Origin of the sequence: Paenibacillus sp. L3-i20, assembly GCF_022180385.2 — a bacterium.
Taxonomy (GTDB): Bacteria; Bacillota; Bacilli; order Paenibacillales; family Paenibacillaceae; genus Pristimantibacillus.
The window spans coordinates 2,013,104-2,067,500 of record NZ_BQME02000002.1 but is presented as its reverse complement, the minus strand read 5'-3'; the positions used below and the strand labels follow the sequence as shown (position 1 = coordinate 2,067,500).

Sequence of the window (54,397 nt, the reverse complement as noted above, 5' to 3'; positions counted from 1 at the left end):
CAGAGCATGCTAAGGCGCGCGGAAGAACTCTCGTTAAGGAACTCGGCAAAATGACCCCGTAACTTCGGGAGAAGGGGTGCCTCGGTAGGGTTAATAGCCCGAGGGGGCCGCAGTGAATAGGCCCAATCGACTGTTTAGCAAAAACACAGGTCTGTGCGAAGCCGTAAGGCGAAGTATACGGGCTGACGCCTGCCCGGTGCTGGAAGGTTAAGGGGAGCGGTTAGGAGCAATCCGAAGCTGTGAACCGAAGCCCCAGTAAACGGCGGCCGTAACTATAACGGTCCTAAGGTAGCGAAATTCCTTGTCAGGTAAATTCTGACCCGCACGAATGGCGTAACGAATTGGGCGCTGTCTCAACGAGAGATCCGGTGAAATTTTAATACCTGTGAAGATGCAGGTTACCCGCGACAAGACGGAAAGACCCCATGGAGCTTTACTGCAGCTTGATATTGGACTTTGGTACGATCTGTACAGGATAGGTGGGAGCCATTGAAGCATGAGCGCCAGCTTGTGTGGAGGCGACGTTGGGATACCACCCTGATCGTATCGGAGTTCTAACCTACTACCGTGAAACCGGTAGAGGGACCGTGTCAGGCGGGCAGTTTGACTGGGGCGGTCGCCTCCTAAAATGTAACGGAGGCGCCCAAAGGTTCCCTCAGAATGGTTGGAAATCATTCGAAGAGTGCAAAGGCATAAGGGAGCTTGACTGCGAGACCTACAAGTCGAGCAGGGACGAAAGTCGGGCTTAGTGATCCGGTGGTACCGAATGGAAGGGCCATCGCTCAACGGATAAAAGCTACCCTGGGGATAACAGGCTTATCTCCCCCAAGAGTCCACATCGACGGGGAGGTTTGGCACCTCGATGTCGGCTCATCGCATCCTGGGGCTGAAGTAGGTCCCAAGGGTTGGGCTGTTCGCCCATTAAAGCGGTACGCGAGCTGGGTTCAGAACGTCGTGAGACAGTTCGGTCCCTATCTGTCGCGGGCGTAGGAAATTTGAGAGGAGCTGTCCTTAGTACGAGAGGACCGGGATGGACGTACCGCTGGTGTACCAGTTGTTCCGCCAGGAGCATAGCTGGGTAGCCAAGTACGGACGGGATAAACGCTGAAAGCATCTAAGCGTGAAGCCCCCCTCAAGATGAGATTTCCCAGTATGTAAGACCCCTTGAAGACGACGAGGTTGATAGGTTCGGGGTGGAAGTGCAGTAATGTACGGAGCTGACGAATACTAATCGGTCGAGGGCTTATCCTATAACGTTTGTATCGGTGTTTTCTTCCTTGTCGAAGACAATGAGAAAATTACCTGGGTCATACAACCTACAAACAACAGCTAAAGTAACTCAAGCTATTCTTTCGTATCCAGTTTTCAGGGCGCAAGCACTGAATTTTATTCCCTGATAGCTCAGTTGGTAGAGCACTCGACTGTTAATCGAGTTGTCACAGGTTCGAGTCCTGTTCGGGGAGCCAATCATGGAGAGATACCCAAGTGGCTCAAGGGGACCCTCTGCTAAGGGGTTAGACTGCGTAAGTGGTGCGAGGGTTCGAATCCCTCTCTCTCCGTTCTCTTTCTTAGCAAAATAGTATGGCCCGTTGGTCAAGTGGTTAAGACACCTCCCTTTCACGGAGGTAACAGGGGTTCGAGTCCCCTACGGGTCACCAACATTTTTTTAACGACGCGGGGTGGAGCAGCCCGGTAGCTCGTCGGGCTCATAACCCGAAGGCCGCAGGTTCAAATCCTGCCCCCGCAACCAATTACGATTAACTAAATAATCGTTACTAATGTGCCGTTGTAGCTCAACTGGTAGAGCAACTGACTTGTAATCAGTAGGTTGGGGGTTCAAGTCCTCTCGACGGCACCATTTTTTTTGCGGAAGTGGCTCAGCGGTAGAGCATCGCCTTGCCAAGGCGAGGGTCGCGGGTTCGATTCCCGTCTTCCGCTCCATAAAGTATTCGGGACGTAGCTCAGCTTGGTAGAGCACCTGGTTTGGGTCCAGGGGGTCGCATGTTCAAATCGTGTCGTCCCGACCATCTAATTAATATGTGGGAACTTCTTTTAAAAAGAAGTTCCCTTTTTTTTATTCCACGAAAACCTTGTTAAATAAACGAATGATTGTGAATCATCTAGGTAATAGTAAGAGCTACGAGCAACAATAACAGCTTTTGCATTATAATTGACGAGGGGAGTAAGAATTTATTGAGACTGAAAAAATTGCGGATCATTTCATGCTTTCTTATCGCAGCCTATTTTGTTTTATACGGAAGCGGTGTGAGTACGGTATTAGCACAGCCGAACGTATACCATTTTGGCTTCAAAAAAAGCGTGGCGGGAAAGTTACCTTCTATTGATGAGGAAGGTTTTAAACCGATCATTACAAAGCATGGAGCATTGTTTCTTGGTGATACAACTCGTAATGAACTATTTATGACCTTTGATAATGGTTATGAAAATGGTCTTACGCCTAAAATATTGGATGTATTGAATGAAAAAAAAGTACCAGCCACGTTTTTTGTAACAGGTCATTACATTAAGGATCAACCGGATCTGTTAAAGCGAATGGTGGATGAAGGACATATTATAGGCAACCATTCATGGAGTCATCCTGATATGACGCAACTCTCGGAGGAAATGATTCGGAATGAGCTTAAAAAGGTAAAAGAGCAGGTTCAGCTTATGACTGGTCAGCAGGAGATGGAATATTTGAGACCTCCGAGAGGTATATTTAACGAAAAAGTGCTTGCAGAAAGTAAAAACTGGGGTTACACCAGCGTATTCTGGTCCATCGCTTATAAAGACTGGGACGTGAGAGCTCAAAAGGGTGCACAATATGCATTTGAGCAGGTCACCAAACAATTTCATCCTGGTGCAATTTTATTGCTTCATTCTGTGTCCCAAGACAATGCAGATGCCCTTGGCAGCATAATAGATGAAGCAAGAAGGCAAGGTTATGAATTTAAAAGTTTACGCGATCTAAATATGACTCAACAATACGAAATAAAGCTGACCCCTTAAATACTGCGATAAATCTATTCACAAACTGCCTCTTACATGCAACAAGAAGAGGCTTTTTGTGCGTTATTGCGTTCTAAAGATTAATTACTGGAATAAATAAAAAGAAAATTTCAGCTAATGGGGAGCTTTAGCGAAGAAACACGGTATTAAAAGAAATACAGGTTTTATTCAGTTTTACAGATGCTATTGTGCAATTAATTGTAGAATGATATCGTTTAATATGCGTGACAGCTTCATGATCAAGCGTATTGCTATCCGACTACTCTCCTCCTTAAAATCAGCTTGTTCAATTTCACTGCACGATAAGCCATTTAAAAAATAAAATATCGTGCGGCCAGTTTCTTTACTGCATTAATAAGGGAGTGGATTAACGTTCTTAATTGAGAAGGGTGAACTTATTTTATTGTAGGAGGAATAATGATGAATGAGCAATTAGAAGTTATAAATGGAATTGAAATCAGATTTAATAAGGTTATGAAAAATTTTTTGGAGCAAGCAGTGGATGAAAGCATGATAGATATGAGCTTTATAGATCTTGGAATTAACTCTATTGCATTCATCAAGCTAATAGTTGCTCTTGAAGATGAGTTTGAGATTGAGTTTGAAGATATGAGCTTAGGAACTGAAAACTTCTCTACACTCAAGAGTCTAAGAGAATATATCGAAGTAATCATTAAAGAAAGCGCTTAAAACTCATAGTAGTAGTATATTTACTATTTTAATGAGGGAGGTGTTTAATTATGAAGGAAGCAAGACAACGGCCTGCACCTTCTCCTTTTCGAAGGATAATACCGTTTCTTATTCCTTATCGATTCTGGGTTATCGTTAAACTTGTTAGTATAATAGCTATCGCAGCTAATGATACCTTTTTAGTGTATTTGTTAAATATTTTAATCAATTCTTCTCTATCCGGCGATAATGAAAAATTAATTGTTGCAATACAATATATGCTTGTTTACATCGCAGTCGGAATTATAATGAATTTTCTTGAAATATATGCATCTGGTCGTTATAGCGCAGGTGTTGCACGTGATTTGCAAAATAAATTTAGTGCTCATATTGATAAATTGCCGATTTCCTACATGGAAGCAAATCATTCAGGGGACCTCGTTTCCCGAGTAACTAATGGAATTGCAGCGATTGAAAATTTTATTAAAAATGATCTTATGGGAATTGTATTTCAAGTTATTCGATTAAGCGCAAGCATTATCGTTATGTTATTTTTAAATTGGAAACTACTCATTTTTATTTTAATATTTCTGCCTCTTATGCTTATTCTAACGAATTACATTAGCCGTCCATTAAACGACTACTCCTCTAAACTTCAACTCAGCATAGCAAAGTCCAACACCGCTGTCCAAGAGACGATTAACGGCATTCATATGATTAAGACGTACAATCTAGTACAGACATTATTTAATAAATTCAAAGTTATACTTGATCAAATGTTGATAGAATCATTAAAGGTTGAGAAAAGGAAAGCAGCTATCGGCTCTGTAACTGTAGTTGCACAAACCCTTCCTTACTTATTATTTTTCCTACTTGGCGGATACATGGTCATAAAGGGTCAATTTACTACTGGCGGTCTAGTCGCATTTGCCCATTTGCTTACATATCTTGTCCCGGGCATCGCCGTTTTACCTAATTACTTTAGCAGTTACAAAATAACGGCTGGGGTAGCAGAGCATCTTTTCAACATTTTTGATGAAAAAAAGGAACGAACAGACGGTGGACGCCCTCTTATATTGCCTAATTCTCCTGCTTTACAGTTTGAAGGCGTTTCGTTTTCCTACGATGGGAATAAAAAAGCGTTGGATGATATTCATTTTACTTTGCAACAAGGAAGAATAGTTGCATTCGTGGGACCTAGCGGATCAGGGAAAACAACTATTTTTAAACTGATCACTGAATTTTATAATCACGAGAGCGGTTCTATTAAATTGTTTAATGAACCTCTCGCCAAATGGGAAATTTCATATGCACGATCACAAATGGCTTTGGTATCTCAAGAAACCTTCCTATTTACAGGGACTATAGCAGAAAATATAACTTGCGGTAGAAACGAGCTAAGTATGGAAGATGTAGAAAGAGCTGCGAAGATGGCTAATATTCACGATTATATTATGTCTTTACCGGATAAATACAACTCTTTAGTTGGAGAACGAGGGGTTAATCTATCTGGAGGCCAGAAGCAACGAATATCAATAGCTCGTGCAATAATTAAGGATGCCCCAATTCTGCTTTTGGATGAAGCGACTTCAGCGCTAGATACGGAATCAGAAATGTTAGTTCAAGAAGCAATTATGCGTATCATGAAAGACAAAACAGTAATTATTATCGCACATCGTTTGTCTACAATCATTGAAGCGGACGAAGTTATTGTGTTGAACGATGGTCGGATTGTTGAAAGTGGAACACATGCTGAACTGCTCTTTCAAGACGGTGCATACAAGAGATTATACAATAATCAACTTATTCATCAGGGGAAATCCCCTTCGGCGATAGCAGGGGAGGGAGCTTAGATGATGGCGAATAATAATCGTTCCGAAATTTCAAGGCTCGTAAAGTTAATCGCTCCAAGAAAAAAATCTTATTTGTTTGGATTAATCGGCATAAGCTTTATGGATTCGATATTAGCAATTGTGTTCCCTCTCTTGCTGAAGTTTGCACTTGATGCAATAGCTAACAAAAGTATGGATAATTTATTAACAATAACTTTTTGGTTCGCTTTAATTATTACGGGCCTTATGATTTTGACTCCACTATTTCAATATTTGTTCGGCAAGACAGTGAAGTCGATTATGATTGATTTCCGACTGTTCGTGTATCAGCACTTAGAGCGATTGCCTGTTTCTTATTTTGAAAATACCCATAGTGGTGACAGCATCTCTAGAGTAAATAGTGATCTAGGTGGTGTTGAAACGGCTTTAACTGAAAATTTGCGATTAATTTTATCATTAGTTATGACAGGAGTTTATTCAGCAATTGTGATGTTTTATCTAGATTGGCGATTTTCGTTAGCATTAATTGTAATGGGCATATTTTCGATCTACTTGAATGCTAGATTTGCAAAGCCATTACGTGCGATAAGTACTGCCATTCAAGAAAGTACAGCCAAACAGATGGAGCGATTAATGGACTCTATTGCTGGGACTCATGTAAGCCGTATATTCCAAGCTTCAGAAGTGATGATAAATAAGTATAAGGAAACGAATGAATGGTTAGCCAAATTATCCATATCACGATCCAAAAGGAACGCCACATTAAACAGTACAAATTTTTTGTTAATGTGGATCAATAACGGTGGAGTGTTTATTTTTGGTTCGCTAATGATTATCGAAGGTCTTGTTACAGTTGGAACGTTGTTTTCTTTAATTCTTTTGTTAGACCATGTAACGAATGTGTTTCGTCATTTGGGGAGTTTTTGGGCTAATTTGCAATCATCGCTTGCAGGGGCTACCCGAGTATTTGAACTATTGGATACAGACCTTGAGCCGGAAAGGCTTACATCGATAGATGATAACCACGATGACGTTAGAGCAGGTATGATTGATTTTCGTGAAGCGTCGTTTAGTTATGTTGATGGTGAAAGTACATTAAATGGTGTTAGTTTTAATGTGAAAAGAGGAGACCTAGTTGCCCTTGTTGGTCCAAGCGGGGGAGGCAAGAGTACGATCGTAAAGCTTATATTAGGTTTCTATCAACTCCGCGAAGGAGAAATTGCTGTAGATGGCAAACGAATTGATCATTATTCATTAGATGAATTGAGAGATCAAATCGCTTATGTTTCACAAGATGGTTATCTCTTCGAAGGGACGATTGAAGAGAATATAAGATATGGTCAAACAAATGCTACTTTCGAGGAAATTGTAGAGGCTGCTACAGCTGCATATGCGCATGATTTTATTATGGAGCAAGTAGACGGATATAAGACATTAGTTGGAGAACGGGGAGCGAGGTTGTCTGGAGGCCAACGTCAAAGAATAACGATTGCTAGAGCATTGTTAAAGAATGCTCCTATATTGTTGCTTGACGAGGCGACATCTGCACTTGACTCTGAATCCGAACAAGCAGTTCAACAAGGTCTTGAACGGTTAATGATAGGGAAAACGACTATGGCTATTGCTCATCGTCTGTCTACTATCAAACAAGCCGATATGATTTTGGTTATTGATAAAGGCAGTATAGTGGAACAAGGAACGCATGAGGAATTGTTGCAAATAGGCGGTGTTTACAGCCGTCTGCATGTTATGCAAGACAAAAAAAATGAACTGCAACATTTGGCAAATTAGAAAGCGGTTACAATAAATGTGCTGCAAAGTGTTGCTCGACTAACAATAGGTTGGAGGGTTATTATGCTAATCTTAAGTATTCATGGAGGACTGGAATATCCACATGAGGATCTAAAAACGTTTGATTATGGAAGGATTTCTCATGATTCTGCGGCGGTTCTAATAAAAGACGGTATTGTAGTTGCGGCAATTGAAGAAGAAAGACTGAGCAGAATTAAACATACTGGAAAAGCTCCTATTCATGCCATTAATTTCTGTTTACAGTCTTTTGGCGTTAGTTATGCAGATATTGATAAACTTGTGTTGTCCACAAGGGAACAAGAATGTGATCTCCTTATTCGAGATGATTTTTTTTACCGGGAATCTACCTTTAAAAATACAAAAGATTTACTGCTGGATATGATCTATAGATATGACGGGACGATATTTAATCGAGACAATATTGTTTTTGTCGATCATCATATCTGTCATGCTGCAAGTGCACATCATATGTCTGGTTTCGACCGAAGCTTGACTGTCACAATAGATGGTGAATCCAGAGAAGGTTATGCGGGATATGTAATTAGTGCAGAAGGCGGCAATTTCCAAGTGCTTGATCGCATATCCAACGATAATAGTTTGGGAGCTTTCTACATTGCAATAATTCGATTGTTAGGTTATCACCCGCACGATGAATATAAGGTTATGGGACTCGCCCCTTATGGCGATCCTAGCAAATTTAGAAGAATGCTGAAAAAAGCATATACGTTACTGCCAGAAGGAAAATTTAAAATAAATTATGCGTGGTCTACGGCACTTTTTGATTATATGAGTCCTAGAAAAAAAGGAGGGCCAATTACTCAGGAGCATAAGGATCTTGCCGCTGCGCTGCAAGAAGCATTAGAAACTATCGTTATGCACATGCTTACTTATTACCGGGAAGCGACAGGGCATACGAAGTTATGTATGTCAGGTGGTGTGGCGCATAACTGCTCAATGAATGGGAAAATATTGTATTCGGGTCTATTTGATGAAGTATTTGTTCAACCTGCTGCACATGATGCTGGCAACGCTCTGGGCGGGGCTTTATATGTGGCTGAAAAGCTGAATGAGGAAAATGGCAGAGGAAAACTGGATCACCTCTACTGGGGAACGTCTATTGCAGATAACGAAAGTTTAAGTAAGACACTAGAGGTTTGGAAAGGCTTTGTTAGTTTTAAGCAGGCAACTAATATTGCGGAATCTACCGCTTCATTGATTGCAGAAGGTTTGGTCATTGGTTGGGTACAAGGAAGATCGGAATTCGGACCGCGAGCACTGGGCAACCGCAGCATTCTAGCTGATCCAAGACCTGTTGAAAATAAAAGTATCATTAATGAAATGGTGAAGAAGAGAGAAGGCTACCGGCCATTTGCACCATCCATTCTAGAGGAATATGTGGATGAATATTATGATGTACCAAAAACAAAAGCTCCATTATCTTTTATGAATTTTGTTCTAAATGCTAGAGAAGAAAAACGCTCCTTGCTCGGCGCAGTCACCCACATTGATGGAACGGCACGAGTGCAGACTGTGTCGAAGGAGACGAATGACAGCTATTGGTCATTGATTAACGAATTTAGAAAACTGACAGATGTACCTGTTTTGCTGAATACATCTTTTAATAATAATGTAGAACCGATTGTAAACTCTGAAGAAGATGCAATTGTTAGCTTTTTAACAACCAATATACATCATTTAGTAATTGGCGATTATATAGTGGACAAGAAAGCAGTAGATAAAATGGATTATTTGCAGATGGTGCCGAAGAGGCCTTTTAATGCAGAACTAAAAAAGTCTGTAGGATATACAGAAGATGGAGCGAAGCAGACCACTCATGAAATAAGACTTCATTTTGGAAATAAGTACAAAAAGGACATTTCAATGGATGTCTTTCACATTTTAGAACAATCGGATGGGGTAAAAACATTAGGGGAACTGCTGGATCAATTTGGACATTCCAGTACGGAAACAGAAAAAATCATCGATGCCGTTATCGATCTTTGGTCGTTAAGATTAGTTAACTTAAGACCGTTTGAAAAAGTAGCGGTTGGAGCAGCGAAGGAGTGAAGGTGCAACGATAATGAATAAATTAAAATTGTTTACGTTTCCCTTTGCTGGAGGTTCATCGTTGTATTACTACAAATGGAAGAAGCAATTGAGCAGTTGTATTGAATTAAAGACTATCGAACTTGCAGGCAGGGGAAATCGATTAAAAGCGCCTTTTTATGAAACTTTCCACGATGCTGTTGAGGATCTATATGAGTTGATGATTAATGAAGTTCAAGATGATGCTCCTTTTGCTTTTTTTGGTCATAGCATGGGATGCCTGTTAAGTTATGAGTTAGCTCATATGTTGAAAGAACGTAGTAATAAGGAACCGAAAGTTATGTTTATGTCTGGAAGATGGGCACCCCATATTGAACGGGATGGGATGGTTGACTCTTCCTTTCCCGATGTTCAATTAAAAGCAAGACTATTGGAACTTGGAGGTACGACTGCAGAGCTTTTCGAAAATCAACAAATGGTAGAAGCGTTTATCCCAATATTGCGATCAGATTTTCTGCTCATGGAAACCTATACGTATAACGAAAATAGGGAACCACTCACAGCTGCGATTAATGTGGTCACAGGCAACAAAGATTATGACGTCAATCAAAGAGATTTGATTGAATGGCAAACCCATACAACAGGCGAGTTTTCAATACACAAGTTCAAAGGTGGTCATTTCTATATTAATGATAGTTTTGACAGCCTGCTTCAACATATCAATCGCACATTAGAAGGATATATACCAGCCAAGGATATTTCAGAAAAAATATAGCAGCTCGACAAATCATTTTTGATTGGGGTTTTTATCATGCAAAAGCATGGGCATTTGCAAGATATCTTTATCAGAAATAAAGCGATTACGGATTGTGGAATAACGTTTATTAATGGTTCAAACAAAGAAGTTTTTTTATCCTATCAGTCACTTTATGAACGAGCTATGCGCTTGCTCTGTGGATTGAGAGGAAATGGAATGCAGGCAGGGCAGGAATTGTTGTTTCAGATTGCGGACAACCAAACCTTTATAGAATACTTTTGGGCTTGCATTATGGGTCGTATCATTCCGGTGCCAATAACGTTAGGATACAACGATGAAACGAGATTAAAAGTGTTTAAAGTCTGGTCCAAATTAAATAATCCCTATTTATTAAGTGTTGGAAATGAAGTTGTGGAAGGGTTGAACAAATTTATTTTGGATAGTCCCTCGTATAGCGGGCAGTTGGACGAGATGAAGCAAAAAAATATTTATACTTCACAAATAGATATCAAAGAAGGACTATTTGAAATTATTGAGCCTGAACGTGATGATATTGCTTTTATACAGTTTTCTTCTGGCTCTACAGGTGATCCGAAGGGAGTAATTTTAACGCATCATAACTTGATATCGAATGCATATGCCATTGGTGAAAGGTGGGAAATTAAGCCGAAGGAAGCCGCATTAAGTTGGATGCCGCTAACGCATGACATGGGATTGATAGGCATGCATATTACGAATTCATTAGCACAGACCAATCAATATATAATGCCTGCTGATTTGTTTATAAGAAATCCACTGTTATGGATGGAGAAAACGAACGAACATCGAGTTAACTATTTATTTAGTCCAAACTTTGGTTACAATCACTTTTTAACTTTTTTTCATAGTGACCATGATTACAAATGGGATTTGTCTAATGTTCATTATATATGCAACGGAGCGGAGCCTATTTCGACGGTTATTACTGAGAAATTTTTGGACCAGATGGGCCGGTATGGATTGAAAAGTTCAGCTCTGAAGTCCGTATACGGTCTTGCAGAAGGTACTGTAGGGGTAAGTATGACGTATAGAGGCGAAAATTATAAATATGTTTCATTGGATCACAATTCAATACTTGTAGGACAGCCTGTCAATAAAGTGGATCGTCAAGATAATAGCAGTATTCTCTATGCCGATGTCGGATATCCTATCCAAAGTTGTGAGGTCAATATTACGGATAAGCAAGGGCAAGAGCTGGCAGACGAAACACTCGGTTATATCAGGATTCGAGGAGATAGTGTAACAAAAGGATATTATAACGACCCGGAAGCTTCAATTGAAATGATCGATCATAATGGCTGGTTAAATACTGGCGATTTAGGCTTTATGTATGAGGGACGACTCGTAGTTGTAGGGAGAGAAAAGGATGTTTTGTTTGTTAATGGGCAAAATGTTTTTTCGCATGATATTGAGAGAGTCGCCCAAGAAGTTGACGGCATAGAGTTAGGAAAAGTGGCAGCTTGCGGTGTTAGAAAACGATCTAGTAATAGGGATGAAGTACTCCTAGTTTTACAATTCAGGAAAAAGGAATTGAAACCATTTTATAAACTAGCAAAGCAGGTAGCAGATCATATCCATTATCGGTTGGGAATAATGATCGATTACGTATTGCCTGCAAGATCTATTCCAAAGACGACCAGCGGAAAGATACAACGTTATAAATTGGCTGGGCAATTTTTGAATGGTGAATTTGATTCAATTTTAACTGAATTAGAAATGATAAAAGCGGAGGAAATGGCGTTCGTTGCTGAACATACACAATATAAACTAGCTTATATTTGCAGGGATGTGTTGGGTCACAACATAGGTTTACATGAAAACTTTAATGATAGTGGTGGAAGTTCACTTGCACTAACGAAAATTATAGACGAAATGCAAAAACATTTTGGTATTGAAATTGCAATAACAGATTTGTATAAATACCCAACTATCGCAAAACTTACTCAATTTATTGATAGTGGCGAAAGTGTCCTTGTACCTTCCATTCGTATGCCAGGCAATTATTTTGATTCGAATAGCCATTCGGTAGAAACATTCGAAGCAGTACTTGATCAACGAACAACTAATGCAATTCAAAACATGGCTATATCATCTCAAGTGGATGTATGGGATGTTTTAGCATCTATATTTATATACGTGCTGAGAGAAGTTTCAGGAGAACATTTACTAACAGTTCAAATTGGCAAAGGGGAAGAACTATTTGGTTCCATTGATATAGATTTTGATCAATTTGATCATCTGGAGGATCTATTTACAAGTGTAAACTATGCAAAAAAAGATTATAAAAGCACGCAAAACTATGTAACAAAAGATTTTAAAAATAGACATCGGGATCATAACGAGCAAGGATTGATTCCGTATATAACACAATTTCCAACTTACGTTACTAGTCAATTAAAGGAATTATCTGATCTTTTGCTGGAGATCAAGGTTGAGAAAACACAAATCTCCTTTATATGTGACTATAACTTCCATCGATTAAATGAAGGTAAAGTTAAAGAACTATTAACACAATACATAACGCTGGTGACTGATATTTCTAATCAAGTTGACGATGCAGCACTTCCTACTCATTGCGTTTAGAAAGTTGGGGTGAATATGAAATCGAACAAGTTGGATATAAGCAAGCTGCGGCTTAAGAGCCAAGATGAACTTTCTACAGTAGCAATTAAAGAAGTGACAAATCAAGATATGGCCATTGTTGGTATTCATACAAACTTCCCAATGGCAACGGATACGGATGAATTTTGGGAAAATATTATAAATGGGATAAGTTGCGTTACAACGTTTCCCGAAAAGAGAAGTAAGGATGCAGAGTGCTTTGTACAGTTTTCCAATAAGTATGATCAATCCATTCCATATGCCAAGGGGGCTTTTTTAGAAAGCATAGATGAATTTGACCATTCTTTTTTTAATATACCTCCCAAAGAAGCACTCTTGATGAACCCGCGCCAACGCTTGTTTTTGGAAGCTGCATGGAGTGTTATTGAAGATTGTGGATACAGCCCTGAGCAGATTTCTGGAAGCCATACAGGTGTGTACGTTGGTCATATCGGTGATGTGGAAGGTTATCTGTATCGTGAAATGATACAAGAGATTGATCCATCATTATTGCCAGCTTCTATGCCAGGTAATTTATCTTCTATCATTGCTAGTAGAATATCGTATTTACTTAACCTCAAGGGACCAAGTATGACGGTGGATACGGCATGTTCCTCTTCCTTAGTAGCAGTTGATTTGGCTTGTCAGGCACTCCGAAGAGGGGAGTGCGAGATGGCTATTGTTGGAGCTGTTCGGGTTAATTTAATTCCGCATGATAGAGAGTTTCTAAAGCTTGGGATCGAGTCATCGGATGATGAGACACGAGCATTTGATGGACAGGCAGATGGCTCTGGCATGGGAGAAGGCGTAGCTGCCATAATGCTGAAACCATTGAATAAGGCGAAACGAGATAAAGACCATATCTATTGTGTCATTAAAGGCAGTGCTACCAATCAAGATGGAGCTTCAATGGGAATAACAGCACCTAACCCTTCAGCGCAAACAGATGTGTTAATGAAAGCTTGGAAAAATGCAGGCATTGATCCTTCAACTCTCTCTTATATTGAAACACATGGTACTGGCACGAAGTTAGGCGATCCTATTGAAATCGAAGGAATCGTAAATGCCTTCAAAAATTTCACAGACAAACAGCAGTTTTGCGCAATTGGTTCTGTCAAAACGAATATCGGGCATCTATATGACTGTGCAGGATTGGCTGGAATAATTAAAGGAGCATTAGCGCTAAAAAACAAGGTTATTCCGCCTAACCTTCATTTTAATATTCCCAATAACCGAATTCCGTTTATAGACTCTCCGGTATATGTGAACACGGCAGCGAAGCAATGGGATAATGAACAATCACCACGGCGCTGCGCAGTGAGCTCCTTTGGATTATCAGGCACGAATTGTCATGTCGTTTTGGAAGAGTATGACGAACTAACGGAAAACGTGGATCTGAATCTAAATACTACGGTACAACCTGCTTTGTTTATTTTATCAGCAAAAAGCGAAAAGTCATTGATTCAACTCATTAGTCGATTCAGTGAACATTTCGCCAAAAATAAACAACGTTCATTTTCTGATATTTGCTACACGTTAGCTACAGGGCGTGATCATCATCCAGTTAGGCTTGTTATTATGGCCAATGATCTAGAAGATGCAATAATTAAAATCCAGCTGCTAGTTGGCAAACCGATTAATAGTCAGGCTTACCCATGGCTTGTATACAGTGAAAATGAAGAAGAAGCAGCGGACAAAAATAGTTTGACAGAGCAGGCAAATAAACTGCTTGTACAGTACCAGTCTGGAATGGAGAAAAGTCGTTTTGAATTGCTCATGCAACTTGCCGCATTGTATACGGCAGGTGCAACCATTGCGTGGAATCGATTGTTTCACGGCAGTAATGCGAAGCGGGTTAGCCTTCCTAGTTATGCATTTGAACGGAAGCGTTGTTGGATCACTATTCCAGATAAAATAAATAAGGAAAACGCAGCATTGTTTTATAAGATGGAATGGTCTCCAGAGATTGCTGAAGAGACGGTGTTATCATTCCAAGGTGAAACGATACTCATCATGGGTAATTGGGTACAGTTAGTGAAACGGCTTACTGAGGCGGGCGCTCGATGCATTGAAGTAAAACAAGCTAAAACATATGAGATGCTAAGTCCTATGTCTTATACCGTAGGGGAATCGGAAGAAGATTACATAAAACTGATTGAAGAAGTTAAACATCTAGAAATTACTAGAGTGCTTCATATGTTCGCACTGAATCAGTCTTCGGCAATAACAACGGTGGGAGAGTTGGAATACAATCAAAACTTCGGTGTGTATAGTTTGTTCAATCTGACAAAAGCGATAATAAAAAGTCGGATTGGTCACAAAGTCGATATGCTGATTGTGGCTGATTGTGTGAACCAGGTATCTGGTACAGAAAGGTGTATAAAGCCAGAAAACGCAACAATCTTTGGAGTTGGCAAAGTCATTGGCATCGAGTATCCCAATCTCCTATGCAGGGCGATTGATCTTGATGAGTTTGCAACTGAAAATGATGTAATCGCAGAAATGAAGAAGAAAAAAGATACGTATCAAATCGCTTTTAGAAATGGCATACGATATGTAGAGCATATGAAGGAAGCATTTATAAAGCCTGAGGCAAACAGCCAATTAGTTGTAAAAGATAAAGGAGTTTATATCATTACTGGCGGAGCAGGAAACTTGGGGCTCCTCATGGCGAAACATCTTGCTTCGAAAGGGAACGTCAATCTTGCGTTAATCAATCGTACACCTGTACCTGAACAGAGCGAATGGGCAGATGTTTTGTCCAACAATGACGGATCTGCACTGTATACGAAGATTAAGGCGTTGCAGGACATCATTCAAATGGGTGCCCATGTCGAGTGCATCACCATCGATGTAACTTCATTAGATTCTATGAGCGATATTACGGATAAATTGCGACAGAAATTCGGGAAAATTAACGGTGTTATTCATGCGGCGGGTGTTGCTGGCAAAGGGTTTCTCGTCAGAAAAGAAACCAATCAGTTCCACAATGTATTATCGCCTAAAGTAATGGGAACTTGGATATTAGATCAAGTTACAAAAGAGGATCATCTTGATTTTTTTGTTCTATTCTCATCTGGTGTAGCGCTTAGCGGTGAAATGGGACAAGGGGACTACACAGCCGCAAACTGTTATTTAGATAGTTTTGCCAGCTATAGAAGGATGATGGGGAAACATGCGTTGTCTATCAATTGGGTCGTATGGGAAGGCGCTAGAATGGCAGAGGGGAAAAGCTCTGCGATCGACGGGGTATTTAAAGTATTGCCGCATTCGCAGGCTTTACATGCTTTCGATAGGGTAATCGCAAATGACGATTCACGTATTTTAATAGGCGAGCTTAATACGGAAAGTCATGACAGTTTGGAATTGTTTAGCAAGGATGCTGCCTTCCGTCTGCCAGAAAAAATGGCTTATATTATAAAGAACAATCTGATGCAGCGTGAAAGAAACAGTTACAGTCAGAATGCTGCTAGAAACGATACGGAAGTGAAATTGGTAGGAAGCAACAAGGGCAGTTATTCCGAAATTGAAAAGAAGCTGGCTCATTTATACCGAGAAGTTTTAGGATATGAAGAACTTAGCATTCACGATAGCTTTTTTGAATTAGGCGGGGACTCGGTCCAACTTCATCGCTTGCATAAATTGGTAGACACCCAGTTTCCTAAAAAGTCTTCTATAGCTGATTTATTCGCATATTCATCGATTTCTAAGCTGGCAGGTTTTTTGAATCGACAAGATGAGGGTGGAGCAAGCAAGAAGAAAGAAGTAGGGCAAAGGCATTTAAAGGAGAATTGGGATGATGATATTGCCATAATCGGCATGTCTGCTCAATTTCCTGGTGCATCTTCAATCGAAGAATATTGGATCAATGTCCAAAATGCAGTGGATTGTATGCAGCCGATTCCCTCAGAAAGACGGGCATTTATGGATGAGCATTTGGCCTATACAGGGCAAGCAGCTACCTCAGAAACGAAGTATATGGAAATAGGATATTTGGAAAACATTGATCATTTTGATTATCGGTTTTTCAAAATATCGCCAAAGGAAGCGAATTTAACGGACCCATGTCAAAGATTGTTTATGCAATCTGCATGGAATGCGATAGAGGATGCAGGGTACGGAGGAGATAAGCTTCGCGGCAGCCGCACTGGCATTTATGTCGGATTCGCCAATGTTATACGTGATTCTTATCAGAAGTTATTGACGGATATTGATCCTGTTCTTATGTCAGAGTCGATAGTTGGCAACGTGTCAGCTATGATGCCTAGCCGAATATCGCATTTACTTGATTTAAAAGGACCAACAATGGTTGTGGACACAGCCTGTTCGTCATCTCTTATTGCCGTTCATACGGCAAGTAATGCGATCAGGAATGGCGATTGTGATGCAGCAATAGTAGGGGGAATGAAGCTGTTTCTCATTCCTGTCGACCATGAGCACAATAAAATTGGAATTGAGTCAAAGGATGGAAAAACGAGAGCATTTGATGCCTATTCCGATGGTTCAGGCGTAGGTGAAGGATCAGGCGTTATTTTCATAAAATCACTGCGCAAGGCAAAGGCGGATCAAGATCGTATTTACGCAGTCATTAAGGGAAGCGCTATAAATCATGACGGTACGTCAATAGGGATTACGGCGCCAAACCCGCAAGCGCAAACAGATGTTATTTTACACGCATGGGAAAAGGCTGGTATACATCCTGAGTCCATTGCTTTCATTGAAACGCATGGCACAGGAACCGAGCTTGGCGATCCAATCGAAATTAGTGGTTTAACACATGCGATGGAAGCATACACAGACAAAAAACAGTTCTGTGCTATAGGATCGGTCAAGTCGAATATCGGGCATCTAAATGAGGCAGCAGGAATGGCTTCTATTATTAAGACTGTGTTGTCGGTAAAAAATAGAGTCATACCGCCCACGATGTATTTCCAAACGCCGAATCCAAAAATTGATTTTTACGATTCTCCTCTGTTTATCAATACACATTTGAAAAAGTGGGAGGTCGCAGATCAGCCAATGAGGGGAGCAATTAGCTCTTTTGGCTTGAGTGGAACGAACTGTCATATGATCATTGAAGAATACAACGAATTCGAAGCGGAGTCGGTGGCATATTCGGACGATTCGCAAGTACATATTTTCACACTTTCCGCTATTAGTATGGCTTCTCTTCAGAGATTGCTGCATCGTTATGCTGAACTTCTGACTTCGGACTACGCAGAGAAGTTAGCTGACATTTGTTATACAGCCAACACTGGTAGAGGTCATTATAATTGCCGTATCGCATTTATAGTTAAAGACATTTCAGAGCTAAAAGGAAAAATCAGCTTAGTGCTGGAGTCCAGCAACTACAAAGAGCTATCATCTGATGGCATTTATTATAGCTATCATAGAGCTGTTAGTGATCAACGTTTGGTTAAAAATGAAGGCGACTTAACTGAAAGCGAGAAAAATAGTCTCAATGAAGCCGCTCATGCTGCTGTACGATCCTGTTCAAATTCAAAAATACCTGATTTTTACATGGAAAAAATTATAAACTTATATATCGACGGGGCTGACATCGATTGGGAGCTGTTGTACGAAGCTAATCATTATATGAAAGTACATCTTCCTGTATATCCGTTCGAGCCTACTAAATGTTGGGTTGATATACCGAAAAGGGCAGTTGAACTAAGCTCAACAACCCGACCTGCAACCTTCACGATGAGTTGGAAAAGACAAGATCGATTGGAACAGAATTTTAATAGCAATCAGCATGGTATTACTGTTGTTCTTCTGGAGAAACACAGCTGGTCGGGGCAACTGGTAGAGATACTTAAACAATCTGGAAAGCAAGTTTTGGAGATTGTTATTCCGGAACTAGCAGTTAAAGAAGATGCAGCTGTAGAAGAAAGGCGAGTACTTCATTATTTTTCGGAATGTTTATGCTCGATTAGAGAAAAGCGGGTTGCGCAAATTATTCATTGTGGGACTTTAAAGCAATCGGATGTAACGGCCATTGAACATTTGGAAGCAAGTCAAAGTAGGGGCGTCATTAGTTTGTTTCTATTTATGAAGGCCTATATGGAATGTGGGTTTGAAGGTGGAACAGAAGTAATCCTCCTATCGGAAAATGTTAATCGAGTGACCGGAGATGAACAAGTCTTAAGGCCGGAACATGCTACCTTATTTGGTTTAGGCAAAATATTGCCTAAGGAATACGCTAATGTAAGATGCCGCATTATTGATATGGACGAAGGAATGAAGCTGGATGAATTAGTAAAGGAACTGCATGTTAACGACTATACTCAAGCAGTGGCTTATCGAAATGGTCAGCGATTTGTGGAAATTTTTGATGAATATTCGGAATTGTATCAGGCGGATGCTGCCACTAGTGGAGATGCTTTTTCCGTAACGAATGATGGTGTCTATATTATAACTGGCGGAACTGGCGGCATTGGGCTAGAAATGGCAAAGCTGCTAGCGTCGAAGGGGAAAATCAAACTTGTATTAGTTAATCGTTCAGCTATGGCAGATCGGATCAGTTGGGATACAATATTGGATCAAGCTTCTGATCGTCAGCTATGCGAGAAAATTATTGATATTAAGCAGATGGAAGAAAAGGGCTGTAGCGTAATCTGTTATCAGGCCGATGTATCGAAAGCTGACCAAACGGCAGCTATGCTTGAGGAGATTCGATCTCGATATGGGGCGATAAAAGGAATTGTCCATGGCGCGGGCATTGCCACTACTGAATCGATTGCCGAGAAGAGTTTGAACACATTTATAGAAGGTTTTCGTGCCAAAGTATATGGAACATGGCTGTTGAATGAACTGACAGCAGAAGATAATCTTGAATTTTTCCTTATGTTTTCTTCTGTGGCTACAATGTTTGGGACGGCATTTCAGAGCGATTATGTAGCTGCAAACTGTTACCTGGATGCATATTCTGATTTGAGGTCTAAGGATGGGCGCAAACAACTTACGATCAATTGGACCACTTGGAGGGACAAAGGAATGGCTTCCAATCATAACTTCCAAGTAGATACTATTTTCAAAAGCATTGCCCCATCCTATGCGATGGAGGTTTTGGAACAATCATGGGGCACATCGTTGACGCGTGTCCTAATCGGAGAATTAAATCTCGAAAGCAAAATGGTGCATTGGCTGAACAACTACGGCATTCAGTTGTCGGACAAAGTAAAGGCAAGACTAGAAAGCGTTCAAAAACCTTTGAAATATATGAAGCAGGCAAAACCTTCTTTCGATGTAGACAGCGAGGTTAAGTTAATTGGAAGTGAATTTAGCGATTATAGAGAAACAGAGCAGGAGATTGCACAAGTTTGTAGAGAGGTATTAGGTTTTGATGAAATAGACATTCATGAAAACTTTTTTGAAATGGGTGCAGATTCACTCATTATTAAACAAATTGACCAGCAACTAAAAAAACGTCATCGCTGGGAAGTGACGGTCACGGACTTGTTCGAATATCCAACAGTATATAAATTATCACGATTTATTCAACAAAAACGTGACGGAAATCAAGGTGTCGTGAAGGTGGGAGCGGCGCAGTTAACCAATCAAGAGATTAGTTTGGATGAGAAGCTGAACCGTATTTTTAATGAGCTGGACGAAGGAACTTTGAGTATCGATCAGGTGCTTCAGAATCTAGGTAACTCAAAAGAGGGATGAGAATGGAGAAAGCTTACAAATATCTCGTAGAAGGCGTTCAACAGAAAAAAATCGACAGGCAGGTAGCTATCGATTTGATCAAGCTGCTTGAACATGAGGATCAACGAGACGATGGGGATATTGCGATTATTGGAATGGCTGCAAAACTTCCTTCTGTAGATGACTTACAGGAATATTGGGAGATCATCGAAAGCGGAGTGGATTGCATCACAGATTTCCCCCCTTCTAGAAGTTATGATATATCCCGCTATCTTGCGTTTAAAGGGTTGCCTGAAGAAGAAATTCGATATAACAAAAGTGCATATCTTTATGAAATTGATAAATTTGATTATAAATTTTTTAAGTTGTCACCAAAGGAAGCTAGTCTCATGGATCCTTGCCAAAGAATTTTCCTTGAAACGAGTTGGCAGGCAATTGAAGATGCCGGCTACGGCGGAAACAAATTGCAAGGGACAAATACAGGTGTATATGTGGGTTATGCCAGCAATTTGAGAGATATGTATGCCAAACTCATCGAAGATACGGATGCCAGCGCTTTATCTATTGGACTTGTTGGCAATTTGACGGCTGTTATTCCTAGTAGAATCTCCTATTTACTAGATTTGAAAGGTGCAAGCATGGTCGTTGATACCGCATGTTCATCGTCACTTGTTGCCATTGACTTAGCCTGTCAAGCTATTCGCAATAAAGGATGTGAGCTTGCAATCGCGGGAGGTATTAATATTAATACCGTCCCGCTGAATAAGGCTTATATGCAAACCGGAATTGAGTCGTCCGATGGCATCTCTCGGACATTCGATGAACATGCCGAAGGGTCGGGTGTAGGAGAGGGTGTTGGAGCTCTCGTATTAAAGCCGCTAAGTAAAGCATTAAAGGATAAAGACCACGTGTATGCTGTCATTAAAGGCAGTGCAACCAACCAGGATGGCAAAGCTGCAGGTATTACAGCACCTAATCCACAGGCGCAAAGAGATGTCATCTTGAAGGCTTGGGAAAACGCTGGAATCGATCCGGAATCCATAGCTTATATTGAAACACATGGTACAGGCACGAGTTTGGGAGATCCGATTGAAATTCAAGGCATTCAGTCTGCATTTCGAAAGCATACAACAAAAAATCAGTTTTGTGCTGTAAGCTCAGTCAAAACAAATATTGGCCACTCAAGCGAAGCGGCGGGCATCGTAAGTGTATTCAAAGCAATAATGGCGCTTAGAACAAAGCAGCTTCCCCCATCGATTCACTTCAATGTGCCGAATAGATCCATTGCGTTTGAGGAATCGCCAGTGTATGTCAATACGAAACTACGGCCTTGGCCTGCTGGAGATCAGCCTCGACGATGCGGTGTCAGTGCTTTTGGAATTAGCGGGACGAACTGTCATCTCATTTTGGAGGAAGCACCTGATTTAGATGACGTGAGAGCTGAGGGGAAATGCCCAGGATTGTTTGCGATATCAGCGAAATCTCAAGAAGCGCTGCACATCTTAGTACATGAGTATGCAGCATACCTTGCTTCTAACAAATTGTGCAGTTTAGACGAGCTTTGTTATACAGCTAACACGGGAAGAGGACATTATTCCCATCGTTTGGCGATCCTTGCAGAAAGTGCAGAAGATTTGGCCAGCAAGTTGGCTACTGTCAGCTTTGATGAAAACGGACCATATTATTACGGCTATCATCGGGTTGTTGATTCCAAGAAGGAAAGATTGGGTCTCGGTGACCTGCCTTTAAGGGAACAAGAACTGTTAAGTGCAGAAGTAGCGACTTATATGATCAACTATCGAAGCGATCTGTCGAGGGAACATTTGGCGCACATTTGCGAGCTGTATATAAAAGGGGCCGAAATAGATTGGGAGTTTTTGTATGGAGCTGAAAAACCGAAGAAATTGCCGTTGCCCGTTTACCCGTTTGAACGCAGCAAATGTTGGGTAGATGTTCCGGAAAAAGGTTATGTAGGGGAACAAGAAACAAAAAGCGATCTCTTCTACGCCATTAATTGGATTTCAGAGCCTATGAAGGAAAACACCAGATTGGTACGTGTAGATGAAGTACTTGTTATTAAAGAGGGAAATAGTCCTGTTTATGTAGATGAATTAATAGCGAAACTTCAAGCACAAGGCAAAAGAGTCATAGAAGTTACAATAGGATCTGCTTATGTACGAATGAAAAACGACAGTTACACGATTTCTTTGACAGAAGCAGATTACAATCAATTATTTGCGGAGATGAGCAAACGAAATATTACGCATATTGTTCATATTTGCGGGTTGTCAAATCGCAGCGGCATCAGTTCCTTAACTGAACTAGAGTCGAGTCAATCAACAGGGGTATTTAGTTTATTTCATTTAACTAGAGCCATCTTAAAAAATGAGATAAACACGAAGATGCATCTTCTTCTGCTTGTATCCAATCTTAATGCGGTTACAGGCGAAGAGGAGTGGATTCGCCCAGAATATGCACCGCTTGTAGGACTTGGAAAAGTAGTTTCTCAGGAATATACTCATCTAGTTTGCAAAGCGATCGATGTAGATGACCACGTATCCGTTGATAACATTGTAGTGGAAATGGAACGTTTTACAGACCAGTACCAAGTATCCTATCGCAATGGACTTCGATATGTTGAAGAGTTTGGGCCCATTAATCCGGATCAATATACGCCAATGGATATTACTATTAAAGATACTGGCGTGTACATCATTACTGGAGGTACAGGCGGGATAGGGCTCGAAACGGCCAAATACGTAGCTTCAAAAAATAATGCAACTATTTTGTTGATTAGTCGGCGTTTCCCAATGCGGAGCGAGTGGGAGTCCATTTTAAAAAGCGGAACTGAGCAAGAATGGATAGTGAAAATACAGACTATTCAACAAATCGAATCTATGGGTTCAACAATCATCGTTGCCAATGCAGATGTTTCTGACATGAAAACGATGGAATCAATACTGAATGGGATACGGGGACAGTTCGGACGGATTAATGGTGTGTTCCATGGAGCGGGCATAGCAGGAGCTGGATATTTATTCAATAAAGATATTGGCGTATTCGAAAGTGTTATCCATGCTAAAGTGACCGGAACTTGGATAATCGACAAGCTTACCCAAATAGATAAACTTGATTTCTTCGTCATGCATTCTTCAGGTGTTGCATTAGTTGGGGAGGCGGGGCAAGGAGATTATGTCGCGGGCAACGCTTATATGGATGCTTTTGCCGCTTACCGAAGAAAAAACAATCATCATGCGCTGGCAGTAAATTGGGTTTCATGGAAAGAAGCTGGCATGTCTGTAAAGTTTGGAATCAATGTAGATTCTTTTTATAAAGCGATTGCTACAGATTATGCGATTCAAGGTTTGGATACCGTATTAAACCGGAATATATCGAATGTTTTGATCGGAGAAATAAACGAGAGTCCAGACTATTTATCTCTGTTCCACGCACTGCCATTTAACTTAACCGCAGAGTTATGGGAACATATTAACCGGTTGATGAACGGAAAAGTAAATAACATTGAAAACGCAGTTGTATCTAATGGCAATTTTGATTCTGCAATGATTAATAAAGGGAAGCTGATCGTCCTTCCAAAAGGGAAACATGCTACGGGAGTGGTCAAGCCAGCTCATGTGACATTAAAAGGGAAAGGAGAAGAGGATTACAACAAAACAGAACATGATATCGCCAAAATATTTTCAGAAATACTCGGTTATCCAGAGATTGATATCCACGATAGTTTGTTTGAACTAGGCGGCGACTCGTTGCTGTTAATGAGAATTCACAAATTGGTTGATGAAAAATATGCTGACGTCGTAAGTGTTACGGACATGTTCGAATATCCTTCAGTTCATAAACTTGCATCTTTTATAAATAATCGGGACGAGCCTATCGAAGAAATGTTGCCTGTCAAAGATATCCGTCAAGAAGCTAGAGATATATTTGAGAAACTGGCAACTGGTTCATTAAGTCTGGAAGACGCTTTAAGCGATATCGAAGGTTTATAGAAGAACGAAAGGAAGCAGTAAAACTGAGAGGGAGTGATGATATGCGGGATGGATACTATTTATCAACCTATATTAACATTGATGAGTATTGTCATGTATTTGATATTCAAGATAGACATGATTTTAATATATCCCTTTATTTGAAAGAAAAAGATCAAGTGACGCTGGTGCACTTTTGGGAATTAGAACGGATTACCGGATTTAAACAACATCATTTTTCCTTCCTGAATACAGAACATGCTATTGAATTTATTAATGGGCTGTTAGCTACTTATCAGTTAACTATCGATGATATGGTTGAAGTTTGGGGAACTCCAAAAATATCGACGGTAGACGACTACCATCCTGTGCCTGAACAACCGGAGTATGCGTATCACGGAATGTGGCATCTGTTTTCTGGAATAATGCTGCATACGGACATTTTTCAAAATGAACAAATATTAGCTCTTGCCGTAGACGGCGGCCCTGAGTTCAATGTGGCTCCATCTTCAGCAGAACATACGAAATACTTTTACCCGGGCTGTTATGTGAATAAAGGTGAAATTACTTACTTCCCTGCACATTCACCAGGGCAACTGTGGACATATGCTTCTATGAGGTATGTCATGCGTGAAGGGTCATTGATGGCTCTCGGAAGCGCAATTGAATTTCAAAATGTTAAAAGCTACGTCCGCGATTCTTTGTTCTTATTCAAAAAAGGGTCGGATTATGAAATTTGTTCGCAACTAAATCTATTTTTTAACGAGGTAGAAGAAGATTTTTATAACTTGCATCCATCAGCTTTAAATAGCCAATTTACTTATGAGGAAAACAAAATAGCTTATGTCATGAATGTTATTCAAGAAATATCCAAGGTAATTATGGAAAAAAACGTAGAAAGAGCGATTGCTCAATTTGGAATAAATCCTGAACATATGCACCTCTCCTTAACTGGCGGGTTTGCACTAAACTGCCCAACGAACTCGTATTTAATGAACAAATTTAAGTTTAAAAGTTTCATTGCCCCTCCTTGCGTAAACGATTGCGGCATGTCGCTTGGCATTGCATTGTATGCTTTCTATAAAAAAGCAGGCAAATTCCATTTTAACTTTGAGAATGCCTATTATGGGGACAACGATGATTCACTATCTGAACTACTACAAGCATATGAACCATTTGTAAAAAAGGAAAGCAGGTTTGATGCTGGACAATTTCTAGTTGATATTCAAAATGGGCCTATCTGCTGGTTCAACAATCGTTCGGAGGTTGGTCCACGTGCTTTGGGGAACAGAAGTTTGATTGCTGACCCGAGAAACTCGGAAGCAAAAGACAAATTAAATGTCATTAAAGAACGTGAATGGTGGCGTCCGGTCGCACCATTAATTATGGAGGAATATCAGAATGAATGGTTTATAGAAGATTTACCTTCGCCGTACATGCTTCAGACTTCGACGATTAAAAAAGAGCAAGCAGCAAAAGTACCAGCCATCTTGCATTTGGATCGATCATCTAGAATTCAAACGGTCAATGGCAGAGACAACAGCGACTTATATGAACTACTGAGCATATTTAATAAGGAAACGGGAGTGCCGATCCTTTGCAATACTTCATTGAATGACAGGGGTGAGCCTATTATTAATAAGCTTGAGGAAGCGTTCAACTTTGCTCTAAGAAAAAAAATAGAAGTGGTTTATTTTAATAAAACAAGAATTGAGTTCCATCAATTTGACGAGTACAAGGTGCAGGAGTCAGAGCCAAGAATGAGGGGTACATTTATATTCAAAAACCGTTATACAGATTTAATTTATCGTAGATTCAACCCATTTAAGCTAGATAAAAAATATTTTGGGTTTGCGATATTTTTTCCTGAGATTACGGAGATGTTGAAAGCAGGGCAAGAAGACGAAGTGGACAAATTCCTATTTGAGAGATCGAAAGACATGGGTCTGAAATATGAGACGCTTAAGAAAAACATCATGATTAGTTCACAGCCCTAAACTAATACTATTTAAGGAGTGTTCGTATGCGGGATGGATATTATTTATCCGTTTATATTACCATCGATGAATATAGACATATATTTAATATAAAGAATAGACATGACTATAATATTTCCCTTTATTTAAAGGAAAATGACGATGTAACATTGGTACATTTCTGGGAGCTTGAACGTATTACAGGATTTAAACAACATGACTCCGCTTTTTTGAACACGGAACATGCTGTGGAGTTTATTAATCAATTGCTGGCTGTATACCAGTTAACAGTCGATGATATGGTGGAAATATGGGGTTCTCCTAGAATTTCAACTGTTGATGACTATCATCCCGTTCCTGAACAACCAGATTATGCTTATCACGGAATATGGCATCTTTTCTCAGGAATTATGTTGCATTCGAATACGTTTAAACATGAGCAGATACTGGCATTTGCCGTCGATGGCGGTCCTGAATTCAACACGGACCCAGATTCTGAAGAGTACGCTAAATATTATTATCCAGGTTGTTATGTAGATAAAGGGAAAATCACTTATTTACCAGCTTATTCACCTGGCCCATTATGGGGATATGCCTCCAAAAAGTATGACATGCGTGAAGGATCTTTAATGGCACTAGGTAGTGCAATTGATATTAAACATGAAAAAAATTATATGAATGACTCCTTATTTCTCCTAAAGACAGACACACGCTCATATCAAACGTATATCCAGCTAAGTTCATTGTTTAACGAAATAGAAGCAGACTTTGACAAGCAACCTCCCTCAGCTATTCATCCTGATTTCACCTATGAAGAAAATAAAATAGCTTTTGTCATGCATGCCATTCAACATATTTCTAAAGCTATTATGGAGAAAAATGTAGAAAATGCAATTCGTGAGCTAGGAATAGATACCGAAAAAACACATCTGTCTTTAACAGGTGGCTTCGCCCTTAATTGCCCAACCAATTCGCATTTGATGAATAAATACAAATTTAAAAGTTTTATCGCGCCCCCATGCGTCAATGACTCGGGTATGTCATTAGGTATTGCTCTGTATGCTTTTTATAAAAAGGTTGGACAATTCAATTTCAACTTTGAAAATGCGTATTACGGTGACAATGATCATACTCTTCATGAGCTTATGTCGGACTATCAATCGTTTGTTAAGAGGGAAGACAGTTTTCATCCGGAGCAATTTCTCATCGATATTCAGCAAGGGCCCATCTGCTGGTTCAATAATCGTTCAGAAGTTGGTCCTCGTGCACTAGGGAACAGAAGTTTGCTCGCAGATCCTAGAAATCCGGAAGCCAAACATAAGTTAAACATTATAAAGGAACGGGAATGGTGGCGTCCTGTTGCGCCGCTGGTTATGGAAGAACATCAGAAAGAATGGTTTGTTGAAGATTTGCCTTCACCTTACATGCTCCAGACATCTACGATTAAAGAGGATCAAGCAGCAAAAGTACCAGCCATTCTACACTTGGATCGTTCTTCAAGAATTCAGACTGTAAATGAAAGAGACAATAAAGATTTGTATGAGCTGCTTCATATTTTCAATAACGAAACGGGAGTTCCTATTCTTTGCAATACATCACTTAATGATAAAGGAGAGCCTATTATTAACAAACTTGAAGAGGCGATTAACTTTGCATTAAGAAAAAAAATTTCAGTGGTTTATTTTAATAAAAAAAGAATCGAATTGCATCATTTTGAAGAGTATCACAAACAGTCGCCAGAGCCGCGTTTACGGGATCAATTTATGAGGGAAAACAGGTACACAAAACTGTTGCATAATCGGTTTAATCCACACAACCTAAACAAAATATATTTTGGCTTCGCTTATTATTATCCTGAAATTGTGCCGTTGCTGGAGCAGGGGTTAACAAGTGAAGTGAAAAGTCTACTTCAAAAAAAGTTTTCTGAAATGGATTTGAATTATGAAGTAATGTTACCTAATTGTGAGGGTCTTTAACTTTTCATGATGAGTATAGCAACCTAAATTATAGTAGAAAGTGGGGGAGATGCTTGCAAACCAACATCTATAATTATATCGTCAACAACACATCCAGCGGGAAAATTGATATGGAAACAGCTGTAGAAATGATTGCAATGCTTAAGCAAAGCGATACAAAAGTGCGAGACGATATTGCAATTATCGGTATGTCCGCATTACTGCCTGGTGCCCAGAATATAGATGAATATTGGAGCAACATACAGAATGGATTAGACAGTGTAGCAAACATTCCTCCTAATCGTAGTGTAGACAATGATAACTATGTCAAATTTATGGGGATCGATAAAGAAACAGTCAGATATCCCGAGTACGGATATTTGGATCATATTGATAAGTTTGATTACGATTTTTTCCGTGTGCCTCCTAAAGAAGCTAGCTTAACTGACCCACACCAAAGAATATTTCTAGAGCAAGCTTGGAAAACGATAGAAGATGCGGGTTATGGAGGAGGGAAGCTGGCTGGGAGCAAAACAGGCGTATATCTTGGATACACCCAAAGTCCAAAAGATTTATATGCAAAAATGGTTTATGATATCGACCCAACGTTGTTGTCCATCTCTACTGTAGGAAATATGCAAGCAATGACTGCTAGCAGAATTTCGTATTTTTTGAATTTGAAAGGACCTGCGCTTGTCGTTGATACTGCTTGTTCATCCGCATTAATTGCAATTGGGCTTGCCTGTCAAGCTATTAAACAAGGGCAATGCGATATGGCTCTAGCTGGCGGTGTTAAGTTGAATATTATTCCAATTGATGATGTAAATATTCGTATTGGAATTGAATCGAGCGACTGGAGAACAAGAACTTTTGATGATGCGGCTGATGGTTCAGGTGTTGGCGAAGGTGCGGGAGCCGTTCTTCTCAAACCTTTGAAGAAAGCGATAAAGGACGGAGATCACATCTATGCTGTCATTAAGGGTGATGCTGCCAATCATGATGGCACAACAGCAGGCATTACAGTTCCAAATCCAACATCGCAGTCGTCAGTCCTTCAGAAGGCTTGGGAAGAAGCGGGAATTGATCCGCAGACACTGGATTACATTGAAACACATGGTACGGGGACAAAACTTGGCGATCCGATAGAAATTAAGGGTATAGAGGGCGCGTTTCGTAAATTTACCGATAAAAAACAGTTTTGTGCCGTCGGTTCAGTTAAAACGAATATTGGTCATCTAAGTGAAGCTGCTGGTATTGCCAGTTTGATCAAAATGGCGCTTTCTATCAAAAACAAAAAAATTCCGCCATCTATCTATTTTCAAAAACCGAATAAAGCAATCGGCTTCAGTAATTCACCCCTATATGTTAATACAAAGTTAAGAGACTGGACAACATCGGGTCATCTGCGCAGAGGCGGGGTTAGTGGTTTTGGGATGAGCGGCACGAATTGTCATCTTGTATTGGAGGAGGCCCCTGTTTATTCAGCAGCTGATGTACTTCCAGACAGTCCTGAAATATTTACGATATCTGCTAAGAGCATGCCGGTACTAAGAGATCTCTTGAAGCAATATATCAACTATATGAAAGAAACGGATCGTATTCCGCCGTTGTCCCACATATGCTTTACTGCGAATACAGGCAGAGGCTCCTATTCCCATCGGCTTGCCTTTATCGCAACACATGTGGAGGACTTCATACAAAAACTACAGTATTGCTATGATCAAGAGCTGGAAACGCTCGACGAGTCATGGGCATGTTATGGCTATCACAAAATGGCACGTGCAAATAGTGAACCAAGCAACAATGAACTAAGCGAACAGCAAAAAAAAGAGCTTAGTTCGCTTGCTGAGGAGATAACGACGGGCTGGAATCAATCAGAACGGGATGATGCAGAATTGCTTGGAAAGCTCTGCTCTATTTATGTTAATGGGGCTGAAGTAAACTGGGACGAGCTTTATGAGGGGGAGAAAAGAAGGCGTGTCAGTTTGCCTACCTATCCTTTTCAGTCTAACCGATGTTGGATAGATTTCCCGGAAAGGGAAACAGGGATTGATGAATCGGCTAATACGCTTTATTACGAACCGATATGGACTGCCGTTGAAGGTACAAGTGCTGTCGACACATCAGAAGGAGCTGTACTCATCTATAGCGATAACAGATATGCACAGGACATTAACGCAGCAATTGTACAAGAGTGCAATAAAAATGATCGAAAAGTGATCATCGTAACGTTGGGCGATCAATTTGAGAAGCATAGCGATTTTTCTTATACGATCAGCAACAAACAAAGCGATTATGAGTCTCTGCTGAACGAAATCGGCGATTGGTCGTTATCTAAATTTATTCATCTGATGTCGGCAGCGGGAGGGAGTCCAATTGAGAGCATAGAGCAATTGGAAGCCAGTCAACATCATAGTCTCATTAGTTTCTTTTACTTTTATCAGGCTTGGAACAAAACTAGACCAAATGAGAAACTGGATATCGTTTTAGTAACGGAATACGCTCATGAGGTAGACGGTACGGAGAAGCAGATTAAGCCGGAAAATGCTACACTGTACGGCCTTGGGAAAGTTATGGCTAAAGAACATCCGGCATTTTCTGTACGAAGTATTGATAGGGATGCAGAAACAGAATTGGAGCTACTGACAGTTGAAATAATGTCCAGCTCTGGAGCATACGGCGTAGCTTATCGTAAAGGTGTTCGATACATTGAGCAATTTACTGCGATAGATATAAATAATGTTCCCGAGGATAAGGTAACGATTAAGGACGATGGCGTTTATGTCATTACCGGTGGAGCTGGAGGAATTGGACTTGAAGTTGCCAAATCATTGTCAAAGAGCGGTAACAATATCGTTCTTGCTCTAGTCAATCGTTCAGAATTACCGGAAAGAGAAACTTGGGACAACATTATCGCTGATGGAAAGAATCTGGGGGCTATCAATAAGATTATTGCTATACGCGAAATTGAACAATTAGGAGCCAAAGTTCATTATTATCAGGCTAATGCATCGAATGAGAAAGAGCTTAGTGCCGTACTTGATCATTTGCGCAGTGAGTATAAGGCCATTAATGGCGTCATTCACGCAGCTGGAATAGCTATCGATCAATTCCTTGCTGAGAAGCAGGAATATGTTATGCGAGAAGTGCTTTTGCCAAAGGTGAATGGAACTTGGCTGCTAAATAAATTGACGGAGCAGGATAATCTTGATTTCTTTGTAATGTTCTCATCCGTTGCTACTATTTTTAGTGGTGTGACTCAAGGAGATTACGTTGCAGCAAATGCATATATGGATGCCTTCACGCATTATCGTAACAGACTAGGAAAGAAAACGCTGACGATCAATTGGACGACTTGGAAAGAAACGGGCATGGCAGCAGCAACAGGTGCAGCTGTACAGACGATTTTCAAAACAATGCCGACAGCAAGAGGCATTGAAGGATTCACAACACTATTAAATAAAAAAACGAGCAGAGCACTGATAGGGGAGTTTAATTTCGACAGGCTCGGTATAGCTTTGATAGAAAAGTCTACTGTTAAGCTGTCGAAATCGTTGGAGCAACAACTAGAGCATAACAAGAAACAGATCAAAGACACTGGCAGCGCCTCCAAACGAGGTGCGAAGAGCAGTAATGGCGATGTGCGCCTTATTGGAAGAGATGGGGACACGTTCAGTGAAGCAGAGAAAAGGATTGCGAGTGTATGCAAGGAAGTGTTGGGGTACGACGAAATCGATATTTACGACAACTTTTTTGAATTAGGGGCGGATTCCATCCTGCTCATGCGTATTCACTCTGAATTAGATAAGAGTTATCCGAATCAATTAACGGTAGCTGACATGTTTGAACATTCAACAATTTCCAAGTTGGCCAATTATATAATTAGCAAAAGTTCAGCAGCACCGACAAAAGAAGGCAGACCACAGCGTGAAAAAAATACAGATGAAGAAATTGCGATTATCGGAATGTCCTTCCGATTGCCGATGGCAGAAAGCAGCGAGCAGTTTTGGGAAGCTATTCAATCAGGGCTGGATTTGGGCGGCGGTGTTCCTGATAGTAGGAAAAAGGATATCGAAAAGTTTATTAAGTTTAAAGGATATCCGCCTAATGCGATAGAGTTTGAGCGCGGCACCTATTTGGAAGATATCGATAAGTTTGATTATCGCTTCTTTCGATTGCCACCCAAAGAAGCAAGCACAACAGACCCCCATCATCGATTGTTCCTCCAGTCAGCATGGCATGCTATCGAAGATGCAGGATATGGTGGTAACAAAATAAATGGTACGAATACAGGTGTGTATTTGGGCTTCGCCTCTGCAATGGTTTATTACCATCGCATCATCAGTGAAATCGAGCCTGAGTCGGAAGCTTCGTCATTAATCGGTAATACGGCTTCAATCGCTACCGGTCGGGTCTCCTATTTATTTGATTTAAAAGGACCTAGCGTAGTTGTTGATACAGCCTGCTCTTCCTCCCTTACTGCTGTACATCTGGCGTGCAAATCCATTCGTATGGGAGATTGCGATATGGCTATCGCTGGTGGTGTTAAGTTGAATTTATTACCTATTTATCGCAGAGGACAGTCTAGGGGCATTGGCATGGAATCGGTAGATGGGAAAACCCGTACATTTGACCACTATGCGGATGGGACGGGATCGGGTGAAGGTGTAGCCGCAATCGTCCTCAAGCCGCTTAAACAAGCCATTAAAGACAGGGATCAAATCTATGCAGTGATTAAGGGGAGTGCTTCTAACCAAGATGGCAGTTCTGTAGGTTTAACTGCGCCAAATCCTGCTGCACAGGAAGCTGTAATGGTGAAAGCGTGGGAAGATGCAGCTGTTGATCCTGAAACGATATCGTATTTGGAGACGCATGGGACGGCCACCGTATTAGGAGATCCAATCGAAATACAAGGCATTCAAAATGCGTTTAAACAATTTACAAATAAAAAGCAATTTTGTGCGGTTGGGTCTTCTAAATCGAATATTACGCATTTAGGAGAAGCTGCCGGAATTGCAGGTGTGATAAAGGCAGTATTAGCGCTCAAAAATAAAGAAATTCCGCCAAATATTTATTTCAACAGACCTAACCGGAAAATTGACTTCAACAACTCCCCGATCTATGTAAATACAACTAGAAGAAAGTGGGAAACAGATGGATTTCCTAGAAGATGCGGAGTAAGTGGATTTGGAATGAGCGGAACGAACTGTCATGTCGTATTGGAGGAATATGCAGAGCAAACAAATCATGCAACAGCGATAGTTAAGAAAAAACCTAATCTATTAACGTTATCTGCTCATAATTTTGCTGCATTGCAGATATTGGTTAAACAGTATAAAGAACGAACGTTTATTGATGAAGGCCGAACCAACATTCACAACATTTGTTATACGGCGAATACGGGTCGGGGTCAATATGCGTATCGATTAGCTCTCATTGTTGAAAGTATGGAAGATTTAAATGAAAAACTGAGTGTGATTGAAACGAGTGATCTTGAACAATTGAATTTGCAGCATGTTTACTACGGTTACCATAAAGTCGTATCAGAGTCCAAATCAAACCGAGCAGTTGGTGAGATTGTTGAAAAGCAGCGCATTCAAATGAATAAGGAAGCCGAGGCATTCATTGCTGAATACGTGGACGGGGATCGAATTAACAGTAAGCACTTGGAGCGTCTTTCTGAATTATTTATAAGTGGAGCTGAAGTAAATTGGGAGGAGCTATATGTTGGAGAAGAGTTATTCAGGATCAGCCTTCCAACTTATCCCTATGAAAAAGAAAGATGTTGGATTGAAACACCGGAGTATGAGGAAATCGCAAATGAAGTTTCATCAGGCGGTTTATATTATGCGGGTGAATGGATTAGGCAAGATCTGCCAGCGGTAGAAAAAGCCCCTCAAGATGGTCCTATTCTTATTTTCTTGGATGAAAAAGGCCTAGGTGAACAACTAACGAAACGTTGGATGGATGAAGGAAAAGAAGTTGTAAAAGTTTATCTGAGAGATCAGTTTAAGAGAGTGGCGGAGTCTCATTACCATGTTAGCGGCACAGTAGATGATTATGTTAAATTGCTGAAAGAAAATAAACATCGAAAGTGGAGCAAGATCATACATCTTTTCAGTGTTGTGCCGGAAGATATAGCAAATACTTGGGATGGATTTCAGGAAACCCAACTTCGCGGACTTTACAGTTTGTTTTACTTCACCAAAGCGGTAGCGACGGTTGGATTGAGTGCAGTAGCTGATATGGTGATCATATCCGACAATGTGGATGCCGTGACAAATAAGGAAACTATTATAAATCCTTGGAATGCTTCCTTATTTGCACTTGGGAAGTCAGTGAGATTGGAATTGCCGAATCTCCTTTGCCGCTGTATTGATATCGACGATCAGACGGCAATGGAAACAGTAATTCAGGAAATGAATATGCCTTCGGGAATCTATCAAGTGGCTTACCGTGAAAACGAAAGATATGTGGAGAAATTTAAGGAATACGCTATGGAAACAGCACCAGAACAACCGGTTGAGATCAAACAAGAAGGTGTCTACCTTATAACAGGCGGAACCGGCGGCATGGGAGTAGAAGTTGCCAAGTATTTAGCAGCCAAAAAGAATGTCAATATTGCTTTGCTGAATCGTACCCCAATGCCAGATAAACATTTGTGGGATGGAATTGTAAGTCAGAACAGCCGGACGGATTACAAAATCATTGAACGGATTAAGTCAGTGCGAGAAATTGAAGCGATCGGCGCTACTGTTACTTGTTTTGGTGTTGATATAGCCGATCGCACAAAAATGGAAGATACAGTAAATGAGTTAAGAGAAAAATATGGACGAATTAATGGTGTTGTGCATGGAGCAGGGGTTGGGGGCGAAGGATTCCTTTATATTAAGGATGAACTAGTATTCAATGCAGTTGTCCATCCGAAAATAACAGGAACCTGGATTCTCGACAAATTAACCGAGCAAGATCAACCGGATTTTTTCGTTATGTTCTCATCGATGAGTTCTCGATTTGCAGTTCCAGGGCAAGGCGATTATGCAGCTGCCAACGCATTTCTTGATGCTTATTCAAAGTTCAGAAGTATTAGAAATAAAAAGACTTTATCGATTAACTGGGTAGTATGGAAAGAAACAGGGATGGGAGTCGAGTTCGGCGTTAACGCCGATGGAGCCTTTAAAGCGCTCACTACTGCGAGAGCGATGAAAGCTTTCGACGAAGCCTTAAATAAGCGTGTGCAAAATGTACTAGTTGGAGAAATCAACTTTGGTTCGGATATATTGTGGGAGCTTGATTTAGTACCGCAATACATGGATACCCATATTGAAGCTGCATTGAAGCAGTCGTGGAGAAAGCTTGAAGCGAGACAACAGGCTTCTCAGAAGATGATTGAAGGTGACATCAAGCTAACGGGAAAAGACGGAGATGACTATGATGACACGGAAGCTAAACTTGCCGAAATCTATTGCCAAGTGCTAGGTTTCAATGAAATTGATATTTATGATAATTTCTTCGAGCTTGGCGGAGATTCTATTCTACTTAGCAGAGTCCATGTTTCATTAGAGAAACTATATCCCGGTAGAGTGCGATTGCTAGATTTGTTTGAATACACGTCAATCTATAAGCTATATCATTTCCTTAAATCCGAAATGGTAACTGAAGAAGACGATGATCTTCAGAATGCAGCGTTTAGAGCGGATGATGGGGAACAATTATTCGAACAAGTCAGTGCAGGTCTGGACACATTGGAAGACACCAAAAAATTATTTGATGATATTTATGATGGAAGTCTCTCAATCGAACAAGCCATCGATCGTCTGACTAAACCAAACACATGAAGTTGAATACTATTGTTGCCGAGAGGATAAATGGATATGGATCATCTTTACAACTATATACTGAGGAAAGCAACCGAAGGAAAAATAGCTAAAGAGGACGCCATTCAGTTGGTCGCCATGGTTCGGGATGGGCAGCAAAATAGTAAGGATGACATTGCAATTATCGGGATGTCGTCCCGTATTGCTGGAACGGAATCCGCTGAGGAATTTTGGAACAACATCGAATTAGGGATGGAATTGATGGGTTCATTCCCAGTCAAAAGAAGTGAACAAATCGATAGCTATTTATTAAGCAAGCTGGATAACTTGGACTGGGAACTAAAATATTTGCCAGGTGCGTATTTGAATAAGATTGACTCCTTTGATTATAGCTTCTTCCGAATCACTCCCAAAGAAGCAGCTCTCATGGACCCGGCCCAGAGGCTGTTCTTGCAAACGGCATGGGAAGCCATTGAAGATGCAGGGTATGGAGGCAAGAAGCTGGTGGGCAGCAACACTGGTGTATATACAGGATATTCTAGCAGTTCAAGTTATCACACGATGATTTTGGATACAGACCCGGCATCTGCTTCCACAGCTTTAACAGGTAATATTGCTGCGATGTTGCCGGCTAGAATTGCTTATCTACTAGATTTAAAAGGCCCTACTCTCATTTTGGATACCGCCTGTTCATCCTCTTCAGTTGCTATTCATTTAGCCTGTACAGCCATTCGGAATGGCGACTGTGAAATGGCGCTGGCAGGCGGAATTCGAATAAACCTTCTGCCGCTGGACAATGCAGGTTTGCAGCTTGGTGTTGAGGCAGCGGACGGAAGGACTCGAACATTTGATTCATTTGCTGAAGGTGCAGGTTGGGGAGAAGGTTCCGCTGCTATTCTTTTGAAGCCGCTAAGCAAGGCGAAAAAAGATGGCGATCATATTTATGCTGTGATCAAGGGTAGTGCTGTTAATCAAGACGGGGCATCGATTGGCATTACTGCTCCAAATTCAGCCGCGCAGGCAGAAGTGCTACTAAAGGCTTGGAAAGATGCTGGTATTGAACCGGATACGCTATCTTACATTGAAGCACATGGCACAGCAACACGACTAGGAGATCCACTCGAAATTGAAGGTTTGCAAAAAGCCTTTCAAAAACATACAAAAAAGAAACAGTTTTGTGCGATTAGTACGGTGAAAACCAATGTAGGTCACTTGTACGAATGCGCTGGAATTGCTGGTGTAATCAAAGCGGCTTTATCGTTAAAGCATAAAAAAATACCAGCGTCTGTTCACTTTAATGTACCAAACAAAACGATTGATTTTAGCCAATCACCCGTATATGTAAATCGTGCAACAAAAGACTGGGAGCAAGCTCATCATCCTCGCAGATGCGGAGTAAGCGCATTTGGGTTAAGCGGAACAAACTGCCATATCGTATTGGAAGAATACGTTCCCGAAACAATTATGAATGATCCGTATTGTAGCCATCCTAACGTGCTTTTGTTGTCAGCAAAAAGCAACGAGTCTTTAAGCGGTATTATCGAAAGCTACATACCGTTTCTAAATAAAGAGCAGCCCCTTTTAATGAGAGATTTATGTTACACGGCAAATACGGGCAGAGGTCACTATTCACAGCGTATTGCTATTATTTTTGAGAACAAGGCAGATTTGCAAAATAAGATAGGCCGGCTAGCAGGCAGCAGATTAGGCGAACAAAATTATGACTATATGTGGTACGGTTCGCATAAAGTTGTGTCCAGCAACAAAAAAGAACTAATGGCCAACGAAATAAAAGAAGCAAAAAGAATGGAACTTTCTCGTACAGCAGCACAGCAACTAACGGCGTTTATTCAAAGCGGAAAAACGGATATATCCGTTCTTCAACAACTTTGCGAATTATATGTTAATGGTGCTGACATTAATTGCGAAGATTTGTATAGAGGTGAAGGCAGAAACAAAATAGCTGCACCATTATATGTTTTTGAACAAAATAGCTGTTGGCTGGATATGCCATCGGCAGTAGCCAATAAGAGCAATGAAGATGGTTTGTTCTATGGAATGGAGTGGAGGAAAAGCAACGAAACTTTCTCCCTATCAAATCGAAATAATAAAGAAGGCACAGCCGTCATTTTCAAAGATCGATCTGAAACGGGGAGTATGGTCATTAATTCGCTCCGTATGCATCATGAGCACGTAATTGAAGTCGATTTAGTAAATGAAATGATATACAACAAGCTTTCCAGCTACAGTTACCAGATTGATGGTTCCAAGGATAGTTATATGAGATTAATGGGTGATCTTAAAGAGATCGTCATCAGCCAAATCGTTCATTTATTTACACGGATTTCAACATCCAATGAAGACACAGTGCAAAGCCTAAGGGAACGGCAAAAGGTTGGTGCATATAGTCTTTTCTATTTAGCTAAATCAATTGCTAACGCAGGTATTCACAATGAAATCGATTTCCTTATTCTGTCCCAGTATGCCAAAGAGGTTAGTGGAGATGAACCACGGATTATCCCAGACAATGCCTCTGTCTACGGAATGGGAAAAGTGATCATGAAAGAACAGCCCTATTTAAAATGCAGATTTATCGATTGTGATGAAGTTACCCCATTCACTACGCTTATTAATGAGCTGCACTCAACTAGTAACGACTATGCTACAGCGTATAGGAATAATGAAAGATTTACGGAAATGTTTACTGAAATTTCAATTGAAAAAACAAAGACCGACCATCTGCCTTTAAAAGAACAGGGTGTTTATATCATTACTGGCGGGCTTGGAGGTATTGGCTTGGAGATTGCTAATTATTTTGCCTCAAGGCAGAATGTAAAATTGGCTCTCGTAAACCGAAGCACAGTGCCTGCTCGCACACAATGGGATACAGTGCTGGAGGGCAATGATTCAGAGAAACTTAAGAAAAAAATTCGTGCAATAAAAAATATCGAAGCTTTAGGTGCTACTGTTGAATTAATCGGTGCAGATGTTAGTGACTTTTCCGAAATGGAAAAAGTGATAGCCGATTTGAAGCGGAAGTACGGTGTCATTAACGGCATTATTCATGGTGCTGGATTATCTAATGATGGGCCGCTTGCTGACAGAAGCGACAGTATGTTTGAAGCGATTTATTCGCCTAAGGTTTACGGAACTTGGATTCTAGATAAGTTGACTTCTGGTCAGCCTTTGGATTTCTTTATTATGTTTTCCTCAGTTGCAACGATGTTCAGTGCTTTCGGACAAGGGGAATATGCAGCTGCTAATGCCTATATGGATTCATACGCTGCATCTCGGCATAAAGCAGGGAAACGCTTCCTCTCAATAAACTGGACAACATGGAAAGAAACAGGAATGGCATTTAATAGCGGTCATGTTATGGATACAATCTTCAAAACGTTGCCAACTGCCAAAGGAATTGAAGGATTTGCTTCTTTGCTGAGCAGCGATGTGAAGCAAGCCCTAATTGGACAAATCAATTACGAGGGTGCAGGTTCTCTGCTGCTTGAACGTACAGGTGTGGTCTGTTCAGATGACATAATGTTTGCGCTAGCACAAAAAAAATCGAAAAAACGTGCACCAACATCGGTTAAAAATGCAGTGAAAGAACGAAGTACAGGCGGGGGTATTGTAACTGGACGAGAGAATGGCATTTATTCAGAGTTGGAAATGAAGATTGCTACATGTTGCCAAACGGTATTCGGTTTCGATGAAATCGATATTTACGATAATTTTTTTGAAATGGGAGCAGATTCTTTAGTTTTAATGAAGCTTCAAGGTGAATTGGAGTCACAGATATTTGAAACGGTTTCCATTAGTCAGTTATTTGAGTATACAACCATTATCCAACTGTCGGAACATTTGGAGAGCAAAATGGCTAATAAGCCTTCAGCATCCAGTTCAATTAAATATCCAGTATTGCAGAACGTGCAAGCTAATGACATTTACCCGGTTTCTTATGCACAGAAACGAATGTTTTTGGCTTACAAAAGGGAGCCTGCTTCGGTAAGCAATAATCAATACAGAGTCTCTATCCTCGAATATCGGGTAGAACCAGAGCGAATGGAGCTTGCGATTCGTCGAATGATTGAAAGACATGAAATTTTGCGGACTGCAGTAATGATCAAAGGTGAGGAGATTGTTCAACAAATTAGAGAAGATGTTGATTTTGAACTTGCTTATTGGGAAGCAAATGAAAAATCAGCACAGCATATTATGGATAACTTCAAACAACCGTTTGATTTAAATGCGCCACCACTGTTTAGAATGGGCTTGATTAAAGTTAAGGAAGATAAATTTTTCCTATTGTATGACGCTCACCATATTATTACCGATGGCGTATCGATGGATATTTTCATGAAGGAACTTGTTCAATTATATAGAGGAGAATCTCTTCCTAAACCTATTTATCACTATAAAGATTATGTAGATTGGCAACAGCAATGTATGCAATCAGACTTTATGAGAGCGCAGAAACGATATTGGGAAACCGTATTTGAAGATGGAATTCCAGTCCTTCAAGTACCTACCGTCTACCCTCGATCTGAATATTTTACATTTGAAGGTAGCGTCGCGACCCATTTTGTAGATCAGGCGTTAACCGATAAGTTGAAAAAGCAAGTGCTTGCTAGTGGTTCAACACTGTATATTTTGTTATTGGCAGTCTATTCGATTCTTTTATCTAAATATAGTGCTCAAGAAGATATTGTCATTGGTTCTCCTGTAGAAGGGCGTCCAAAACGTGAGCTGGATAGAATGCTGGGGATGTTCATTAATATGATCGCAATGCGTGTTAAACCAGCCAAGAAAATGACATTTAGGGAATACCTCGCTGAAGTTAAAAAGATTGCATTACTAGCTTTCGATCATCAGGATTATCCACTTGATGAGTTGATTAATTCATTAAACGTAAAAAGAAGTTCGAATCGTCACCCGCTATTCGATACTGTATTTGTTTTTCAGAACAATCCCGTAACAGACTCATCCAATAACTTACATGGCCAATCTTATGGAGAGGTCTACAATTTAACAGACTATGATTTAACATTTGAGGCTTTGGAGCGGGATGGAGGGCTCCAATTCAGACTGGAATACTCCAAAAAACTGTTTGATCATGAAACCATTCAGCGAATGCTCCTCGATTATGTAAGTATAGTGGAACATATTTCTGAGCAGATGGATATGCAAATTCAAGACATTACATTATCTGACCAACTCTCGTGGCGTTCACAACAAAATGAACATGAAACCATTAATTTCTACTTCTAATTCTATGTTAAATCAATGAAACATTTAGAGGAGGGAGGGAAGCAGGATGAAGGACGCATTTATAGAAAATATCCTTTTATCCAGTGGCAGGTGGGACGAAGAGCGAGAATACTGGTTGAATAAACTAGGTTCTTCTATTGAAATGAGCTATTTTCCTAGTGATATGCGAGATGTAGGGGGAAATCTAGAGTTAATCGAAGATGTGTATCAACGTTCTTTTCCAGCAAAGTTGGTTGAGCAAATGGAAAGGCTGTGTCGACAGTCTGAACAAGGTCTTTATTCATTGCTTTTGTCGGGTGTTACTTATTTGCTTCATCGGTATGCAGGCGATAGATCAATTATGCTTGGTAAGCCAGCAGACTTGAAAGCAGAAGGAAATGGTATCGCTGCCGACTTGAACTTAACGGCTATCAAAGTAGAAGTCGATGAAAATACAACCTTCAAAAATTATCTTATGCTCGTAGCACGTACTTTTCAGGAGGCTCAAAGAAACAGCAGCATTCCGTTTCGCAAAATAGTAAGTTTGCTGAAGGATGAAGCTGATTCTGCAGTACCCCATTTCAAAACAATTGTTTTAATGAATACGCTGCATGTGCCAGTTCGCTTGCAGGAAGTCGAAGGGACAATCATTTTTCGATTGTTAAAAACGGAGGAGAGCCTTCAACTAAGAATCGAATATGATCGTTCAATGTATTCAAGTGATTTTATTGCAGGCATTTACCATCATCTTGTTGCTTTCTTTGAAGAAGTATTGGAAGAGACAAGTATACCTCTAAGACAAATTCAGATGTTAACTTCTATGGAAATCCATCAGATCGAATCACAATTCAATAATACAAAGATTCCTTATCAATGCGATAAAACGATACATGAGCTTTTTGAGAATCAAGCAATGTTGAGTGGTGATCTAGTAGCTATTTGGTTCCGAAAAAGCGGACTTACATATGCTGAGCTAATCATTCGGGTTAATCATCTTGCTTACCAGCTCAGAGAAAAAGGTGTGCAGCGCAACAGCGTTGTAGCCGTGATGATGAACCGGTCGCCCAATATGCTTACAGCGCTGCTTGCCGTACTGAAATCTGGCGGTGCCTATCTCCCCATTGATCCAAGTTACCCTATCGAAAGAATCAAACATATGTTGGATGATAGCGAGACGAACCATCTACTAACAGATACCAGCTTAGTTGGCAAAGTAGCATTTAGTGGAGAAACGATAGACGTCAACAATTACTTATGTTCAGTCGATTCAACGCTTTCCTTAACGAACATAAACAGTTCAGATGATACGGCTTATATGATCTATACCTCTGGTTCAACAGGCAAACCAAAAGGAGTATCGGTATCTCATCGTTCAGTCATAAACTTCTTTAAAGGAATGACGGACAGGCTTCCCTTCAAGCAAGGGAAAATAATTGCGGCTTTAACAACGATATCTTTTGATATTTTTGTACTGGAAACATTATTGCCGCTTACTCAAGGGTTGAAAGTTGCATTAGCAAGTGAAGATGAGCAGCAGAATTCTGCACAATTGAAACAATGGTTGTTTGATAATCAAGTAGAGATGTTGCAAGCAACGCCATCCCGTATGCAACTTTTTGTTAATGAAAAGGATGGCGAAAGTAATTTAAGTTGTATAACTGAAATTATGGTTGGTGGAGAAGCTTTCCCGGAGGAACTGTTAAAAAAAATACAACGAAAATTTAACCAAGCAAAAATCTTTAATATGTATGGCCCAACGGAGACAACGATTTGGTCGTCGATCAAAGATGTAACGCATGCAGCAGTTGTAAATTTAGGCAGACCTATTTCCAACACAAAAATGTATATTGTGGACAAATCGTTAAGGACAGTTCCAATAGGTGTCGCGGGAGAATTATGTATTGCTGGGGATGGAGTTGCAAAAGGATACTGGCAACGAGATGAACTGAATGCCGATAGGTTTCTAGATTGTCCGTTTGCGGGCGGTGGAAAAATGTATCGGACAGGTGATTTAGCCAGACGACTTTCAAGCGGAGAAATTGAATATTTAGGTCGGCTTGACCAACAGGTGAAGATCAGAGGGTATCGGATCGAACTTGGTGAGGTGGAAAATGTGCTTACATCCTTTGATTCAATTGCTGCTGCTGCATGTGTGGCAAAGAAGGATAAGCAAGGGAACAACATCATTTGCGCTTATTATGTTTCATCGTATTCTCCTCCAGTAGAGACATTAAGAGCGTTTATGTCTTCTCAGTTGCCCGAATACATGCTTCCATCTTTTTATATCACAATGGAAAAACTGCCTTATACGCCGAATGGGAAAGTTGATCGGAACGCATTGCCGGATCCATATGCAATAGGCCGTAATGGCGTTCTAGTGGAACCCCCTGCTAATAAATTGGAAGAAACGTTGCTTGAAATTTGGAGAAATGTATTGGATGTCAAACATCTCGGTGTAAATGATGACTTTTTTAATGTTGGAGGGCACTCCTTAAAGGCAGTGAAATTGGAGTGGGAGCTGGAAGTAGCGGGGATTGTTTTTGAGAGTGAGGACATTTATCGATTCCCTACCGTAAGGAAGTTTGCTAATCGGTTAATGGGGAATACAGGAATTACAGGAAGTACAGTTCCTGCTTCGCCAGTCTCAGTGAACATTGCCAGTGCTGCAACGATAAGAGAAGCTGAAGTCGTCATGATTGCTAATGAGCATTTAGTTGAACCTTTTAACGATTTATTTTACAAAGAGTGTTTTTACAATTCATTGTTCCCTGTCGTTCATTATTATCAACAAAACATTCTTCCTATCTTAATTCAAGATGTCATATTGTATGAGTTTGATAGGGACACTAAGACGTTTAAGGTGGACTACAATACGGCTGCGCCTGTTGAACAAGTATTGGATGAGATGAATATTAAGGTTGATTCAAAAATAGTGAGCCATTCAGTAGTAGAAGACCTGAAAGCTTCAATCTCATCCAATAAGCCGGTAATTATACGACTCGATAGTTATTATGCTTCCAACCGCAAGGATACGTATTTAAAAAAACATTGGCCTCACTCATGGCTTGTCATTGGCTTCAACGATGAGGCAGAAATGTTCTGTGTCATCGAACATGACGATATAGAAAATTTAACTTATGAAAAGTGTTGGGTCAGCTACAAAGATATAGTAGAAGGATACAACGGATATTTTAAATTTAATACAGGCAAACATACTTATTACGAGTTTACTGAAAAAAATGAGAGCGGAGTAGTGTCACTATCGTTTACTGGGAACGAAGTACAGCATTTTGCATCCATTATGGAACAGAAAAAGGAATTTGTTTATAGCGCATTGGAACAGCTGAGTCTTTTTGCAAATGTTATAAAAGATGCATTGTCCGGGAAGCTGATCATTGAACAATACGCTGATAGTTTGATTGACGCGCTTAACCAAATCATAAATGCAAAACTTGTAGAAAAGTACCGTTATGAACAATTATCTCGCGATATGGCTGAGCTTAAAGGAATTGTCGATGAAAGTTTAGATGTATGGGTTTTGATCAGAAAAGGAGTAGCAAAATCGATTTTTGCAGCTAAACTTACGCCCAAAGCAGTAGCTTTCCTTACTGAACAGCTAGATCTAGTTTATACACTAGAGCGTCAATATGTAGATAAAACGTATCGGCTTTTGGGTCAAGTCATTGAACAGTCAATAGAAACTATCGCGGATAGAGAGGGGATAAAGAAGTGATGAAAATTGGAGTAATCGGCGCGGGTGTTATGGGCTGTGGTGTTGCTCAAAGTTTGGCTCAATCGGGCCTACAGGTCGTGTTAATTGACATTACGGAAGTGAGATTGGATCAAGCCAAAGCAGTTATAAAAAACAACCTTCGTTTCCGCACTTTTTTTGGGTCAAGTTCCGGAAGCTCGGAAGACTCGGAAGTGATTATGGATAGAATTCGCTTTAGTACAACGTATCATTCCTTGCATGATGTCAGTTTTGTTATTGAAAATGCGACGGAGAGTTGGGAGGTGAAAGAAAGCATCTATAAAGAAATTGATCCTATTTGTAATGATGCTTGTATATTCATGGTCAACACCTCTTGCATATCCATTACTAAGATAGGAGCATTAACGAATCGTGCTGATAAAGTAATTGGAACCCACTTCATGAATCCGGTACCAGCCAAAAAAACGGTTGAAGTAATACGCGGCTATCATACTTCAAATGAATGCATTGCTTCCGTCGAAGACCTAATGGGCCAAATGGGTAAAGATATTATTTTGGTTAATGACTACCCTGGTTTTGTGTCGAATCGAATATCTCATCTGTTTATGAATGAGGCTGCATTTGTTGTGCAAGATCAAGTTGCGAGCCCGCAAGAGGTGGACGATATATTCAAAAAGTGCTATGGACACACAATGGGACCGCTTGAGACAGCAGACCTCATTGGTCTTGATACAGTTGTCCATTCATTAAATGTGTTATATGAAAGCTATCAGGACTCCAAATTCCGTTGCTGTCCTTTACTAAAGAAGATGGTAGAGGCGGGATTGCACGGCAGAAAAAGCGGCCAAGGGTTTTACAGCTATTAATATGAGCAAAGATGTGACCAACTAATTGATAGGAGTGTGTAATGATATGGAAGAGATTAAAGTGAAAATCAGGGCGTTTCTATTCCGATTTTTTCGCAAACGTGCATTGGAAGATCATGAAGATATTTTCGAATTAGGGTTCGTTAATTCTTTGTTTGCGATGCAATTGGTGATGTTTTTAGAAAAAGAGTTTGGCATCGTTATTGAGAGCAAAGATATGGATCAGGACAATTTCAGATCCATTAATCGAATGGTTAGTCTAATTCAAGAAAAGACGACTGTAGATCAAAGTTCATAATATAGTTTCAGGGGTGAATGCGTTGAAAATAGAATTGACAACCGAACAACTGAAATGGCAACAGGAATTTATACAATTTACAAATGAAGAAATTATTCCATATGCTGCTCAGAACGACCGAGAAGAACGAATTGATCCCCAACTAATAAAGAAAATGATTGAAAAAGGTTATTTAGGATCTATGTTGCCTAAGAAGTATGGCGGAATGGAGTTAGACAACATTACGTTGGGTATTTTGAACGAAGAGATTGGACGCGGCTGTTCATCCGTAAGAAGTTTGCTTACTGTCCATGGGATGGCTGGATTAGCCATTTTGCGATGGGGGACGGAGAGTCAAAAGGATTATTGGCTGCCGAAATTAGCTGCCGGTGAAGTGATAGGAGCATTTGGATTAACAGAGCCGGAAGTTGGAAGCGATGCTAAAAGTATGGAGACGACAGCCCTGCTCCAAGATGAACATTACATTGTAAATGGCAAAAAAAAGTGGATCACAATGGGGCAAATTGCCGATATTTTTCTCTTATTTGCTAAGTGTGATGGGAAACCGACAGCGTTTATAGTGGAGAGGAATCGTGAAGGATTTCGTGCGAATTCGATGTTTGGACTGCTGGGTGCTAAGGCATCGATGATTGCTGAATTAACGATGGACAACTGTATCATTCCAATTGAGCATAGGCTCGGTCAAGTAGGAACTGGTCTATCGCATGTTGCATTGTCCTGCTTGGACTATGGCAGATTTACAATTGCATGCGGCTGTGTAGGACTTGCCCAGGCATGCTTAGATGCTTCATTGCAATATGCCAGCAATAGAGTTCAGTTTGGAAGGCCAATCGGAGACAATCAACTCATTCAAAAAATGATTACGGAAATGGTAGTAAATGTGAAAGCGGCAAGGTTGTTATGTTATAAATCAGCTTATTTAAAAGATATCAGCGATCCTGACAGCATTATGGAAACGTGGGCAGCTAAATATTTTGCTTCCGTAATGTCAATAAAGGTAGCAAACGATGCAGTCCAAATCCATGGAGCTAATGGTTGTCACAATAGTTATCCTGTTGAAAGATATTATCGCGATGCAAAGATTAACGAAATCATTGAAGGTACAACACAAATGCACGAGATGCTAATTGCTGCCCAGGAGCTGAGATCAGTTCAATAATTTCGAAGGGAATGATCGTGATGAACACTCAAGTTGAAGATATAGAAAAAAATAAGGTACTGCGCAGGGCTAAATGTGTGGTTTGGGATTTAGATCATACGATTTGGAATGGGATTTTATTAGAAGACACTACTGTCGAGCTCCATGCTCATATTTTGAACGTAATAAAAACATTGGATGAACGAGGCATTCTTCAATCTATCGCGAGTAGAAATGAATATGAAGTTGCCATGGGAAAATTAAAGGAGTTTGGAATTGACGAATACTTTATTTACCCGCAAATCAATTGGAACAATAAATCTACTTCTATCAAAACAATTGCAGAGTCGATTAATATTGGAATAGACACAATTGCTTTTATTGATGACCAGCCATTTGAGCTGGAAGAAGTGAAGTATTATCATCCCGATGTGTTCTGTATCGATGCAGCGCAGACAATATCGCTGTTGGATTTTCCAGAAATGAATCCGACGTTTATTACCGATGACTCCAAAAATCGCCGTCAATTATATAGAAATGATATTGTAAGAAATCAGATAGAAAGCGACTATGAAGGGTCGCAAGAAGAATTTCTATCCATGCTTGGCATGGTATTTACAATATCTCCGGTTGAAGGGGATGATCTAAAGCGAGCTGAGGAATTAACAGTACGGACTCATCAATTAAACGCAACAGGCTACACGTACTCTTATGAAGAATTAGATCAATTCCGTCATTCGCCGAATCATAAGCTGCTCATCTCCGGATTGGAAGATAAATACGGAACCTACGGAAAAATTGGCTTAACGTTATTAGAATGCAAGGAAGGTGTATGGGTTTTGAAGCTGTTGCTTATGTCCTGCCGTGTCATCTCTAGAGGAGTGGGGGGCGTAACCTTAAATTATATTGCCAAGTTGGCTCACGATTCAGGAAACGTTTTGCGGGCAGAGTTTGTACCTACAGATCGGAATCGAATGATGCTGCTCACTTATAAATTTGCTGGTTTTAATGAAGTAGGTCAAAGGGATGGGGTAATTATACTCGAACATGATTTCTCTCGCATTCAGAGTGTACCTTCATACATTACGTTGAACAGTACTGTGCAGCAATAGTTTGCCATTCGAAACATACATAAATAGGGAGGAATTAGTAATGGAAAAGATCGCATTTTTATTTCCGGGCCAAGGTTCACATTATGTGGGGATGACTAAGGGCCTGTATGACCAATATCCAATCGTCAAACAAACGTTCGAGGAAGCAAACGATGTATTAGGATACAATCTTACATCACTTTGCTTTGATGGTTCACTTGCGGAGTTGAGCAAGTCAAAAAATGCCCATCCAGCCATATTAGCTTCCAGTGTTGCGAGCTTTCGCGCTTATATGCAGGAGTTTGGAATTGTACCCCAGTTTCTTGCGGGGCATAGTTTAGGGGAATATTCTGCTTTTACTTGTGCTGGAGCGATACGATACGATGATGCAATAAAACTTACTCATTATAGAGGTAAGCTCACAGATGAGTACGCTGACAATGGTATAGGCGCTATGACCATTATAGACGGTGTCGAAAGAAGCGTAGTAGAGGCTGATTGTAAGAAGATGGTGACTGAAGGGAAACAGGTATCCATATCTTGTTATAATACGGGCAATCAAACGGCGATTTCAGGCGATAATGATTCAGTTATGGAGCTCGAAGGACTATTGCTGGAGCATGGAGGACAAGTAACCCCATTACTTGCAAGTGCGCCTTTTCATAGTCCATTAATGCAGAAGTTGGCAGAGGAGCTGTCAGAGAAACTCAATAGTATCCAATATGGCTTTTTTAAATATCCCGTCATTACAAATATTAATGCACAACCAACAGCCCATCCCGAAAAAATATCCAACAATTTATTTCTCCACCTTACGAAACCTGTTCAATGGGAAAAAACGATGCACTATATGAAGAAAAAAGGAGTAACACTTGCGGTAGAGATGGGTGCCAAAAATGTGCTGACTAATATGGTCAAAGCAAATGTAGATGGAATTGAAGCTCTTTGTTACGGTTCCAAGGAAGATCGGAAAAAGGTAGAGCAGATATTGTCCCAATACCCGGGGTTGAAAAAGCATATTCCAACGATTATAACGAGATGCCTTGCAGTTGCTGTTGCCACACCTAATCAGAACTGGGATAACGAAGAATATCAAAGCAAAGTTGTTAAATCGTATAGAAGAATTCAAGAAATCCAAGATTTAATCGAAGAAATGGGAGAGAAGCCAACGCTTGCTCAAATGAGAGAATCTCTTGATTTGTTAAAAATCATATTAGAGACTAAAAAAGTTTCCGCAAATGAACAAGCACTATGGTTTCAACAAATTATTGATGAGACTGGGATGTATTACGAGCTAAAAGAATATCTTCCGCCTGCAACTGTAGCTGAACTAATATCCTAGTGACATTACAGAAAACAAAGAGGGTGAAATGTTATGGACGTTGTATTTGGTAACCCCTTGTTCAATTATATTGCTTGCAGAAAAATGCAAGAGCTCAATTATCTCCATTCAAAGGGCATCCTGTTGGAATACTTTTTCTTTAACGCTTTAGAGGATTCGAAACATGTATATAACGAAATGGTATTGCAAAAAAAGGAAAGATGGCAGTTTGAATCGCGTGTCGGATATAGTTGGTCGTTTGTAGGAATCAATGAAATAGTCATTCCATTTGAAGATTTTGCGAATGTAAAAGAAACGCTTATAGCACTTGTTCAAAAGGGTCAATCTGTTTTTATATGGATAGACAACGGCTCGGTGACACACTCAAATGATTATGATCCTGCACTCAGTCATTCTTTATTAGTTACTGGATATGTTGCAGATAAGGATGAGTTTATACTGGAGGATATCCCAAGTTACACGAATCTCCACTATGAATATAGTACGCTAAAAAAAGGATGCAACGCTTCAGATATCAAATATCTTTCCTATTTAAGCACGGAACATTATCAAGTTTCTGACCATAAGTTAGACGTTTTCAAAGAAAAGTTTCTAACGGTCATTAAAGATTACACCGATGATTTTGCTTTTTATGACAAATTAATTGTTCACCTCGAAGAAGTTGGCTCCGATTATCAAACACACATGGATGTACTACATCATTTGGACGATTCAATAGCCATTATCGCAGGATCGCGCTTATTGTTTCTCAAATATTTAAAAAGGTTCAATTTATCAAACGATGCAATCGCATTATGTTCAGAGATTCTGAAAATATTTGAATTTATAAAAGTTTCTCTTTCTAGATTTATGATTAATGGAAAACTTAATCGTGAGACCAACTACAAAAGAATTTATAAAGTTAAAAACTTAGAGTTGGAGATGTACTCCTTATTAAAAAATTCGTTTTCAAAAGTAAATCATCTTGTGCATGGAAATAAAAAAAGAAGCAAAACAGTATTCCCGCCGAATGAAGTTTATATGAAGGCAGCTACAGATACAAGTATAACGGTTGCGTGGAACCAACCAGAAGAAGATACGTGGATCAATTCATATGTGCTATTTAAAAATGGAGATTGGTTCGCAGACGTAGAAAAAAATCAATTGATTGTTCCAAATTTAGTTTCTGAAACAACGTATGAATTTTCGGTAAAATCAAAAAGTATATTTGGTGATTTCAGTGAATCAAGCTCTTCCGTATTGCTGTCAACAACCGAAGCTATTAAAAGCGGGGATTTAGCGAAAAACAGAGCGGTTTATTCATCTTCTGAAGAAAATCAATTATTTAGTAAAGAAAATATCGTTGATGGAAATACTGATACAAGATGGAGCAGTGATCCCGCAGAAGAAACAAGCTGGATATATGTTGATCTTGGCAGTTTGACAGCTTTCACTTCAATAAAACTAACTTGGGAAGATGCTTACGCCAAGAAATATGTCATTCTTATTTCAGAAGATGCTTCAGATTGGACGGAAGTTGCCGTTCAACATATTGGTCAAGGTGGAGAAGAAACGATTAAGAATTTGGATTGCACTGCTCGTTACATTAAAGTATTAGCTTTAACAAAAGCAACGATATACGGATATTCGCTATGGAATCTTTCTGTCTATTGTGAGTAGTTTTAATAAAAGAAGAACCCACTTTACATGAAGGTGGGTTCTCTTTTTATTAGCTAGATTATGCCTCGTTCAAGGATAACTTCCATTTCACGCGAGTTATAATAGCTTGAATATTGTTAAAGTTCTCAAATAATAGTTCATCGTCTTCATAAATGAAATTAGTATGTTCTTCTTATTTAACGATAATAGCGACAACTTTTAAAGAGTCTAGCCCATAATTAATGAGATCTTCTTTCATAGAGTAACTACAGTGTGTGTCTCGACCGATAATTATATTTATAAATCGGATGATAATTTCATCGATTGTAAGGGAAATGTCGTACATTTAGCGAGTACCCCCGCTTTCATTCAAATCAGTATATAATGATCGCCTAAACTCATTAGGCGTGCAAAAATAATATTTTCTAAAAATAGTAGTGAACTGTGAATTCGTTATATATCCGACTAAAATCGCAATTTCTTTGATGCTGAGCTGTGTGTTCTTAAGCAATTCAGCAGCCGTTCTCATACGTGTGGCTTGCAAATGTTTCATTGGTGAAATTTTGAAAATACTAGAATAGGTATTGCTTAAATAAACGGGATTGTAATGAATAAGATCAGCAAGGTGCTGTAAAGTAATAGGAATGGCGTAATTTAGACAAATATAACGGTGGACGATTATTAATCGTTTATCAATTTTTCCAGCCAATCGCTTAACCTGATCCACAGAATGTATCGATTCAGATTCATTATCGATTAATTTCTGGCATATTGTCTCAATCTCTTCCTGCACCTGTGAAAGCGAATGTTCGTGAAATTCCAATACGGAATGAAACAAGTCTACCAGAGTGGGGACAGCTTCTCGCGATAATTGGGAAACATGTAGTAGATTGTAATCATGAAAACTGTTGAATATGACGCCATTTACTTTTACACTGTGCAATCCTTCATTAATAATTTCAAATGTTTGTCCAATCATGATATCTTGATCAGAAGTATCAATCAAGTGATTATTCCATTTAATACGAAGAGGCCGGGTTGTCTCGAAAATAACAAATTGTTTGGGAGTATAACGAATTTCTGATTTACTTCCTGGCAATATCAGCTCACTAAAGAAAGATGTAATGGATGTGATTGTGAACAGATCCTTTAGCTCCTTTCCAAATGAAATAATCTCAAAACTATAGCTGTATTATACACAATATATTTCGCAAAGTTTGTCATTATATGTTCAAGAAAGATAATTGATTTTAAAAATTACGTCGATCTGTCATTCTTGCGGAAAAAAGGTTTTTTTATAGTAATCATCGACGTATCTTTCGGTGAAAATGCCAAAAAAACTTCTGCCTGTCAGACTAACTGCAAGGCAGAAGTTGATGTTAGTTAAACTGTACGTTTTGTAAAAAAAGTAGTTAATGCCTTATAAACTTCGGATTTTTCTTTAATGATGGAATACATGAATTTTCGATCCGTAATATTTTTATAAGCTGAAAATAATGTACTGCTTCTGTTGTATTGGTTTACTTCACCATAGCCAAATATATTGCTGCGCTCCATTAATTGTCCGATCAACTTGACACATCTTTCATTGTCTGAGGTCAAGTTGTCTCCGTCAGAGAAATGGAAAGGATATATATTCCATCCCGTATCAGAATAACGATTGTCGATAATTTCAAGCGCCTTCTGATAAGCAGATGAACATATTGTGCCTCCACTTTCCCCGCGCGTAAAAAATTCTTCTTCGGTAACTTCTTTGGCTTCTGTATGATGGGCTATAAATACGAGATCAACATGCTCATATTTACTGCGAAGAAATCTAGTCATCCAAAAGAAAAAGCTGCGAGCACAATATTTTTCGAATGAACCCATACTTCCAGATGTATCCATCATCGCTAATATAACCGCATTGGATTGCGGCTTAATAATTTCTTCCCATGTTTTATAACGGAGATCATCCGGACTAATGCCATGTATACCGGGTTGACCGGATGTAGCATTGCGGCGAATATTTTCGATAATGGTTCTTTTTTTATCGATGTTGGACATAATGCCTTTTTTACGAATATCGTTAAAACGAAATTCTTTCGTTTCCAATTGATCTTTATCTTTATGCTCTAGGAAAGGAAGCTCCAATTCTTCAAATAACATTGTTTCCAGCTCGGCTAAAGTAACTTCAGCCTCCATGACATCTTCGCCAGGCTGATCACCAGCACCCTCTCCTTTGCCGCCTTTTTTTGCTGAGGGATCAACACCGAGCACATCACCTACTTGACTGTCGCCGTCACCTTGCCCAACATGCTTGTTTTTATTGTAATTGTATACAAAACGAAATTCATCTAGGCTCCGAATCGGTACTTTAATGATTTGTTTGCCGTCAGACATCACGATACTTTCTTCTGAGACAAGATCGGGCAAGTTTTGTTTTATCGCTTCCCGCACTTTTTGCTGGTGACGGGCTTGATCTTGATAGCCTTTACGATGCAGCGACCAATCTTCGCGTGAAACAATGAACATGTCTTTGTCCGATTTACTCATTTCGGAACACCACCTTGCTTAACGTTATTGTTATTCAATATATTCAATTGAAGGAATGTTATGTGAACAAAATTAGTCTAATTCTATTAAACTAGCATTATGGTAGCTAATTAGCACGTGCAATCATCCCTTGGTCTGGCGACTGAATGTGAGCAGTGTTAGAATGATAGTTGAGATCTGCAGTGTTACGATGCTGTAAGAGAGGAAGTGCAAGAATGAAGCTTTTTCATACGGCTGATTGGCATTTAGGCAAAATTGTACAAGGTGTTTATATGACAGAAGATCAGCGTTATGTGCTCGAGCAATTTATGGCCGCTGTTGAAGCGGAGAGACCTGATGCTGTTATAATATCTGGTGATTTATATGATCGAGCTGTTCCTC

The 54,397-nt window shown here is 40.0% G+C and carries 23 protein-coding genes, 7 tRNA genes and 1 rRNA gene (2 of these 31 cut by a window edge); 29 read left to right on the top strand and 2 right to left on the bottom strand.

All coding sequences use genetic code 11. From position 1 onward, the window contains the following. From MFF31_RS23335 to MFF31_RS23200, 28 genes are all read left to right on the top strand, one after another. Positions 1-1,251, top strand: a 23S ribosomal RNA gene (locus MFF31_RS23335); it begins 1,680 nt to the left of the window's first position. 139 nt (positions 1,252-1,390) lie between these two features. Beyond that, positions 1,391-1,466, top strand: a tRNA-Asn gene (locus tag MFF31_RS23330). 5 nt (positions 1,467-1,471) lie between these two features. Next, positions 1,472-1,559, top strand: a tRNA-Ser gene (locus MFF31_RS23325). A gap of 24 nt (positions 1,560-1,583) precedes the next feature. After that, a tRNA-Glu gene (locus tag MFF31_RS23320) sits at positions 1,584-1,658 on the top strand. Between the two features lie 15 nt (positions 1,659-1,673). Then, positions 1,674-1,750, top strand: a tRNA-Met gene (locus MFF31_RS23315). Between the two features lie 32 nt (positions 1,751-1,782). Beyond that, positions 1,783-1,858 (top strand) — tRNA-Thr (locus MFF31_RS23310). An 8-nt stretch (positions 1,859-1,866) separates the two neighbouring features. After that, positions 1,867-1,941 (top strand) — tRNA-Gly (locus MFF31_RS23305). A gap of 9 nt (positions 1,942-1,950) precedes the next feature. After that, a tRNA-Pro gene (locus tag MFF31_RS23300) sits at positions 1,951-2,027 on the top strand. Between the two features lie 172 nt (positions 2,028-2,199). Further along, entirely contained in the window at positions 2,200-3,009 is an 810-nt protein-coding gene (pdaA, locus tag MFF31_RS23295; protein ID WP_375541371.1) for a delta-lactam-biosynthetic de-N-acetylase, read from the top strand. Between the two features lie 417 nt (positions 3,010-3,426). Next, a complete protein-coding gene (locus MFF31_RS23290) occupies positions 3,427-3,699 on the top strand; it encodes a phosphopantetheine-binding protein (RefSeq protein ID WP_248565558.1) in 273 nt (90 codons plus the stop codon). A gap of 50 nt (positions 3,700-3,749) precedes the next feature. After that, complete coding sequence (locus tag MFF31_RS23285; RefSeq protein WP_238191460.1) at positions 3,750-5,531, top strand: ABC transporter ATP-binding protein; 1,782 nt, start codon at positions 3,750-3,752, stop codon at positions 5,529-5,531. Continuing rightward, positions 5,532-7,301, top strand: a complete 1,770-nt coding sequence (locus tag MFF31_RS23280; protein WP_238191458.1) for an ABC transporter ATP-binding protein — start codon at positions 5,532-5,534, stop codon at positions 7,299-7,301. A 63-nt stretch (positions 7,302-7,364) separates the two neighbouring features. Continuing rightward, the gene (locus MFF31_RS23275; protein ID WP_238191456.1) at positions 7,365-9,389 is read left to right on the top strand and encodes a carbamoyltransferase family protein; all 2,025 of its coding nucleotides are present in this window, start codon (positions 7,365-7,367) and stop codon (positions 9,387-9,389) included. A gap of 13 nt (positions 9,390-9,402) precedes the next feature. Then, entirely contained in the window at positions 9,403-10,143 is a 741-nt protein-coding gene (locus tag MFF31_RS23270; protein ID WP_238191455.1) for a thioesterase II family protein, read from the top strand. 36 nt (positions 10,144-10,179) lie between these two features. After that, entirely contained in the window at positions 10,180-12,747 is a 2,568-nt protein-coding gene (locus MFF31_RS23265) for a non-ribosomal peptide synthetase (protein WP_238191454.1), read from the top strand. A 15-nt stretch (positions 12,748-12,762) separates the two neighbouring features. After that, positions 12,763-20,436 (top strand): SDR family NAD(P)-dependent oxidoreductase, encoded by a 7,674-nt coding sequence (locus MFF31_RS23260; RefSeq protein ID WP_238191453.1) that lies wholly within the window; start codon positions 12,763-12,765, stop codon positions 20,434-20,436. Between the two features lie 2 nt (positions 20,437-20,438). Next, positions 20,439-24,425: a type I polyketide synthase gene (locus MFF31_RS23255; RefSeq protein ID WP_238191452.1), complete on the top strand. Its 3,987-nt coding sequence runs from the start codon at positions 20,439-20,441 to the stop codon at positions 24,423-24,425. 41 nt (positions 24,426-24,466) lie between these two features. After that, a complete protein-coding gene (locus MFF31_RS23250; RefSeq protein ID WP_238191451.1) occupies positions 24,467-26,401 on the top strand; it encodes a carbamoyltransferase C-terminal domain-containing protein in 1,935 nt (644 codons plus the stop codon). 26 nt (positions 26,402-26,427) lie between these two features. Further along, complete coding sequence (locus MFF31_RS23245) at positions 26,428-28,356, top strand: carbamoyltransferase C-terminal domain-containing protein (protein ID WP_238191450.1); 1,929 nt, start codon at positions 26,428-26,430, stop codon at positions 28,354-28,356. A 53-nt stretch (positions 28,357-28,409) separates the two neighbouring features. Then, entirely contained in the window at positions 28,410-36,173 is a 7,764-nt protein-coding gene (locus MFF31_RS23240; protein ID WP_238191449.1) for an SDR family NAD(P)-dependent oxidoreductase, read from the top strand. A gap of 36 nt (positions 36,174-36,209) precedes the next feature. After that, the gene (locus tag MFF31_RS23235) at positions 36,210-41,417 is read left to right on the top strand and encodes an SDR family NAD(P)-dependent oxidoreductase (protein ID WP_248565557.1); all 5,208 of its coding nucleotides are present in this window, start codon (positions 36,210-36,212) and stop codon (positions 41,415-41,417) included. A 46-nt stretch (positions 41,418-41,463) separates the two neighbouring features. Continuing rightward, positions 41,464-45,129 carry a non-ribosomal peptide synthetase gene (locus MFF31_RS23230; RefSeq protein WP_238191447.1) on the top strand — a complete coding sequence of 1,222 codons (3,666 nt, stop codon included), beginning with the start codon at positions 41,464-41,466 and terminating at the stop codon, positions 45,127-45,129. Then, complete coding sequence (locus MFF31_RS23225; RefSeq protein ID WP_238192226.1) at positions 45,129-45,974, top strand: 3-hydroxyacyl-CoA dehydrogenase family protein; 846 nt, start codon at positions 45,129-45,131, stop codon at positions 45,972-45,974. Before MFF31_RS23230 ends, MFF31_RS23225 begins: the two co-directional genes overlap by 1 nt. A gap of 46 nt (positions 45,975-46,020) precedes the next feature. Beyond that, positions 46,021-46,272, top strand: coding sequence for an acyl carrier protein (locus MFF31_RS23220; RefSeq protein ID WP_238191446.1), 252 nt, complete (start codon positions 46,021-46,023; stop codon positions 46,270-46,272). A 22-nt stretch (positions 46,273-46,294) separates the two neighbouring features. After that, positions 46,295-47,431: an acyl-CoA dehydrogenase family protein gene (locus tag MFF31_RS23215; protein ID WP_238191445.1), complete on the top strand. Its 1,137-nt coding sequence runs from the start codon at positions 46,295-46,297 to the stop codon at positions 47,429-47,431. Between the two features lie 20 nt (positions 47,432-47,451). Further along, entirely contained in the window at positions 47,452-48,522 is a 1,071-nt protein-coding gene (locus MFF31_RS23210) for an HAD-IIIC family phosphatase (protein WP_238192224.1), read from the top strand. A 40-nt stretch (positions 48,523-48,562) separates the two neighbouring features. Continuing rightward, on the top strand, positions 48,563-49,843 hold the full coding sequence (gene fabD / locus MFF31_RS23205) for an ACP S-malonyltransferase (RefSeq protein WP_238191444.1): 1,281 nt from the start codon (positions 48,563-48,565) through the stop codon (positions 49,841-49,843). Positions 49,844-50,020: 177 nt separating this feature from the next. After that, positions 50,021-51,502 carry a discoidin domain-containing protein gene (locus MFF31_RS23200; protein ID WP_248565556.1) on the top strand — a complete coding sequence of 494 codons (1,482 nt, stop codon included), beginning with the start codon at positions 50,021-50,023 and terminating at the stop codon, positions 51,500-51,502. A 325-nt stretch (positions 51,503-51,827) separates the two neighbouring features. On the opposite strand, the gene MFF31_RS23195 is transcribed toward MFF31_RS23200, so the two are convergent. Then, a complete protein-coding gene (locus tag MFF31_RS23195) occupies positions 51,828-52,580 on the bottom strand; it encodes a helix-turn-helix transcriptional regulator (protein WP_238191442.1) in 753 nt (250 codons plus the stop codon). Positions 52,581-52,864: 284 nt separating this feature from the next. Continuing rightward, positions 52,865-54,016 carry a sporulation protein YhbH gene (gene yhbH / locus MFF31_RS23190; protein WP_238191441.1) on the bottom strand — a complete coding sequence of 384 codons (1,152 nt, stop codon included), beginning with the start codon at positions 54,014-54,016 and terminating at the stop codon, positions 52,865-52,867. Positions 54,017-54,231: 215 nt separating this feature from the next. Between yhbH and MFF31_RS23185 the strand changes: the two genes are divergently transcribed. Then, positions 54,232-54,397, top strand: partial view of an exonuclease SbcCD subunit D gene (locus MFF31_RS23185; protein WP_238191440.1) — the 5' end (the start) only. The gene runs 1,010 nt beyond the window's last position; only the first 166 of its 1,176 coding nucleotides appear in the window; its start codon is at positions 54,232-54,234; its stop codon lies beyond the right edge, outside the window.

Coding starts and splice junctions, on each gene's coding strand:
- MFF31_RS23290 (WP_248565558.1), top strand. CDS start 3,427: ATGATGAATGAGCAATTAGAAGTTATAAATGGAATTGAAATCAGATTT.
- MFF31_RS23285 (WP_238191460.1), top strand. CDS start 3,750: ATGAAGGAAGCAAGACAACGGCCTGCACCTTCTCCTTTTCGAAGGATA.
- MFF31_RS23280 (WP_238191458.1), top strand. CDS start 5,532: ATGATGGCGAATAATAATCGTTCCGAAATTTCAAGGCTCGTAAAGTTA.
- MFF31_RS23275 (WP_238191456.1), top strand. CDS start 7,365: ATGCTAATCTTAAGTATTCATGGAGGACTGGAATATCCACATGAGGAT.
- MFF31_RS23270 (WP_238191455.1), top strand. CDS start 9,403: ATGAATAAATTAAAATTGTTTACGTTTCCCTTTGCTGGAGGTTCATCG.
- MFF31_RS23265 (WP_238191454.1), top strand. CDS start 10,180: ATGCAAAAGCATGGGCATTTGCAAGATATCTTTATCAGAAATAAAGCG.
- MFF31_RS23260 (WP_238191453.1), top strand. CDS start 12,763: ATGAAATCGAACAAGTTGGATATAAGCAAGCTGCGGCTTAAGAGCCAA.
- MFF31_RS23255 (WP_238191452.1), top strand. CDS start 20,439: ATGGAGAAAGCTTACAAATATCTCGTAGAAGGCGTTCAACAGAAAAAA.
- MFF31_RS23250 (WP_238191451.1), top strand. CDS start 24,467: ATGCGGGATGGATACTATTTATCAACCTATATTAACATTGATGAGTAT.
- MFF31_RS23245 (WP_238191450.1), top strand. CDS start 26,428: ATGCGGGATGGATATTATTTATCCGTTTATATTACCATCGATGAATAT.
- MFF31_RS23235 (WP_248565557.1), top strand. CDS start 36,210: ATGGATCATCTTTACAACTATATACTGAGGAAAGCAACCGAAGGAAAA.
- MFF31_RS23230 (WP_238191447.1), top strand. CDS start 41,464: ATGAAGGACGCATTTATAGAAAATATCCTTTTATCCAGTGGCAGGTGG.
- MFF31_RS23225 (WP_238192226.1), top strand. CDS start 45,129: ATGAAAATTGGAGTAATCGGCGCGGGTGTTATGGGCTGTGGTGTTGCT.
- MFF31_RS23220 (WP_238191446.1), top strand. CDS start 46,021: ATGGAAGAGATTAAAGTGAAAATCAGGGCGTTTCTATTCCGATTTTTT.
- MFF31_RS23210 (WP_238192224.1), top strand. CDS start 47,452: ATGAACACTCAAGTTGAAGATATAGAAAAAAATAAGGTACTGCGCAGG.
- fabD (WP_238191444.1), top strand. CDS start 48,563: ATGGAAAAGATCGCATTTTTATTTCCGGGCCAAGGTTCACATTATGTG.
- MFF31_RS23200 (WP_248565556.1), top strand. CDS start 50,021: ATGGTATTGCAAAAAAAGGAAAGATGGCAGTTTGAATCGCGTGTCGGA.
- yhbH (WP_238191441.1), bottom strand. CDS start 54,016: ATGAGTAAATCGGACAAAGACATGTTCATTGTTTCACGCGAAGATTGG.